59 protein-coding genes and 2 pseudogenes (1 of these 61 running past the window's edge) are annotated in these 55145 nt (G+C 62.4%); 38 read left to right on the top strand and 23 right to left on the bottom strand.

From position 1 onward, the window contains the following. Window positions 1-515, top strand: the 3' end of a protein-coding gene (locus tag NKJ13_RS25445) for an amidase (protein ID WP_352508866.1). The gene continues 934 nt to the left of window position 1, outside the view; the window shows 515 of its 1449 coding nt (coding positions 935-1449); the start codon falls outside the window, past its left edge; it ends in the stop codon at window positions 513-515. A 43-nt stretch (window positions 516-558) separates the two neighbouring features. Here the strand turns inward: NKJ13_RS25445 and NKJ13_RS25440 are convergent, their stop codons facing one another. After that, on the bottom strand, window positions 559-1356 hold the full coding sequence (locus tag NKJ13_RS25440; protein WP_352508865.1) for an NIPSNAP family protein: 798 nt from the start codon (window positions 1354-1356) through the stop codon (window positions 559-561). 150 nt (window positions 1357-1506) lie between these two features. Here NKJ13_RS25440 and NKJ13_RS25435 point away from each other — a divergent pair, with 150 nt between their 5' ends. Beyond that, window positions 1507-2118 (top strand): LmrA/YxaF family transcription factor, encoded by a 612-nt coding sequence (locus tag NKJ13_RS25435; protein ID WP_352740289.1) that lies wholly within the window; start codon window positions 1507-1509, stop codon window positions 2116-2118. Window positions 2119-2167: 49 nt separating this feature from the next. Here the strand turns inward: NKJ13_RS25435 and NKJ13_RS25430 are convergent, their stop codons facing one another. Further along, window positions 2168-2761, bottom strand: coding sequence for a hypothetical protein (locus NKJ13_RS25430; protein ID WP_352740288.1), 594 nt, complete (start codon window positions 2759-2761; stop codon window positions 2168-2170). 119 nt (window positions 2762-2880) lie between these two features. On the opposite strand from NKJ13_RS25430, the gene NKJ13_RS25425 reads away from it, so the two are divergent. After that, complete coding sequence (locus tag NKJ13_RS25425) at window positions 2881-4011, top strand: metallophosphoesterase (protein WP_352778732.1); 1131 nt, start codon at window positions 2881-2883, stop codon at window positions 4009-4011. A gap of 63 nt (window positions 4012-4074) precedes the next feature. Here the strand turns inward: NKJ13_RS25425 and NKJ13_RS25420 are convergent, their stop codons facing one another. Beyond that, window positions 4075-4254, bottom strand: coding sequence for a CsbD family protein (locus tag NKJ13_RS25420; protein ID WP_352479307.1), 180 nt, complete (start codon window positions 4252-4254; stop codon window positions 4075-4077). A gap of 148 nt (window positions 4255-4402) precedes the next feature. Here NKJ13_RS25420 and NKJ13_RS25415 point away from each other — a divergent pair, with 148 nt between their 5' ends. Together NKJ13_RS25415 and NKJ13_RS25410 are read left to right on the top strand one after the other, a co-directional pair. Beyond that, complete coding sequence (locus NKJ13_RS25415; protein ID WP_352740287.1) at window positions 4403-5071, top strand: glutathione S-transferase family protein; 669 nt, start codon at window positions 4403-4405, stop codon at window positions 5069-5071. An 84-nt stretch (window positions 5072-5155) separates the two neighbouring features. After that, complete coding sequence (locus NKJ13_RS25410) at window positions 5156-5911, top strand: SDR family NAD(P)-dependent oxidoreductase (protein ID WP_352740286.1); 756 nt, start codon at window positions 5156-5158, stop codon at window positions 5909-5911. An 18-nt stretch (window positions 5912-5929) separates the two neighbouring features. Here the strand turns inward: NKJ13_RS25410 and NKJ13_RS25405 are convergent, their stop codons facing one another. Continuing rightward, window positions 5930-6781, bottom strand: coding sequence for a LysR family transcriptional regulator (locus NKJ13_RS25405; protein ID WP_352778730.1), 852 nt, complete (start codon window positions 6779-6781; stop codon window positions 5930-5932). A gap of 97 nt (window positions 6782-6878) precedes the next feature. On the opposite strand from NKJ13_RS25405, the gene NKJ13_RS25400 reads away from it, so the two are divergent. The 8 genes from NKJ13_RS25400 (at window position 6879) to NKJ13_RS25365 (ending at window position 10565) form a co-directional block, all read left to right on the top strand. Then, on the top strand, window positions 6879-7340 hold the full coding sequence (locus NKJ13_RS25400; protein ID WP_352740282.1) for a RidA family protein: 462 nt from the start codon (window positions 6879-6881) through the stop codon (window positions 7338-7340). A 66-nt stretch (window positions 7341-7406) separates the two neighbouring features. Beyond that, entirely contained in the window at window positions 7407-8198 is a 792-nt protein-coding gene (locus NKJ13_RS25395; protein ID WP_352740280.1) for an SDR family oxidoreductase, read from the top strand. Window positions 8199-8250: 52 nt separating this feature from the next. Continuing rightward, on the top strand, window positions 8251-8616 hold the full coding sequence (locus NKJ13_RS25390; RefSeq protein WP_352740278.1) for a hypothetical protein: 366 nt from the start codon (window positions 8251-8253) through the stop codon (window positions 8614-8616). A gap of 84 nt (window positions 8617-8700) precedes the next feature. Next, a complete protein-coding gene (locus tag NKJ13_RS25385) occupies window positions 8701-8910 on the top strand; it encodes a cold-shock protein (protein WP_010915421.1) in 210 nt (69 codons plus the stop codon). A gap of 465 nt (window positions 8911-9375) precedes the next feature. Next, window positions 9376-9603, top strand: a complete 228-nt coding sequence (locus NKJ13_RS25380; protein ID WP_352740276.1) for a hypothetical protein — start codon at window positions 9376-9378, stop codon at window positions 9601-9603. After that, window positions 9603-10010: a hypothetical protein gene (locus tag NKJ13_RS25375; RefSeq protein WP_352740274.1), complete on the top strand. Its 408-nt coding sequence runs from the start codon at window positions 9603-9605 to the stop codon at window positions 10008-10010. The genes NKJ13_RS25380 and NKJ13_RS25375 overlap by 1 nt, the downstream gene beginning before the upstream one ends. A 1-nt stretch (window position 10011) precedes the next feature. Beyond that, window positions 10012-10176 carry a hypothetical protein gene (locus NKJ13_RS25370; RefSeq protein ID WP_254820654.1) on the top strand — a complete coding sequence of 55 codons (165 nt, stop codon included), beginning with the start codon at window positions 10012-10014 and terminating at the stop codon, window positions 10174-10176. A 50-nt stretch (window positions 10177-10226) separates the two neighbouring features. Further along, the gene (locus NKJ13_RS25365; protein ID WP_352508882.1) at window positions 10227-10565 is read left to right on the top strand and encodes a YkgJ family cysteine cluster protein; all 339 of its coding nucleotides are present in this window, start codon (window positions 10227-10229) and stop codon (window positions 10563-10565) included. Window positions 10566-10603: 38 nt separating this feature from the next. Here NKJ13_RS25365 and NKJ13_RS25360 read toward each other — a convergent pair whose 3' ends face one another. Next, window positions 10604-11524: an AraC family transcriptional regulator gene (locus NKJ13_RS25360; protein WP_352740272.1), complete on the bottom strand. Its 921-nt coding sequence runs from the start codon at window positions 11522-11524 to the stop codon at window positions 10604-10606. Window positions 11525-11694: 170 nt separating this feature from the next. Between NKJ13_RS25360 and NKJ13_RS25355 the strand changes: the two genes are divergently transcribed. Together NKJ13_RS25355 and NKJ13_RS25350 are read left to right on the top strand one after the other, a co-directional pair. Next, the gene (locus NKJ13_RS25355; protein WP_352778728.1) at window positions 11695-12114 is read left to right on the top strand and encodes a nuclear transport factor 2 family protein; all 420 of its coding nucleotides are present in this window, start codon (window positions 11695-11697) and stop codon (window positions 12112-12114) included. Between the two features lie 86 nt (window positions 12115-12200). Beyond that, complete coding sequence (locus NKJ13_RS25350) at window positions 12201-12812, top strand: LysE family translocator (RefSeq protein ID WP_352740269.1); 612 nt, start codon at window positions 12201-12203, stop codon at window positions 12810-12812. A gap of 6 nt (window positions 12813-12818) precedes the next feature. Here the strand turns inward: NKJ13_RS25350 and NKJ13_RS25345 are convergent, their stop codons facing one another. From NKJ13_RS25345 to NKJ13_RS25335, 3 genes are read right to left on the bottom strand one after another with little or no spacing between them, the layout of a single operon-like run. Then, window positions 12819-13205, bottom strand: a complete 387-nt coding sequence (locus NKJ13_RS25345) for a nuclear transport factor 2 family protein (RefSeq protein ID WP_352740267.1) — start codon at window positions 13203-13205, stop codon at window positions 12819-12821. Window positions 13206-13222: 17 nt separating this feature from the next. Then, window positions 13223-13669 (bottom strand): OsmC family protein, encoded by a 447-nt coding sequence (locus NKJ13_RS25340; protein WP_352479320.1) that lies wholly within the window; start codon window positions 13667-13669, stop codon window positions 13223-13225. Between the two features lie 51 nt (window positions 13670-13720). Beyond that, entirely contained in the window at window positions 13721-14731 is a 1011-nt protein-coding gene (locus tag NKJ13_RS25335; RefSeq protein WP_352706946.1) for a zinc-dependent alcohol dehydrogenase family protein, read from the bottom strand. 103 nt (window positions 14732-14834) lie between these two features. Between NKJ13_RS25335 and NKJ13_RS25330 the strand changes: the two genes are divergently transcribed. Beyond that, entirely contained in the window at window positions 14835-15446 is a 612-nt protein-coding gene (locus NKJ13_RS25330) for a TetR/AcrR family transcriptional regulator (protein ID WP_352479322.1), read from the top strand. Window positions 15447-15681: 235 nt separating this feature from the next. Here NKJ13_RS25330 and groL read toward each other — a convergent pair whose 3' ends face one another. Both groL and groES read right to left on the bottom strand, forming a co-directional pair. Continuing rightward, window positions 15682-17337, bottom strand: coding sequence for a chaperonin GroEL (gene groL, locus NKJ13_RS25325; RefSeq protein WP_352649698.1), 1656 nt, complete (start codon window positions 17335-17337; stop codon window positions 15682-15684). A gap of 62 nt (window positions 17338-17399) precedes the next feature. Next, window positions 17400-17696: a co-chaperone GroES gene (gene groES, locus NKJ13_RS25320; RefSeq protein ID WP_006203049.1), complete on the bottom strand. Its 297-nt coding sequence runs from the start codon at window positions 17694-17696 to the stop codon at window positions 17400-17402. 218 nt (window positions 17697-17914) lie between these two features. On the opposite strand from groES, the gene NKJ13_RS25315 reads away from it, so the two are divergent. After that, window positions 17915-18850, top strand: a complete 936-nt coding sequence (locus tag NKJ13_RS25315; protein ID WP_352508884.1) for a bifunctional helix-turn-helix transcriptional regulator/GNAT family N-acetyltransferase — start codon at window positions 17915-17917, stop codon at window positions 18848-18850. Between the two features lie 37 nt (window positions 18851-18887). Here NKJ13_RS25315 and NKJ13_RS25310 read toward each other — a convergent pair whose 3' ends face one another. Then, on the bottom strand, window positions 18888-20276 hold the full coding sequence (locus tag NKJ13_RS25310) for an FAD-binding oxidoreductase (RefSeq protein ID WP_352508885.1): 1389 nt from the start codon (window positions 20274-20276) through the stop codon (window positions 18888-18890). Between the two features lie 142 nt (window positions 20277-20418). Between NKJ13_RS25310 and NKJ13_RS25305 the strand changes: the two are divergent. The 6 genes and pseudogenes from NKJ13_RS25305 to NKJ13_RS25280 form a co-directional block, all read left to right on the top strand. Further along, window positions 20419-20556: pseudogene (locus NKJ13_RS25305) on the top strand (LysR family transcriptional regulator); the annotation flags it as partial. A gap of 77 nt (window positions 20557-20633) precedes the next feature. Next, window positions 20634-21325 (top strand): annotated as a pseudogene (locus tag NKJ13_RS25300) (LysR substrate-binding domain-containing protein). Between the two features lie 156 nt (window positions 21326-21481). After that, window positions 21482-21961, top strand: a complete 480-nt coding sequence (locus tag NKJ13_RS25295; protein WP_352703393.1) for a MarR family winged helix-turn-helix transcriptional regulator — start codon at window positions 21482-21484, stop codon at window positions 21959-21961. Beyond that, window positions 21958-23136 carry an HlyD family secretion protein gene (locus tag NKJ13_RS25290; protein ID WP_352741009.1) on the top strand — a complete coding sequence of 393 codons (1179 nt, stop codon included), beginning with the start codon at window positions 21958-21960 and terminating at the stop codon, window positions 23134-23136. The genes NKJ13_RS25295 and NKJ13_RS25290 overlap by 4 nt, the downstream gene beginning before the upstream one ends. Before the next feature lie 304 nt (window positions 23137-23440). Next, on the top strand, window positions 23441-24976 hold the full coding sequence (locus NKJ13_RS25285) for a DHA2 family efflux MFS transporter permease subunit (RefSeq protein WP_352741007.1): 1536 nt from the start codon (window positions 23441-23443) through the stop codon (window positions 24974-24976). Between the two features lie 174 nt (window positions 24977-25150). Continuing rightward, window positions 25151-27838, top strand: coding sequence for an EAL domain-containing protein (locus NKJ13_RS25280; RefSeq protein WP_352741005.1), 2688 nt, complete (start codon window positions 25151-25153; stop codon window positions 27836-27838). Window positions 27839-27881: 43 nt separating this feature from the next. Here NKJ13_RS25280 and NKJ13_RS25275 read toward each other — a convergent pair whose 3' ends face one another. After that, a complete protein-coding gene (locus NKJ13_RS25275; protein ID WP_352741003.1) occupies window positions 27882-28397 on the bottom strand; it encodes a CAP domain-containing protein in 516 nt (171 codons plus the stop codon). A 126-nt stretch (window positions 28398-28523) separates the two neighbouring features. Further along, window positions 28524-28916: a MarR family winged helix-turn-helix transcriptional regulator gene (locus tag NKJ13_RS25270; protein ID WP_352778727.1), complete on the bottom strand. Its 393-nt coding sequence runs from the start codon at window positions 28914-28916 to the stop codon at window positions 28524-28526. A 125-nt stretch (window positions 28917-29041) separates the two neighbouring features. Here NKJ13_RS25270 and NKJ13_RS25265 point away from each other — a divergent pair, with 125 nt between their 5' ends. Beyond that, the gene (locus tag NKJ13_RS25265; RefSeq protein WP_352508891.1) at window positions 29042-29491 is read left to right on the top strand and encodes an SgcJ/EcaC family oxidoreductase; all 450 of its coding nucleotides are present in this window, start codon (window positions 29042-29044) and stop codon (window positions 29489-29491) included. 278 nt (window positions 29492-29769) lie between these two features. On the opposite strand, the gene NKJ13_RS25260 is transcribed toward NKJ13_RS25265, so the two are convergent. Then, window positions 29770-30135: a winged helix-turn-helix transcriptional regulator gene (locus NKJ13_RS25260; RefSeq protein WP_352508892.1), complete on the bottom strand. Its 366-nt coding sequence runs from the start codon at window positions 30133-30135 to the stop codon at window positions 29770-29772. A 106-nt stretch (window positions 30136-30241) separates the two neighbouring features. Between NKJ13_RS25260 and NKJ13_RS25255 the strand changes: the two genes are divergently transcribed. Together NKJ13_RS25255 and NKJ13_RS25250 are read left to right on the top strand one after the other, a co-directional pair. After that, window positions 30242-30946, top strand: a complete 705-nt coding sequence (locus NKJ13_RS25255; RefSeq protein WP_352508893.1) for a glutathione S-transferase family protein — start codon at window positions 30242-30244, stop codon at window positions 30944-30946. A gap of 141 nt (window positions 30947-31087) precedes the next feature. Next, on the top strand, window positions 31088-31912 hold the full coding sequence (locus NKJ13_RS25250; protein ID WP_352778725.1) for a DUF2189 domain-containing protein: 825 nt from the start codon (window positions 31088-31090) through the stop codon (window positions 31910-31912). A gap of 6 nt (window positions 31913-31918) precedes the next feature. On the opposite strand, the gene NKJ13_RS25245 is transcribed toward NKJ13_RS25250, so the two are convergent. After that, complete coding sequence (locus tag NKJ13_RS25245) at window positions 31919-32551, bottom strand: LysE family translocator (RefSeq protein WP_352479901.1); 633 nt, start codon at window positions 32549-32551, stop codon at window positions 31919-31921. Between the two features lie 230 nt (window positions 32552-32781). Between NKJ13_RS25245 and NKJ13_RS25240 the strand changes: the two genes are divergently transcribed. Together NKJ13_RS25240 and NKJ13_RS25235 are read left to right on the top strand one after the other, a co-directional pair. Continuing rightward, window positions 32782-33642: a TIGR01459 family HAD-type hydrolase gene (locus tag NKJ13_RS25240; protein WP_352739156.1), complete on the top strand. Its 861-nt coding sequence runs from the start codon at window positions 32782-32784 to the stop codon at window positions 33640-33642. A gap of 9 nt (window positions 33643-33651) precedes the next feature. Beyond that, on the top strand, window positions 33652-34635 hold the full coding sequence (locus tag NKJ13_RS25235; RefSeq protein WP_254817425.1) for a bifunctional riboflavin kinase/FAD synthetase: 984 nt from the start codon (window positions 33652-33654) through the stop codon (window positions 34633-34635). 141 nt (window positions 34636-34776) lie between these two features. On the opposite strand, the gene NKJ13_RS25230 is transcribed toward NKJ13_RS25235, so the two are convergent. After that, on the bottom strand, window positions 34777-35331 hold the full coding sequence (locus NKJ13_RS25230; RefSeq protein ID WP_254817426.1) for an HdeD family acid-resistance protein: 555 nt from the start codon (window positions 35329-35331) through the stop codon (window positions 34777-34779). Window positions 35332-35411: 80 nt separating this feature from the next. Between NKJ13_RS25230 and NKJ13_RS25225 the strand changes: the two genes are divergently transcribed. From NKJ13_RS25225 to NKJ13_RS25215, 3 genes are all read left to right on the top strand, one after another. Further along, window positions 35412-35663, top strand: coding sequence for a hypothetical protein (locus NKJ13_RS25225; RefSeq protein WP_352739158.1), 252 nt, complete (start codon window positions 35412-35414; stop codon window positions 35661-35663). 18 nt (window positions 35664-35681) lie between these two features. After that, the gene (locus NKJ13_RS25220; RefSeq protein WP_352739160.1) at window positions 35682-36587 is read left to right on the top strand and encodes an alpha/beta hydrolase; all 906 of its coding nucleotides are present in this window, start codon (window positions 35682-35684) and stop codon (window positions 36585-36587) included. Window positions 36588-36786: 199 nt separating this feature from the next. Then, entirely contained in the window at window positions 36787-37593 is an 807-nt protein-coding gene (locus NKJ13_RS25215) for a MipA/OmpV family protein (protein WP_502899876.1), read from the top strand. A gap of 16 nt (window positions 37594-37609) precedes the next feature. On the opposite strand, the gene NKJ13_RS25210 is transcribed toward NKJ13_RS25215, so the two are convergent. Both NKJ13_RS25210 and NKJ13_RS25205 read right to left on the bottom strand, forming a co-directional pair. Continuing rightward, the gene (locus NKJ13_RS25210) at window positions 37610-38044 is read right to left on the bottom strand and encodes an RES family NAD+ phosphorylase (RefSeq protein ID WP_352479905.1); all 435 of its coding nucleotides are present in this window, start codon (window positions 38042-38044) and stop codon (window positions 37610-37612) included. A 2-nt stretch (window positions 38045-38046) separates the two neighbouring features. Further along, on the bottom strand, window positions 38047-38421 hold the full coding sequence (locus tag NKJ13_RS25205; protein WP_352479906.1) for an Xre family toxin-antitoxin system antitoxin: 375 nt from the start codon (window positions 38419-38421) through the stop codon (window positions 38047-38049). A gap of 358 nt (window positions 38422-38779) precedes the next feature. On the opposite strand from NKJ13_RS25205, the gene ileS reads away from it, so the two are divergent. Both ileS and NKJ13_RS25195 read left to right on the top strand, forming a co-directional pair. Further along, on the top strand, window positions 38780-41770 hold the full coding sequence (gene ileS, locus NKJ13_RS25200) for an isoleucine--tRNA ligase (protein WP_352739162.1): 2991 nt from the start codon (window positions 38780-38782) through the stop codon (window positions 41768-41770). A gap of 195 nt (window positions 41771-41965) precedes the next feature. Beyond that, window positions 41966-42646: a hypothetical protein gene (locus NKJ13_RS25195; RefSeq protein ID WP_352649680.1), complete on the top strand. Its 681-nt coding sequence runs from the start codon at window positions 41966-41968 to the stop codon at window positions 42644-42646. A gap of 71 nt (window positions 42647-42717) precedes the next feature. Here the strand turns inward: NKJ13_RS25195 and NKJ13_RS25190 are convergent, their stop codons facing one another. Next, the gene (locus tag NKJ13_RS25190) at window positions 42718-43170 is read right to left on the bottom strand and encodes a nucleoside deaminase (protein ID WP_352739164.1); all 453 of its coding nucleotides are present in this window, start codon (window positions 43168-43170) and stop codon (window positions 42718-42720) included. Window positions 43171-43246: 76 nt separating this feature from the next. Here NKJ13_RS25190 and NKJ13_RS25185 point away from each other — a divergent pair, with 76 nt between their 5' ends. The 5 genes from NKJ13_RS25185 to NKJ13_RS25165 all read left to right on the top strand — a co-directional run bounded on the left by NKJ13_RS25185 (window position 43247) and on the right by NKJ13_RS25165 (window position 49444). Further along, complete coding sequence (locus tag NKJ13_RS25185; protein ID WP_352739165.1) at window positions 43247-45169, top strand: pseudouridine synthase; 1923 nt, start codon at window positions 43247-43249, stop codon at window positions 45167-45169. Beyond that, a complete protein-coding gene (gene rsmD, locus NKJ13_RS25180; RefSeq protein ID WP_352649677.1) occupies window positions 45150-45704 on the top strand; it encodes a 16S rRNA (guanine(966)-N(2))-methyltransferase RsmD in 555 nt (184 codons plus the stop codon). Before NKJ13_RS25185 ends, rsmD begins: the two co-directional genes overlap by 20 nt. Window positions 45705-45802: 98 nt before the next feature. Further along, window positions 45803-47167, top strand: a complete 1365-nt coding sequence (locus tag NKJ13_RS25175; RefSeq protein WP_352739167.1) for a M16 family metallopeptidase — start codon at window positions 45803-45805, stop codon at window positions 47165-47167. 166 nt (window positions 47168-47333) lie between these two features. Further along, entirely contained in the window at window positions 47334-48584 is a 1251-nt protein-coding gene (locus tag NKJ13_RS25170) for a M16 family metallopeptidase (protein ID WP_502899875.1), read from the top strand. After that, a complete protein-coding gene (locus NKJ13_RS25165; RefSeq protein WP_352703336.1) occupies window positions 48581-49444 on the top strand; it encodes a patatin-like phospholipase family protein in 864 nt (287 codons plus the stop codon). Before NKJ13_RS25170 ends, NKJ13_RS25165 begins: the two co-directional genes overlap by 4 nt. Before the next feature lie 164 nt (window positions 49445-49608). Here the strand turns inward: NKJ13_RS25165 and NKJ13_RS25160 are convergent, their stop codons facing one another. The 4 genes from NKJ13_RS25160 to NKJ13_RS25140 all read right to left on the bottom strand — a co-directional run bounded on the left by NKJ13_RS25160 (window position 49609) and on the right by NKJ13_RS25140 (window position 55018). Beyond that, on the bottom strand, window positions 49609-50145 hold the full coding sequence (locus tag NKJ13_RS25160) for a dihydrofolate reductase family protein (RefSeq protein WP_352778723.1): 537 nt from the start codon (window positions 50143-50145) through the stop codon (window positions 49609-49611). A 274-nt stretch (window positions 50146-50419) separates the two neighbouring features. Further along, on the bottom strand, window positions 50420-52150 hold the full coding sequence (locus tag NKJ13_RS25150) for an adenylate/guanylate cyclase domain-containing protein (RefSeq protein WP_352739221.1): 1731 nt from the start codon (window positions 52148-52150) through the stop codon (window positions 50420-50422). A 78-nt stretch (window positions 52151-52228) separates the two neighbouring features. Beyond that, entirely contained in the window at window positions 52229-52495 is a 267-nt protein-coding gene (locus NKJ13_RS25145; protein ID WP_352778736.1) for a dihydrofolate reductase family protein, read from the bottom strand. A 159-nt stretch (window positions 52496-52654) separates the two neighbouring features. Continuing rightward, entirely contained in the window at window positions 52655-55018 is a 2364-nt protein-coding gene (locus NKJ13_RS25140; RefSeq protein WP_352778722.1) for a hypothetical protein, read from the bottom strand. Window positions 55019-55145: the final 127 nt, after the last annotated feature.

Below are 55145 nucleotides of genomic sequence, written 5' to 3'. Positions count from 1 at the left end.
GGATGTCGGAGGTCGCGCGGCTGGTTGACGAGCGCGCCGACGAGATCGGGCGGATGCCGGGGGCCGGCGAAATCGAAAGCCTGACTCGTCACGCTCTCGACAGTTTTCGGCGATCCTCGGCCGCCGATTATCTCAGGGCGCAGGACCATGTGCACAGCGCTTCGCTGGCGATGGCGATGGCGTTCGATGGGTTCGACCTGATCATGACGCCGACGACGGCCGAGCTTACGCCCCGGCTTGGCGCCATCCATGGCGATGGTGCTCTCTTCGATTACGAGGCTTGGGCGAGCCGGGCCTACGGCTTTGCGCCCTTCACCGAAATCTTCAATGTCACCGGGCAACCGGCCGCCAGCCTGCCGCTTTTTCCGTCGAAGGGCGGCCTGCCGATTGGCATCCAGCTTATTGGCCGCAAGAACGAGGATCACCGGCTGCTGCGCGTTTCCTTTGACCTGGAGCAGGCAACCGCATGGACGGCGCGTTACCAGGCGATCCATGCCAGACACTTTCAGGCATGAACCAGGAGGCTCCGGCGACGTAGGGGGCGTCGACGATGTTGGTTCATACCGAAATTGGGTGCTGCCCGAGCAGCGATCGCGCCGTCGGTAACAGACGCAAAACCTCCGCGGGCCTGGCGAATTCCCCTTGTACGGTCTGCTGAAGCGCCTGCCAGTCCGGGGAGGCGGCCAAGGCCGCTTCGTGCCGGGCATACGCTTCGGCGCTGGCGAAACCCGTGACGCTGATGAAGACGTTTTCGCTGGCCCGCACCGGCAGCCGCGGAAAGCTGTTTTCGGCATGTTCGGTGACGAAGACGGCCAGCGGCTGTGCGCCAAGTGCGGCAAGCACCGGAAGAGCCGCGATCTGGAAGTCCCTGGCGAAGCCGGCTTCCAGGCCCGGTCGCAGATGATGGATCTTGATGACAACAATTGTCTGCAAAGCACTGCTTGTGCTTGGTTCTTCGAGATCCGTCTGGATTGCTCGTTGCGATCCCGAGAGATCGAAGCCGGCGCCCGGCCAGGCCGGCCTCAGCAGCAGCACGTCGTCGGAATCGATCATCGTGGCGTTGGCGGCGTCGCGCCAGGCTGCCCAGACCGGTCCGTCATAGAAGGCGGTCAGAGCGTTTTTCCGCGCTTCCATGCCGTCGAAGCCGCGCAGCCAGACGAACATGTCCGGCCGGTCGAGATCGCGGAACTGGCCGATGATGGTCATTCCCGCGGTTTCCTGCCCCTCGATCAGGTGATTGTCGAAGATGCCGATCAGCGTCTCGCGCCGGCCGGGTTTCAGCGTGTATTGCCTGAGTTCGACGACGGGCGAGGCGAGCAGATCGGGATTAGGTAGGGCGTTCAAAGGCAGGTTCATCGCGCGAGCTCCAAAACAGGACAGTCATCCTGTTTTACAAAACAGACCGGTTGTCCTGTTTTGTCAATCTGCTACCGTGTGAAGATGTCAGCAGAGATGTCCGCTCGCCCAAGGTCGCGGGCTCAAAAACGCACCAACGACCCCGAAGGCATGCGCAAGAAAGTGCTCGACGTCGCCGAGGAGGCGTTTCAGGCACGCGGCTATCATGCGTCCAGCATGGGCGACCTGATGGCGACGGCGGGCGTCACCGGCGGCGCGCTGCACCACCATTTCCCAACCAAGAAGGCGCTGGCGCTTGCAGTGATCGAGGAGCGGGTCGCCGCCGCGGTCGAAGAGACATGGATCGCACCGGTGCGGATGGCTCCCTCAGCGCGCGAGGGCGTGCGCTCCGTGTTCGCGGCCGTCGCGGCGGAGCTGGAGCGGCAAGGTTTCGTGCGCGGTTGTCCGCTCAACAACCTGGCGCATGAACTGTCGCTTGCCGATCCGGATTTCCGCATGGCCCTTGCCGGCATTTTTTCGGCCTGGCGCCAGGCGATCGCCGACAAGATCAGCGCCGACCAGCGGGCGGGACGGGAGCTGGGCACCGATCCGCAGCGCTTCGCAGCGCTCGCCGTCGCCAGCTATTCGGGCGCCGTGTCGATGGCCAAGACCGCACAGGACGCAAGCGTGCTGCGCGACTGCCTGATGGCGTTGGAGCAGGGAGTTATGTCGTCCAAAACGGGAACGAGGCGACGTAGCAGGATACTGCACAGAGCCCTTTGACGCCGGCAGGACAGTCGCTCACTATGACCGAGGCGGGGAGGCCGAACGCTTAATTCGGCAGCGGCTTGATCAGCTCGTAGCCGACCACGCTTTCGGCGCTGGTGCCCTCGTCATAGCGCCTGGCCACAACTGCCTGCAGATCGGGTGCGTAAAGCGCGGTGAACTCGTCCCGCGTCTCGCCGGCCTCGCTCCTGATCGTCTGCTTGACCGCGAGCACGGCGTATTTGCAATCACCCAGGCTGAACGTCTCCTTGCCCTTGACGTTGATCTCCAGCGTCTCGGTGCCCTTCGGCGGCTTGTTCGGTGCAAGACGGGCAAACACGATCTTGCTCTTGGCCCCCGCCTTCAGTGGGAACACCTTCCTGAGATCGGAAAACGGGATCATCGCCATCTGCCCTGTGCTGCTGTCGCGAAACACTTCGATCAGCCCGCCGAACAGGTACTGCGACTGCGGCGATTGCGACTGGTATTTGTTGGCAACCGCCACCATTCCGCCCGCCGCCGGACGAAATTCGCTGTGGACGCCAGGCCTTTCGAGAACGAAGCCGGCCTTGGCCGATTTGGCGTCGATGCACGCGGAGGCGTGCGCTGCGCTCGTCATCGCCAGGATCGCCATTGTCATGCCGATGGATGCAGTTTTCATGGCGTCCTCCTCTGCCCGCGCAAGTTGAATGCCGAAAGCAATGCCAGACCTGGGAGAACGTGTCGACACACTTTGCGAGCAACTGGACTGCCGGTTCGCGTCGTGCTGAATTTTAGCGCATGATGCACAGAATTTCCGCCCGACCGGTCTCCCGGCGCAGTTTCCTGATGAAGGCAGCGGCCGTTGCCGCGGCCGGCGCCGTTTCGCGCCCGGCCTTCGGCCAGACCGGGCAGCGCATTCCGCCGATCGACGCCACCTTCCTGTTTATCGCTGATGTCCATGCCTGTCGCATGGCGAACGGATTGAGCCCGCACTGCGAGCAGGAAGGCAAGACCGACGCCGCCCTGCTGCGCAATGTCGCCGCACTCAACGGCGTCGGTGACAGACAATGGCCGGCTGAAATCAACGGCGTCGCCACCGGTCTGCATTCGACGGGCAATATCGGCACGCCGCTCGGCCTCGTCGTTGGCGGCGACATCACCGATGATGGTGGCGGCCAGATCACCCAGCCCAGCGAAGGCACGCAGCTGCTCCAGTTCAGCCAGCGCTACCAGCAGGGCGTTGGCCCCGACCGCGTGCACATGCCGGTCTATGTCGGCCTCGGCAATCACGACCTCGACCAGAACGGCCCACGCTCGCATGCCGACTGGTACCGCCGCGAAATGCGCGACTACGTCGAGGTCAATCACCGCCCCGGCGTTTTCTTCAAGCCGCCCGCGCCGGCGACCAACTACGATCTCGAGACCGATTGCTATTCATGGGATTGGGGCGGTCTGCATCTTGTCCAGACGCACCGTTTCGCCGGCGATACCGGCCATGGCGCAGTCAGCAGCCTGCCATGGCTGAAGCAGGACCTGCCGACCTATGCCGGCGACGGGCGCCCGGTCATCCTGTTCCAGCATTATGGCTGGGATAATTTTTCGATCGAAAGATGGGACGCCGCCGAGAAGACCTTCGACGACAACGGCACGGGCCCACCGCATTGGTGGAGCGAAGCCGACAGGCAGGCGCTGCTGGCTGTGCTGAAGGGCTACAACGTCGTCGGCATCTTCCATGGCCACCAGCACGCGACGCCGATGATCTATCACCGTGACGGGCTCGATTTGTTCAAGCCGAAGGCTGCCTTCATGGGCGGCTTTGCGTTGGCGCGGGTGACCGGCAGCAGCATGGATGTGGTTCTGGGCGAAGCCGCCGGAGATCATGGCGAGGTCGCCTTCACCAATGCGTACAGCAAAAGTCTGACTTTCTGACGGGCAGGAGAGGCCCAAAAAAGGCGGCCGAGCCGCCTTTTTCTGGTTTGCGAAGCGTCGGCGTCAAAGCGCCTTCTTCACCTTGTGCTTCACGTCGCCGTAAGCCTTCTGCATCTTGCCGGTCGCCTTGTCGACGTCGCCTTCGGCCTCGGTGCGCCTGTTGCCGGTGGCCTTGCCGGCGGTCTGCTTGACCGAGCCCTTGGCTTGCTTGGCAACGCCGGCAACCTGATCCTTGTTCACCATCTCGCATCTCCTGATCCGTTCGCCTGGAGAAACGGTCGCGGATCGCTTAGGTTCCGGGTTCGGCCCGTCGATTGGCATAGCTTCCGGTCGCGAAGCCGACAGGATAGGGTGCACCAGGACGCCCGAACAGACAGGGGCCGGAGGGACAATGGCTGAATTCACGCTCTTCATCGGCAACAAATGTTTTTCGTCGTGGTCGCTGAGGCCGTGGCTGGCGATGAAGTATCTGGAGATCCCGTTCGAGGAAGGTCTTGTGCGCCTGCGCACGCCCGAGACCGCGGCCAATCTGGCCAGGATATCGCCGACCGGCCAGGTGCCGGTGCTGAACCATCGGCTGCCGACTGGCGAGGTCCGGATCGTCTGGGAAACCCTTGCCATCCTTGAATATCTCGCCGAGCTGTTTCCCGGGAAAAAGCTCTGGCCGGCCGACATCGGCGCCCGCGCGCTGGCCCGCTCGGCGGCGACAGAGATGCATTCCGGCTTTCGCGAGGTCCGCTACGGCTGGCCGATGAATTTGCGCCGGCCAAAAGGCCACAAGCCGCTCGACGCCGAAGGTGAGGCACAACGGGCGCGCATCGAGGAGCTATGGCGCGAATGCCGCGAAAAATACGGCAAAGGCGGCCCGTTCCTGTTTGGCCATTTCAGCGCGGCCGACGCCATGTACGCGCCGGTCGTCACCCGCTTCGACACCTATGGCGGCACGCTGGCAACCGATACCCGCGCCTATGTCGACGCTGTGCTTTCGATGCCGGCGATGCGCCACTGGTATGCCGAGGCGGCGAAAGAGCCTTGGCCGGAGCCCGGCCCAGACGAATAGAGCCGAGCAACCCGCAAGCTGGTCTTCCACTTCGCCGCCCGCGGCCTATCTGAAAATCGGGCTGGGGCCTTGGAGAACTTCGCAATGACATCTGTTTCTTCCGCATTGGCCGGCAAGGTCGCGCTCGTTACCGGCGCATCGTCGGGCATTGGCGAGGCGACGGCTGCGGCTTTGGCCGCCGCCGGGGCCAAGGTGGCGATTGCCGCACGCCGGGCCGATCGCCTCGAAGCGCTGGCCGCGCGTATAGAAAGGGCCGGCGGCGCGGCGCTCCGCATCGAGGCCGATGTCACAAGCAACGATGATGTCACCGGCATGGTCGACAAGGTTGTCGACGAATGGAGCCGCCTCGACATCCTCGTCAACAATGCCGGGGTGATGCTTCTGTCGCCGGCCGCCGAGGCCGTGCTCGACGACTGGCGCCGCATGGTCGAGCTCAACCTGCTGGCGCTGATGGGGGTCACCAAGGCGGCGCTGCCGCATCTCAGGGCCGCCAAGGGTCACATCGTCAACGTCTCGTCGGTCGCGGGCCGTGTCGCCAATCCGGGGGCCAGCGGCTACGCGGCAACCAAGTTCGGCGTCGTCGGCTTTTCCGAATCGCTGCGCCGCGAAGTCTACGCCGACAAGGTTCGCGTCACCGTCATCGAGCCGGGCCTGGTGCGCACCGAGCTCGGCGACCACATCACCAATCCGGCGTTCAAGGCTGATCTGGACAAGCGGCTCGCCGCCATGGAGGCGCTGACCGCCGAGGACATCGCCGCGGCCATTCTCTACGCCGTGAGCCAGCCGCCGCACGTCAACGTCAACGAGATCGTCATCCGCCCGACCGACCAGGAACGATGACTGACATCGGATCTTTCGCTAGGCTTCAAACCCCGCCCGCAGGAAATCGCCACACTCCTCCACCAGCCGCGACGGGTCCCTCGCGAGGTAGACGCCGAAATCCGCCGTCGGCGCCGGCGGCAGGTTGAAGCGTCCGTTGAGGCTTTGGCAATCGGGCGGCAGCCCCTCCTGCAGCAGAAGCCCGATGCCAAGCCCGGCCCTTAGCGCCGAGATCAGCGTCGCAAAGGTCGACACGCGGCAGCCGATCTTCCAGCCGATCCCGGCCTCGGCGAGCGAAGCCAGCATCCTGTCCTGCCAGGAGCAGGCGCCTTCGAAGATGATCAGCGGCAGCTCGACCTCGTCGTCGATCTCGATCATGCGGCTTGCCGCCCAGACCAGCTGTCGCGACAGATGGCCTCGCGGCGCCATTGTGAAGCGCGCCGGATCGGCCATGACGATGTCGCATTTTCCTTCGCCCAGCGACTTGCTGAGATCGCTGCTGCTGGCCGATGTCAGTTCGATCTCCACGGAAGGATGCCGGCGCCGGAAGTCGGCGATGATCAACGGCAGCCGCGTTACCGCCAAATCCTCGACGATGCCCAGCCGGACACGGCCGACCAGCCTGCGGCCTTCTATCTTGCGCCTGGCATCGTCGCCGATCGCGATGGCCTTGCGGGCGAAGGCGAGCAGGATCTCGCCGGCCTCGGTCAGCGTCACGCCGCGCGGCGAGCGGTGCAGCAGCTCGGCACCCACTTCGCCCTCGAGGCGCTGAAGCTGCATGCTCACCGCCGCCTGGGTGCGGGCAAGCCGATCGGCCGCCCGGCTCACCGTCCCGGTATCGGCCACGGTGACGAAGGCGCGCAGCAGTCTGACGTCGATATCTCCGGTCATAAGAATTCCTGATAGCTGTGTCAGCACTATCAGGCTATCTGAAAGCCCGATCTGAATTCAAGGTCTGCTCGCACGAATGAAAGCAGGAGCAGCCACCTTGTCCTATAGAAGAAGATTTGAAGAGCTCGGTGTCGCCTGGCCGTCGCTCGAGCGGCCTGCTTTGCCGTTCTCGCCGACGGCTCGGGTCGCCGACATCGTCTATGTCTCCGGTCAGATCCCCGAGATCGGGCCGGATATCGCCGCAATCGGCCGGGTTGGCGCAGAGATCGATCTGGCTGCTGCGCGCAACGCCGCCCGGCTTTGCGCTGCCAACATCGTCTATTGGCTGGACAAGGAACTGGACGGCAATCTCGACCGCGTCGTGAAATTCGCCAAGCTGACCGTCTATGTGAATGCGGCGGCCGGCTTTTCGGCCTATTCGGAGGTCGGCAACGGAGCATCCGAATTTCTGCTCCATGTTTTCGGCGGGCGTGGCGAGCACGCCCGCTGCTCGCTCGGCATGGCCGGCTTGCCGGCCAATGTTCCGGTCGAAGCCGACGCTATCGTGCATGTCCGCTGATGCACCCCCAAAGCATGCCCTCGGGGCTTATCCGGGAGTGCGCAGTGAAACCAGAGGAGGCTTGGCTTGATAAGTGCAAATCTTGAGAGGCGGAAGGCGCTGGTTCTCGGCGGAGGCAAGGGCCTCGGTTTCGGCGTTGCCGAAGCGCTCGCGGCAAAAGGCGCCGAGATCATCGTGGTCGGACGAGGGAAGGCGACCCTGGATGCGGCGCAGCGCGCGATCGACGCCGCCGGCCACATCTGCTCGACCTTCAGCGCCGACCTCTCGGACAACGACAGCGTCTCCCGACTGATCCGTGCCGTCGAGGACGAGCATCAGCGGATCGACATCGTCCTGCTCAATGGCGGCGGCCCGCCGCCCTTCGCGGCCAGCGTCTTCGATGCGAGCGTCTGGGAGAAACAGTTCACCAGCATGGTGCTAAGCCAGATGCGCATCGCCATTTCGTTCCTGCCAGGCATGCGGGCGCGGCGCTGGGGACGCATCATCGCCGTTTCCTCGACTTCCGTCCGCGAACCGATCCCCGGCCTTACCGCTTCGAACGCGTTGCGTGCCTCGCTCGCCGGCTGGGCCAAGACGCTGGCCGGCGAAGTGGCGGCGGACGGCGTCACCGTCAACCTGTTGCTGCCGGGCCGTTTTGCGACGGACCGGACGAAAGAGTTCGACGCCATGGACGCAGCCGACAGGGGTGTCGACGCCGCCGTGATCGCCGCCGAGAGTCAGGCCGAAATCCCGGCAAAGCGTTATGGCACCCCCGCCGAGTTCGGCGCGGTCGCTGCATTCCTGGCCAGCGACGACGCCGCCTATGTCACCGGAGTGGCGTTGCCGGTGGATGGTGGACTCAGCCGCGGCATGCTGTGAGGGGCAGGTGATATGACGGCACGATTGCGTGCATCTCACAGGAACGCCCCTCGTGCCTTTTATCTGCGCGGGGGCGTCCTGTTTGTCGTCCGCCTTTCTCAAGATCGCTCTTTCGAGAACGGCTTTCGACATCGAAAAAATGCCCTGGCGCCGAAATGGTTCCCGGTTGGAGCAATTCCAGGACAAGCGTGAACGATTTTCCGTCCGGATTGCGAAAAAAAAAGAGCTCCAAGTGGTTTTTTGGCAGGCAATAGCCCGGCTTTTGCTGTCGGATTTGCCGGCGCGCCGGTCGCCGACGCGCGTCTCCGCGAGTGTCGCAAATCAAAAAATTGACACGGCGCGCAAAGAAGTCTATAAGAACTTTGTCGATGTTTGTTTGACCGACTTTTGTTATCCGCGTGCCAAGGCGCGCCTTTGACGAACTTCCCCATCAAAATCGAGACAAACGTTGTTGTGCATCCGCATGACGACGAACGAATATTTGCCATGGAAAGGGTTCGTTATGAGCACAGGCACAGTTAAATGGTTCAACGCCACCAAGGGTTTTGGTTTTATTCAGCCTGACGACGGTTCTGCCGACGTTTTTGTCCACATCTCAGCCGTCGAGCGCGCCGGAATGCGCGACATCGTCGAGGGCCAGAAGCTTGGCTACGAGATGGTCCGCGACAACAAGTCGGGCAAGATGTCCGCCGACCAGTTGAAGGCGGCCTAAAACGGAATTCAGCCTCACCGGTGACCACGGATGTACTGGCACCGGTGAATGGCTAATTCCAGCGCATGATCGCGGGAGGCTAAGTCCCAGCTCATGCGCATGAGAAGAACGTTTCTTTGCGCGTCTCTCGGGATGCGCGGGCGCTCTTATGGAAGGTCAGGCGGTGCCTGGCCTTTTTCATTTTTGCGCTTCGACCGCCGAAAGAGCGCTGCTCGACGGCCTGGACGTGCTAAGAGGCTGTTTCGAAATTCGCTCTGGCGAGTCATATGGTGGGTTCGAGAACCGGCGCGCAGCGGACATTTGGGTCCGTGAGCACCGGAAGCGCGGAAAACGCCATCAGATGGCCGTCAGAGTAGAATTTCCCAGCAATTTGAAACCGGCTGCCGTATTGCTTTGTGCGGGATCCTGGCCGAAAGACCAGTCTCGCCACCTTTGGGCGGCGCGCTCCGAACCGGGAGAAAGACCTTGACCGCAACTTCAAAAAAACTTCGCGACCAGGCTGAATCCATCTTCAGCAAGACGCGGACCCAGTCGATGTCGCTCGACCGGATCAATTCCGAACGGGATGCCGTCAGCCAGGCCCGCGAAGCCAAGACCGCGCGGCTGCGCGAACTGCGGCTGGAAAAGGAAGCCGATGACATGGCGGCAACGGCTGCGCTCGCGGCCTCGCCAAAACGCGCAGGCAAACGCTGATGGCCACCAAACGTGTGCCTCAAAAGGCGATCGCCGCTGATTCGACCATTGCCGATGTCGTGGCCGAACTCGACAAGCCGGTCGAATACGTCCGGCGCGTGCTCGAAAAGCTCGAGCGCTGCCGGCGTGTCCACGGCGATGCCCAGGTGCGGCTCGGCGTGCGCGGCCGCGCCGAATGCCCCAATTATCTGATCGAATACGTCCGGGAAAACGCCAAGACGCACGAGCGCGTGACCTTTCAGGACGCCGCCTACAGCGGCAGCACGCATCGCGAGCTGGCCCCCCGGCACATCGAGGAGGCCAGGAACTGGTCGCCCGAAGAAATGAACATCACGGCCGTTTCGGCGCTCATCGGCCGCCTTCGCAATCCGAACGCGCCATCATCGCGTTTCTCTGACGAGGATTGATATGGCAATCAAGTTTTCCGCCAAGGGGCAGCCGGCAGCGCCTGCTGCCGCCGTGAAGCCGGCCAAGCCGGCCGTCGCGCCAAAAACCGGCGAAGCCGCCGAAGCGGGCACCGATCTGTTCAGGTCGCCGGCCGAAGCGCCGCCGCGCAAGCCGAAGAAGAAATAGCGCCCTTGCAGCAGGATGCCGGCCGGAAATCGGCGCCAAGGCTGCTTGCCTTGGCGGTCGCAGAGGATTTTTCGTCGCCACAAGAGGGCGCCGACCCGGTTGCCTTCGATTGCCAGACCTGTGGCGCCTGCTGCGCCTACTCGTCAAGATGGCCGCGCTTTTCAACCGAGGATGACGCTCAGCTCGACCTTATCCCGCAAAAATACGTGGCTGCCGACGAAGCCGGCATGCGCTGCGACGGCGCGCGCTGTTCGGCACTGCGCGGCGAGGTCGGCAAGTCGACCGCCTGCGGAATCTATGAGATCCGTCCCGACGTCTGCCGCGCGTGCATGCCGGGCGATGACGACTGCCTGATGGCGCGCCGGGCTCACGGACTGCCGACGCTGTAATGACAGCACACGCGCTGGCGTCCCCAGTTTAAATTTCCTCAGTCGGATGATCGAAAGTCGCTGCGGTAGAGGCCGGGCGATCGTCCGGTCAACCGTTTGAATGCCTGCGAGAACGACGGCACCGATTCATATCCGACGGCGCGCCCGATCTCGCCAATATTCTGGTTCGTTTCCCGCAGAGCCTTGGCGGCAAGATTCATCCGCCATCGAGTCACATAGGACAGCGGCGGCTGTCCCACCAGTTGAGCGAAGCGACGCGCGAAGGTGGCTCGGGACTGTGCCGCGCCGCTGGCAAGGGAAGCGATGGTCCAGGGATTGCCCGGCCGCTCGTGGATCAGGCGCAAGGCCTGCGCAATGCCTTTGTCGCGCAAGGCGCCAAACCATCCCCCTGTTCCGAGTGGCTGATGTTCGATCCAGGCACGCAACAAGAAGATCAATGTGCTGTCGAGAAGGCGTGGGGCGACAATGTCGTGGCCGCCGAGATTGCCTTTCGCTTCGACCTGTAGAAGTTCCAGGGCAAGCCGCAGCGGCTCGCTGGTGTGGATCTGATTCCGGGTCAAATGAATCAGCGGAGGAAACAGCGAAACCATCGGATATGGCCCGACGCCGTCGAGTGAATATCTCGCACAAAGAAGAGTTGTCGCGCCGCTTTCGCTTTTCGGTTCCAGTCCGCTCCGATTTGCGGAAAGGACGGCGGATATCGATGCCGTCGGTGCACCCGCCGGATTGCAAAGGGCATGCCCGATACCGCTCGCGACAAGGATGACGTCTCCTTCGCCCAAGCGGATCGGCTCCTTTTCACCGGCTAGCCGCAACCAGCATTCGCCGTTCTGTATGACGTGGATGGCGGCATTCCTTGTCGGATCGACTGAAATACCCCATGGCCGATGCAGGGTCGCGCTGCCGATCATGGCGCTGCCAAATCGCAGCGAAGCAAGAACTTCGGACAAGGCGTCCATGAGAACCATCCTCCGACGATGAACCAGATGACGATATTAGACGATTGGATAAGAATCCAGGTGAATAGCGTATCGACCATCTCACAATCGCGACAGATTATGTTGGCAATGTCGGCGTGCGGACGCTTCTGTCCGCACCGGGCAGAAGCAGGCACCTGACGGAGCAAAACATGCGTGACGAACCATCAAATCCACTTCCAGCCAAGATTCATAGTTCGCTCGACACCAACAAGATGATCGTCCTGGACTTCATCGACAAAGCGGTAAACCAGGGCAACATCGAAGCTGCTTCGATGCATTTTGGCGAACGCTACATCCAGCACAATCCGAACATTGCGGATGGCGCGGACGGCTTCAAAGCCTATCTGCAGCAGCTCAAACAGTCATTTCCCCTCGTGAGGGGAGAGGTGAAGCGGATTTTTGCCGAACGGGATTTCGTCATCGTGCACATGCACGCAAAACGCGAACCGGAGGAGGAAGGCTTGGCCATCGTCGACATTTTCAGGCTGAAGGACAGCAAACTCGTCGAACACTGGGAAGTTCGGCAGCCCATCGCCGATAGCAAGCTGCACGCCAACAGCATGATCTGAATGCGCATAGGCTCTGAGGCTGGCTTGTGCCCGCACGTTTCGCTGATTACGCTGCCGGCGGCAGGGCCAACGCCGGGAGACCATCCGTGAGCATCGAATTCTTGTTGACGTCGCTGATTGTCGTGGCTTCGCCCGGCACCGGCGTTCTCTATACGCTGAGCGCCGGGCTTTCGCGTGGTGCGCGCGCCAGCATCATTGCCGCTGTCGGCTGCACGCTCGGCATTATTCCGCACATGGCGGCCGCTATCACCGGCCTCGCGGCTCTGCTGCATACGAGTGCGGTCGCCTTCGAAACGCTGAAATATCTCGGCGTCGCTTATCTTCTCTACATGGCCTGGAACACGCTGAAGGAGAAGGGCGGCCTGAGCGTCGACGAAGATGTCGCGCCGCGATCCGCCGGCAAGGTGATCGCCTCCGGCATTCTGATGAACATCCTCAATCCAAAGCTGTCGATCTTCTTCTTTGCCTTCCTCCCGCAATTCGTCAGCACCACCGAACCGCATGCGCTGTCGAAGATGCTGGAACTCAGCAGCGTCTTCATGCTGCTCACCTTCTTGGTCTTTGTCGGCTACGGCGTTTTCGCGGCGTCAATCCGCAGCCATGTCGTGTCGCGGCCAAAGGTGCTGACCTGGATGCGCCGTACCTTCGCCGGAGCCTTTGTAATGCTCGGCGCCAAACTGGCGCTGGCAGACCCGTAGAGAGCCTTATGCTTTCACATAGCCCATGGCCTCGACGATCTGCCCGTCCGCCACGCGCATCAGGTTAACGCCGCGCAGCGAATTGCCGTCGGCCATCCAGTAGCGCCAGCGGATCGTCGCCCGGTCTCCGGCGACGAAGGTTTCTTCGATGTCGAAGCGCGTGCCGGGTCCGGTCGCGATCGCCGACCACAGTTCGACGCAGGCGCCCTTGCCGATGCGGCGGCCGCCGTCCGGGGCCGGCGTGGTGTTCTCGATCACGCAGTCTTCCGCCACCAGATCGTCGAGCGCCGATGGGTCGTGGCGCTGGAAGACCTCGTTGTAGCGCCGCATGATCTCGGCCGTTTCGGCGGAGCGTTTGGCCGCGGCGATGTCGATGATGAGTTCCTGTGTCATTGGATATTCCTTTCCCTTCAGTGATCAGTAGCGGTTTCGATGAGGCGGGCCGTGAGCGTGATCACGGCGACGCCGGCCAGCGCCCGCGATACGAGGCAGCTCTCCTTGGCCGTCTGCGCCAGCCGCTCGAAATCCCCCGCCGCCAGCCCGGCGACGCTTGCCTCGGTCTCCAGCTCGATACGGGTCAGCGTCGGTCCGGCCGCGGTGGCGCCGAGATGGGCTTTCGCGATCGTGTGGATGCGCGCGGGGGTGTAACCTTCGCGGCCGAGAATGGCGCTTAGCGCCATCGAGAAGCAGCCGGCATGCGCCGCCGCAATCAATTCCTCCGGGTTGGTGCCGGGACCGTTCTCGAAACGCGACGGGAAGGAGTAGGCACCTTCGAAGACGCCGCTACCTAGTCTCAGCCGACCCGAACCTTCCTTCAACGATCCCTGCCATTGAGCTTCTGCTTCACGAATGGTCATTGCGTCTCTCCTTTTAGTTTGAGGCTCGATCGAATTTTGGGGGTGAACCAGTCAGGCGCCGTCGACGACCACTTTCCCGAAGACGTCGCCTTGCTGGAAATAGCGATAGGCGTCTTGGGCCTCGTCGAAGGCGAACACCTTGTCGATGACAGGCTTAAGCCGATGCACCGAGATGGCGCGCAGCATGGCTTCGAGGTTGGCGCGATTGCCGACGAACAGCCGGCTGATGGTGGCGAGGCTGCGTTGGTAGACCGGGCCGGGGATCTGCACCGTCCCGCCTTTCGCATCCTGTATGGTGAGAAGCACGATGCGCCCGTAAAGCGCGCAGGCGATCATCGATTGCGCGAAGGTCGGCGGGCCGCCGGTCTCGACGACGAGGTCGACGCCGCCGGTCTGCTCACGCACCGCAGCACCCCATTCCGGCATGCCGGCTGTCGAGACGACGAGGTCGGCGCCCAGCGCCCGCAGCCGGTCCAGCTTCTCGCTGCGCGAACTGACGGCCACGACCCGGCAGCCGAGCAGCTTGGCGAATTGCAGCGCAAACAGCGCGACGCCACCTGAACCGATGACAAGGACCCATTGGCCGGGCTTCGGCATTTCGGCCGCCGTCACCGCATTCCAGGCGGTCAGGCCGGCGCAGGTCAGCGTCGCCGCTTGATGCCAGTCGAGATGATCGGGAAGCCGCACCGCCCATTGCTCATCGAGCACCGCGTATTCGGTCAGCATCCCGTCCAGTGTGCAACCGAGCTGGTCGATCAGCCCGGCATTGATGTGGCCGTCGATCCAGCGCGCAAAATAGCTGCCGGTGATGCGGTCGCCGACGGCGAAGCGGGTGACGGAATCGCCGACGGCAACGACTTCGCCGGCACCGTCGCTCAGCGGGATAACGCCCTGGCGTGGCGCCAGTGGATAGGTGCCGTTGAGGATCATCGTGTCGCGGCGGTTGAGCGAAGCGGCGCGCACACGCACGGCGATCTCGTGTTGCTTCGGCGCCAGCTGCGCCTCGTCGCGCCTCACCAGGCGTTCGATTCCGCCGGTTCCTTCAAGGCGATAACTGCGCATATCGGCTCTCCTTCCCGAATATGTAGACTGATCTACATATTAAGTAGACCGATTGCTATATTGGACGCAAGGCCTATAGTGTTCACTCCTGACAGAGGTTGACATGGCGAACGACACCCGCACCCGTATGATCGAGACGACGGCGCGGCTGCTGAGGCAGCGCGGCTACCACGGCACGTCGCTCAACGACATCTTGAGCGCCTCAGGCGCACCGAGAGGCTCGCTCTACTTCCACTTTCCGGGCGGCAAGGACCAATTGGTCATCGAGGTGACGCGCGACAGCGTCGACGAGGTGACGCAGAGGCTGGGCGCCGCGCTCGCCGCCGAAAAGGACCCGGCGGTGGCTGTCCACCACATCTACCAGTCTGTCGCCCGCATGCTGGAAGACAACCAGTTCACGCTCGGTTGCCCGATCGCGCCCGTGGTGCTGGACTCGCCGGCAGACATGCCGGAGTTGGCCGAATTGTGCCGCTCGGCTTTCGAGCAGTGGATAGGCTTGCTCAGGGCCGCCTTCGTCAGGGCAGGGGTGCCCGAGCGCCGTGCGCACGCGCTCGCATTGCTGGTCGAATCATCGCTGGAAGGGTTGATGGTGATCGCACGCGCCACCCACGACCGTGCCCCTGTGCTGGCAGTAGCCGATGAAGTCGCGGCGCTGATTGAGGGTGCATTGCCTGCCAAAATCTCACCCTCGCGGCGGATTGACGCCGCCGTCTGAGCGGGCAAACCGCTAAGCAAAGCAAACAAAAAGGGCGACCTCTCGGCCGCCCTTTCCGTATCTGAAGGTAGATGGGTTGGATTGGAAATCCATGCCGCCACTCAAGCCCGCTTGCGGGCTTGAGCAACGTGAGTTCATGGGCGTGCTTTATGGACTTCTTAGAAGTCCATGCCGCCACTCAAGCCCGCTTGCGGGCTTGAGCAACGTGAGTTCATGGGCGTGCTTTATGGACTTCTTAGAAGTCCATGCCGCCCATGCCGCCCATGCCGCCGCCGCCCATGCCGCCAGGCATGCCGCCGCCAGCCGACTCCTTCTTCGGAGCCTCCGCGATCATGGCTTCGGTGGTGACCAGGAGGCCGGCGACCGAGGCCGCGTCCTGCAGAGCCGTGCGCACAACCTTGACCGGATCGACGATACCCATGGCGATCATGTCGCCATATTCGCCGGTCTGGGCGTTGTAGCCGAAGGTCGCGCCCTTGTTCTCGAGGATCTTGCCGGCAACGATCGATGCTTCCGCACCGGCGTTGGACGCGATCTGGCGGGCCGGAGCCTGCAGCGCGCGACGCACGATGGCGATGCCCGCGGTCTGGTCGGAGTTGGCACCGGTTGCCTTGATGGTCAGCGAGGCGCGCAGCAGTGCGACGCCGCCGCCGGGAACGATGCCTTCTTCGACGGCCGCGCGGGTCGCGTTGAGGGCGTCATCGACGCGGTCCTTCTTTTCCTTGACTTCCACTTCGGTCGCACCGCCGACGCGGATCACGGCAACGCCACCGGCGAGCTTGGCGAGACGTTCCTGCAGCTTCTCCTTGTCGTAGTCCGAGGTGGTCTCCTCGATCTGCTGCTTGATCTGGGCGACGCGGCCCTGGATCTCGGCCTTCTTGCCGGCGCCGTCGACGATGGTGGTGTTCTCCTTGGAGATCGACACCTTCTTGGCGCGGCCGAGCATGTTGAGGCCGACATTCTCGAGCTTGATGCCGAGGTCTTCGGAGATGACCTGGCCACCGGTGAGAATGGCGATGTCTTCCAGCATGGCCTTGCGGCGGTCGCCGAAGCCCGGCGCCTTGACGGCAGCGATCTTCAGGCCGCCACGCAGCTTGTTGACGACCAGCGTCGCCAGGGCCTCACCTTCGACGTCCTCGGAGATGATGACCAGCGGCTTCGAGGTCTGCACGACAGCCTCGAGGATCGGCAGCATGGCCTGCAGGTTGGAGAGCTTCTTCTCGTGGAGAAGGATGTAGGCGTCTTCCAGATCCGCAACCATCTTCTCGGCATTGGTGACGAAGTAGGGCGAGAGATAGCCGCGGTCGAACTGCATGCCTTCGACGACTTCGAGCTCGGTCTCGGCGGTCTTGGCTTCCTCGACGGTGATGACGCCCTCATTGCCGACCTTCTGCATCGCTTCAGCGATCATCGAGCCGACCGAAGCATCGCCATTGCCGGCGATGGTGCCGACCTGGGCAACCTCTTCCGAGGTCTTGATCTTCTTGGCGTTCTTGATCAGCGTCGCGACGACGTCGGCAACGGCGAGGTCGATGCCGCGCTTGAGGTCCATCGGGTTCATGCCGGCGGCAACCGCCTTGTGGCCTTCCTGGACGATCGACTGCGCCAGAACGGTCGCGGTCGTGGTGCCGTCGCCGGCGATGTCGTTGGTCTTCGAAGCAACTTCGCGGACCATCTGCGCGCCCATGTTCTCGAACTTGTCTTCAAGCTCGATTTCCTTGGCGACGGTAACGCCGTCCTTGGTGATGCGCGGTGCGCCGAACGACTTGTCGATGACGACGTTGCGGCCCTTGGGGCCGAGCGTGACCTTCACCGCGTCGGCGAGGATGTTGACGCCGCGCAGCATGCGCTCACGAGCGTCGCGGGAGAATTTTACGTCTTTGGCAGCCATTTTCAGCTCCTGGCAGGGGCTTGGATTAAGCCCGAAGATTTAAATGAGGGTGAGGCCGATATTCAGCCGATGATGCCCATAATGTCGGATTCCTTCATGATCAGAAGGTCTTCGCCATTGAGCTTGACTTCGGTGCCCGACCACTTGCCGAACAGGATGCGGTCGCCGGCCTTGACGTCCAGCGGGACGAGCTTGCCGGCTTCGTCGCGGGCGCCGGAACCGACGGCGATGATCTCGCCTTCCTGCGGCTTTTCCTTAGCCGTATCGGGGATGATGATCCCGCCCGCGGTCTTGGATTCGGATTCGACCCGACGAACGACCACGCGGTCATGAAGCGGGCGGAACTTCGACTTTGCCATTTTTTATTCCTCGATGAGAATGGTGAGAACAGTTCCTCCGTCCGGCGGCGCCGGACATGTGGTTAGCACTCATCTTGGGGGAGTGCTAACGTGGCGCTGAAATAGGCTGGCAGCCCGCGCGAGTCAAGACGCCCGGTGACCATTCTCAGGACGATTGCTTCAAACGGATACTTGACTAAGTCAACTAAATGGCTGATCTTGCCGGGCAGGAGGATGCCATGACCATTCATCATCACCCAGGCAAGGAGCGGATCGACGCGGTGCGGGCCTTCAACCGCTTCTACACCCGCCAGATCGGGTTGCTCGAGGAAGGCTTGCTGAAAAGCGACTTCTCGCTGACCGAAGCCCGGGTGCTCTATGAGCTGGCGCATCGCGATGGCCTGACCGCCACCGAGCTTGCGCGCGATCTCGGCCTCGATGCCGGTTATCTCAGCCGGCTGCTGAAGAAGTTCGAGGAGCGTGATCTGGTCGAGCGCGCCACGATCGAGGCGGATGCGCGGCGCTCGTCGATCGCGCTGACCAAGGCCGGGCGGCAGGCCTTCGCGCCGCTGAACCAGGGTTCGCACGAACAGGTCGCGGCTTTGCTCGAACGGCTTTCGGCTGCCGAACAGGACAGGCTGGTCAGGGCCATGCAGACGGTGCAGCGTCTGCTGGGCGGAAGTGCCGAGCCCAAAGTTCCCTATATGCTGCGGTCTCTGCAAGTCGGCGACATCGGCTGGATCATCCATCGCCAGGGCCTGCTCTACGCGCAGGAATATGGCTGGGACGAAACCTATGAAGCGCTGGTCGCCGAAATCCTTGGTGCCTTCGTCAAATCCTTCGATCCGAAATGGGAACGCAGCTGGATCGCCGAGCGGGAAGGGGAGGTCGTCGGCTCGGTCTTCGTCGTGCGCCAGTCGGACGCGGTGGCGAAGTTGCGCCTGCTCTATGTCGAGCCTTCGGCGCGCGGTCTCGGCATCGGCAGGCGGCTGGTCGAGGAATGCATCGGCTTTGCTCGAACCAAGGGTTACAGGACACTGACGCTGTGGACCAACGACGTGCTCACCTCGGCGCGCCGCATCTACGAGGCGGCCGGGTTCAAGCTGACCGACGAGGAGCGCCACCATTCCTTCGGCAAGGACCTGGTCGGCCAGAACTGGAATTTGGAGTTATAGCAGCGCCGCAGAATTTCGAGCATCGGCCTGCGGTCGCTCAGGTCGCAGGCTTAATGTTTTGGTTCAAGCGAAAGAGATTGGTGGGGTCATACTTGTTTTTTAGCGCGGCCAGCCTCGGATAATTCTCGCGGTAAGCCGCCAGAACCCGATCAATGCCCTCTTCGCCGAGATTGTTGGCGTAGACGCCGCCGGTCGAGAACGGTCTCATTGCATCCCACAGGTCACGCGCCCATCGGATGTGCGTTTCGTCGTCAGACGGATTGTCCCAGATCGATATCGGGAAACAATCGTAAAGAGCATCTCGGTTGGCATAGGGCGTTTCATCCATCGGTACTCGCGAGATGGCGCCGCCAACCTGCTGCAGGACCAGAAGCGACTCGCGGGGTGCGGTCATGTAAGCCGCAAGCATGGCATCGATCGCCTGATCTGTGATTTCGCGCATGAACTGCGCCTTCCAGTAGTAGCGCCGCCCGCGCGGAAAGAGGCTATCCCCGGCCGATTGAATTTGAAGATAGGGGACAGGAGCAATCTGGCACTCAACCGGCGTGCCATATTCTCTCAGAGGTTGAATGATTTGCTGGCCCTCGTCGAGTGGGCCGATGTAGCACGCCGATATGCTGAAGAAGCGTTCGCCCGAGGGCGCCGTCACAAGTGCTGCATCCAGGCTCAGCTCATCCGGGGCGCCGCTCGAGAACGCATGATAGAACCGCATCGCATCGCGTGCCTCTTCGTAGCGGTATAGCATCGATCCCGCGATGAGGAGCGGACCCACGGGATGGAGCTTGTATTCGAAGGTCGTGACTATTCCGAAATTGCCGCCGCCGCCCCGGATGCCCCAGAACAAATCTGCATTTTCGGCCGCGTTTGCCGTGAGCAACCGGCCGTCCGCCGTCACGATTTCGACAGCGACAAGGTTGTCGCAGCTCAGTCCATGTTTGCGGCCAAGCTTGCCGAACCCGCCGCCGAGTGTCAGTCCGGCTATGCCGGTATCCGCGTTGACACCCATGGTCGTCGCGAGACCATGGGCCTGTGTGGCTGCGTCGAACTCGCCCAGGTTCAAGCCGGCTTCTGCGCGCGCAACACGGCGGATCGGGTCGACTTCGATCCGCTTCATGCGGGACACGTCGATCACCACGCCGCCGTCGCATACCGAACTGCCGGCGACGTTATGGCCACCGGCGCGGACGGCGACGAGGAAGCCTTGTGATCGGGCGAAGTTGACCGCCGCGACGACATCGCTGGATTCGGCGCAATAGAACACAGCCGCCGGCCTCTTATCGACCATGCCATTCCAAACTCTGCGCGCCTGGTCATAGCCAGGGTCGTCCGGAAGGATCAGATCGCCGCGGATCGCCTGCCTGAGCCGAGCGATATCTGGCGCATGCAACGTCGGCCCGGAACCATCCATAAGCTTGAACATGCTCATCGACCCTTCGCGATCCGGCACGGTTGGACAGGCCGCTTTCGTTCACCGACATGTGTCGGATCAATGATCTCATGCGGCGCCATTCGCTGCAAAATCGAATATCTCAGTCGCTGGATGAGCTAAATTCATCTAAACTGCGTGGATGAGAAAACTTCCGCCGCTCGGATCGCTTCGCGCCTTCGAAGCCGCTGCCAGGCTGATGAGCTTCAGGAAGGCCGCGACGGAACTCGGAGTGACGCCAACGGCCATCAGCCACCAGATTCGACTGCTGGAGGAGGTCTGTGGGCAACTGCTGTTCCGGCGGCGCCCACGACCGCTCGTGCTCACAGGCGTGGGCGAACGGCTATTCCCGGTAATTTGCAGCGGCTTCGACGCTTTCGCTGCGGCAATCGCATCAGCCTCGGCCGGTGTTGGCCAACGTCCGTTGCGCGTGCGAGCCCAAATGCATTTGCCAGCCGATGGCTGGTTCCGCGCCTGTCGAAGTGGCGCGAACAGCATCCGAACATTCCACTGGAGATCATCGGGACAGACGCCGTTCTGGACCTGCAAGCCGGTGACGCCGACGTTGCGATCCGCTATGCGCGCAGGATGCCGCGGGACGTTCCCGCGCAGGAAATTTTCGGGACGCATTCTTTCCGGTATGCAGCCCGGATCTGCTGGCAGGAGGACACCGACAGATCGAGCGCGCCGCCGATCTGCTGCAATACCCGCTCATCCATTTCAATTGGACGAACCGCGACCCGGAAGCGCCGACCTGGCAGCGATGGCTGGCGATCGCACGCTCGATCGATCCCAGCATCCCCAATGCCAACCGGCCATGGGACTTGAGTTTCCGCGAAGAGCTGCACGCGATTGACGCGGTAGCGGCAGGCCAAGGCATCGCTATCTGCAGCGATGTGGTCGTCAGTGGCGAACTCGAGGCTGGCAGGCTGGTCAAGGCACATGATCTCTCTCTGCCAGGCTATGGCTTTTACCTTGCTGGCGTAGCCAATCACCCCCGACAAGCGCATATCGAAGCCTTTTCCGCCTGGGTGAGATCGATAGTCTGAGCATCTGAACGCCGATCTTCCGCATGCTCGTCACAAGCGCCCGGCGTAATAAATTGCTAACCACGATCGCCCTGCACCGATTGCCATGCACACTTACCGGCTTCTGGCACAATCGGGCTCCTTGAATTATGAGCACGCTTATTATATATGTCGCTCATGGTTTCCGACGGCATCGACAGATTGGGCTTTTTGATCCACGACGTGCAGCGCCTGATGCGCAAGCGCTTCGAGGCGCGCGCCAGTGGTTTCGGCCTTTCTTCGGCGCAATGGCGGCTTCTGGTACGTGTCGCCAAGGAGGCGGGTGTCGCGCAGGCGCGGCTTGCCGAGCTTCTCGAAATCGAGCCGATCAGCGTCTCGCGTCTTGTCGATCGAATGGAGGAGGGCGGCTGGATCGAGCGCCGTCCCGACGCAACCGACAGGCGAGTGCGCATGATTTTCCCGACCGCCAAGGCGAACGCGGCCTACGCCCACGTCAAGAGCCTTGCCGGCGAGGTCTATGAGGAATCGCTCGTCGGCGTTTCGCCGGAAGATCGCCGCGTCCTGGTCAAGGCGCTGGAGATAATGGTGCAGAATCTTGCAGATGGTGAGACGCCGCCCTCGGAAAAAGTGAAGAATACGGAAGGCGCAGCAACATGAACGCGGTAGCCAAACTAGATGAGAATGCGGCCAAGCTGGAGATGGAAGCTCCCGCGAAGCCGGCGGCAGCTCCGGTAACGGTCGCTCCGCAGGTAGCTCCGGCGCCGGTGGTGCCGAAGAAGAAGCGCCGTGTCGGCCGCTTCCTTTTGATGGTTGTGCTGCCCGCTGCGTTGATCGCCGCCGGCAGCTATGTCTGGGTGACCGGCGGCCGCTATCAGGAGACCGAGAACGCCAATCTGCAGCAGGCCAAGGTGTCGATAGCCGCCGATACGGCGGGCCGCATCGTTCAGGTCGACATTTTCGACAACCAGTCTGTCAAGCAGGGCGACGTGTTGTTCGCCATCGACCCCGAGCCCTATCGGATCGCGTTGGCCCAGGCCGACGCGGCGGTGGCCGGTGCGCGGCTCAATGTCGAGCAGCTGCGTGCGGCCTACAGCCAGGCGCTGGCGCAGGGGAAGTCTGACGAAAGCCAGGTCCAGTACGCGCAGTCGCAATATGACCGCGCCGCCGACCTTGCCCAGAAGGGCATCAACGCCAAGTCGTCGCTGGACGAAGCCAAGAACGACCTCGACAAGGCCAAGCAGCAGCTGGCCGTAGCCCAGCAGGGGATCGTCAGCGCCAAGGCGGCACTTGGCGGCAATCCCGACATCGAAACCGACAAGCATCCGACAGTAATGGCGGCGCTCGCCGCACGCGACAAGGCGGCCTACGATCTGGTCCAGACCAAGGTCAAGGCGCCTGCCGACGGCATCATCAGCCAGGCCGCTTCGTTCAAGGTCGGCCAGTATGTCGGTTCGGGCACGCCGCTGTTTTCGCTGGTCGAGACCGGCGACACCTGGGTCGACGCCAATTTCAAGGAAACCCAGCTCACCAACATGAAGCCAGGCCAGAAGGCCGAAATCGTAGTCGATACCTATCCGGGCAAGACCTTCGAAGCCACCGTCAAGGCGATCGGCGCCGGCACCGGGGCCGAGTTCTCGCTGCTGCCTGCGCAGAACGCCACCGGCAACTGGGTCAAGGTCACGCAGCGCATTCCGGTCCGCCTGGAATTGGCCGATGCCGACGCCAAGACGGCGCTGCGCACCGGCATGAGCGCGACGGTCACGGTGGACACCGGCGTTTCCCGCGGGCTGCCGAGCATTTTCCGCGGCGCCACGGCAGGCCAGGCCAAGTAAGGAGGCCGAACAGCGGCCGCATAGCAAACAGTGAGATGGATGCAGGATTGGTCCGAAGAAGGCGCAGGAAAAGTTGAATGCGTAAACGGACTGCGCTGTAGCCTGCCTGAGCAGACAACTCCGCGCAGGATCTTCGGTCCTCAGGTTTCCGGGCGGCGGGCGCCCGCTTGTCGAGACGCTCAGTTGATGTAACCCCCACATCGATGCTCGCGTCCCACCGCGATGAGGGTCTCTCTACGGCGAGGGCCTCGCCGTCCGGAAACCTAATGTACACGTTTTTGTTACCTGCTGGAAGTTTTACGTCATGAGCAGCCCAGAACCCTTTCGCGAAGTACCGCACCGCGGCCTGATCACAGTCGCGCTCATGCTTGCGACGATCATGCAGGCGCTCGACACGACGATCGCCAACGTTGCGCTGCCGACCATGACCGGCGATCTCGGCGCCTCCCCCGACAACATCAACTGGGTGCTGACCTCCTACATCGTTGCCGCGGCGATCATGACGCCGGTGACCGGCTGGCTGGCCGACCGCTTCGGTCGCAAGGAGCTGTTCCTGACGGCCGTGGTAGGCTTCACCGTCTTCTCCATGCTGTGCGGCATCGCCTGGAGCCTGGAGACCATCGTTTTGTTCCGGCTCATGCAAGGCGTGTTCGGCGCCGCCATCGTGCCGCTGTCGCAAACCTTCCTGCTCGACATCAACCCTAGGGAACGCCACGGCCAAGCCATGGCCATCTGGGGCGCCGGCATCATGCTGGGACCGATCCTTGGCCCGACGCTGGGTGGCTGGCTGACCGAGAACTTCAACTGGCGCTGGGTGTTCTTCATCAACCTGCCGGTCGGCATCATCGCCTTCCTCGGCATGGCGGCGTATCTTCCCAGCGTCGCCCGGCGGGTGCGCAGCTTCGATTTCTTCGGCTTCACCATGCTCTCGCTCGGTGTCGGCGCGCTGCAGCTGATGCTCGATCGCGGCGGCGAGGTCGACTGGTTTTCCTCGATCGAGATATGGATCGAGCTCGGTCTTTCCATCACCGGCTTCTGGGTGTTCACCATTCATACACTGACGGCCGAGCACCCCTTTATCGACCCGAAGATCTTCCTCGATCGCAATTTCGTCACCGGGCTGGCGTTCATCTTTGTCATGGGCGTGCTCATCTTGGCGAGCATGTCGCTGCTGCCGCCAATGCTGTCGACCATCTTCGGCTATCCGACCCTCACCATCGGCATTGTCCTGGGACCGCGCGGTGTCGGCACGATGATCGCGATGCTGTTCGTCGGGCGGATCATGCACAGGATCGATGCCAGGATCCTCGTCGTCATCGGCTTCCTGCTGACCGCGCAGTCGCTCTACACGATGTCCAGCTTCTCGCCGCACATGGACGACTGGCTGATCCTCAGTTCCGGCGTCATCCAGGGCCTGGGAATGGGCATGGTGTTCGTGCCGCTGTCGACTGTAGCCTTCGCCACGCTCGACGCACGCTTCCGCACCGATGCCACGGCGTTGTTCAGCCTGGTGCGCAACCTTGGCTCGTCGATCGGCGTGTCGGTGGTGACGGTTCTGCTGGTACGCAACACGCAGATCAACCATGCCGAGCTTTCGGCCTACATCAATCCGTTCAATCCCAACCTCTGGGCGGCATCGCCGGCAGCGGCGGGCGGCGATCCGACGGCGCTGTCGCTGATGGATCGCATGGTCAATGTCCAGGCGATGATGATCTCCTACGTCAATGACTTCAAGCTGCTGATGATGATGACGCTGCTTGCCATTCCGTTTGTTTTCCTGCTGCGCAAGCCAAAGGCCGCGCCGCCCGCCGGTGGGGCGCCTGCCGCCCATATGGACTAAGCCTCAGGGCTTACGGCAACCGCGACCGGCACGAGGCTTCCGTTGGCTGTCCCGGTCGCGTGGCGTTAAGCCAGGTTCACCTGCCATTAGTATATCCGGACCAATATGCACTCGCTTTTGGGTTGAAGGCGAGCCTCCACTGCTTGCCTCAAGCATCAGCGGGAGGAATTGTGTTTGGCCACGAAATCATCCAGGCAAATCGCCGCAGCGCCCGAGTCCGCCAATCTGACGACGCTGGCAAAACTGGCGACTACCTCGTACGAAGTCCTCGAGCGCGAACTTCGTGCCACGATTGCGGCACTTCAGGACCAGGCATTGCGGTTCCAGACCGCGATAGAGAACATCTCGCAAGGCATCTGTTTCTTTGACGCCGATGAACGGCTGATCCTGTGCAACCGACGCTACGCGGAAATCTATCGTCTTGCACCGGAGCAATTGCAGCCGGGTGTGGCGCTGCACGAAATCGTCGAGCGGCGCGTCGCTGTCGGGACCTCGGCAATGAATGCGGACGCCTATCTGGGGTTGGCCCGGGCAGTCAATTCGGGCACGGCTTCGGGGAACTGGACAGCCGAGCTCGCCGATGGCCGGACAATTCAGGTCTGCCATCAGCCGATGCCTGACGGCGGCTGGGTGGCCACGCACGAGGACATCAGCGAGCTCAGCGCCAATCGCTTGGTCGTTGACGAGCGTATCTCCTTGCAGATGCTGATCGACCTGGTGCCTGACTACATGTGGGTGAAGGACACCGAGAGCCGCTTCGTCGTCGCGAACCGAGCCATTGCGTCCGATAGCGGTCGGGACAGTACGAGCGACATGATCGGTCTGAGCGACTTCGACCTTCATGCGCCGGAACTTGCGCAGAAGTTTCGCCATATCGAGCAGCAACTGATGCGCGACGGACAGCCGATGATCGACGAGGAGGAGTTCGTCGTCGATGCGTCAGGCACCGGCAAATGGTTCCTGTCGACGAAACTGCCGTTGCGCAACGTTCAAAACAACATTTTCGGCCTCGTCGGCATTGCCCGCGACATCACTGCGCGCAAGCAGGCCGAAATCCTGCGCGACGGGCAGGCGCATATCCTCGAGATGATCGCAAAGAGCGCTCCCCTCGAAGATGTGCTCGAGCGGCTCATGCGTCTGGTCGAATCCCAACTGGCGGGGATATTCGGTTCGGTCTTGCTGCTCGACAAGGATGGCAGCCACTTGCGTCACGCCGCCGCCCCCAGCCTGGCGAGAGACTACAGCGACGCCGTCGACGGCGCCGCGGTCGGCCCCGGAGCAGGGTCTTGCGGAACCGCAGTCTATCGGCGCGAGCCGGTGATCGTCGCTGACATTATGCACGATCCGCTTTGGCAGGATTATCGCGAACTCGCGCGGCCGCACGGTTTGCGTTCATGCTGGTCGACCCCGATCCTGTCGCATCAGGGCGCCGTGCTTGGCGTCTTTGCGATGTATTCGATGACGGTGCGCGAACCGACCGAGGCCGAGACTCGCCTCATCGATTTCACCACGCGCATCGCCGGGATCGCCATCGAACGCAAACAGGCCGAAGACCGGATCCACTTCATGGCCAACCATGACGTGCTGACCGGGCTTCCCAATCGCGCCTTGTTGGAGGACCGGCTCTCACAGGCGGTCTTGTACGCCCAGCGATACGATCGCTGGGTGACGGTGGTGTTCATCGATCTGGACAATTTCAAATTCGTTAACGACACGCTCGGTCACAATGCCGGCGACGAGCTTCTGAAGACCGTCGCTAGCCGCATGGTCGACTGCGTAAGGGCGACCGATACCGTCGTGCGGCTTGGCGGTGACGAATTTGTCATCGTGCTGTTCGACCAGCCGGCGAACGTTGATCTCGTTTCCGAGACGTTGCAAAAGCTCAGGGCTGCACTCGCCGAGCCGGTTCGGCTCGGAGCACATCTGGTGCGGGCGACGGCCAGCATCGGCATTGCCAATTATCCCAAGGATGGAACGGATCCCGATACGCTGCTGGCAAATGCCGATGCGGCCATGTATCGCGCCAAGGAGTTCGGCCGCGACAATTTCCAGTTTTACGCTCCCGAGTTCAACACCAGGGCGCATGAAAAATTCGTGCTTCAGGAAGAGTTGCGAAACGCCTTGGCGCGTTCGGAATTCACGCTGCTCTACCAGCCGCAGGTGGACCTTCGGTCAGGTCGGATTTTTGCGGTCGAGGCGCTGATACGCTGGAACCATCCAACGCTTGGCACGGTAATGCCGACGATGTTCATCCCGACCGCCGAGGAGACAGGTCTGATCGTACCGATCGGCGACTGGGTTCTGCATGAGGCGTGCCGGCAGAACAGAGCCTGGCAAGACGCTGGACTGCCGCCCTTGACCGTTTGCGTGAATGTGTCGGCGCGGCAATTCAGGGAGCGCAACCTGATCGATCGCATCGTCAGCGCGCTGAAGGACAGCCGCCTGGAGGCTAGGTATCTCGAGCTGGAGGTGACCGAGAGCCTTATCATGCAGGATATCGAGCTGGCGGTCGCCACCATGAACGCCCTGCAAAGCCTGGGTGTCCAGATCTCGATCGATGATTTCGGCACCGGCTATTCCAGCCTCAGCGCTCTCAAGACCTTTCCCGTGGCGCGGCTGAAGATCGACAAGTCCTTCATCAAGGATCTCGCCGCCGACGAGAACGATCAGGCTGTGGCCAGCGCGGTGATTTCATTGGGGCAAAATCTCAACCTGAGGGTCATCGCCGAGGGCGTTGAGACAGATGATCAGGTCGCTTTCCTGCGCAGGAACAATTGCGACGAAATGCAGGGCTATCATTTCAGCAGGCCGGTTTGCGCGCAGGACATCGAGGAATTGCTCGGCGGCGGCCGCAAAGGCTGACGGATCGGTCGCCAGCAGGCTTCCGCCGACCAAATGGCGGAAGTTATCTGCCGAGCACAAGGCACCAGTAGCGAAGCGTGCTGTCGCGGCCGTCGCGCACATAGGCGAGACCGAAGCGGGTGAAGCGCGGGTCGAGCAGGTTGCGGCGGTGGCCTGGCGAATGCACCCAGATATCGAACAGCTTCTGCTGGTCGAAGCGGCCTTCGGCGATGTTTTCGGCGGCAGCGCCGGCAATGCCATTATCTTTGACGCGCGAGGCAAAGTCCTTGCCCCAGCCGGTGGTGTGGTTCATTCGGCCGCCGCGCGCCATATAGCCGGCCTGCTGCAGCGCTGCCTGCTCGAGCTGCAAATCGGGGACAAGCGGCCCGAGACCCGCCGAAGCGCGGATGCCGGCCAGCGTGCCAGCGGCGGAGGCAGAGACACCGGCGCCTTCGCCGGTGGGCAGCACGGTGGCGCAGGCGACGAGCCCGGCAAGGGCGCCAAGGCCGGCAGCTCTGAGCAGCACGCGCCTGCTTAGGCTTGGTTGGGCCCCATAATTTTCGATTTTCGTAACGGTCATGCCCGCCTGACATAAGCGCGATCATGGCTTTTGCCGGGCGGGGCGGTGAAAATGCGTGATGATGGTTTCCGGCTCGATACCAGTCAGGCACGGACAGACAGTTTCTTTTGCCCCATCTCTGCGGCTTCACGAGCGCTGGCGAGGTATCCTCGGTTGCAAATTTTCTCTGGGGGATATCGCTTGCAGTGACGACCGGAGCGATTCGTACGCCTGAGCACCAAGCAGCCTCCGGTATTGGTCTTCGAGACGCTGATTGAAATCGTGGACGGTCCGGATCACCGCAAGCGCCGCGTCAGTTGCAACGATTAATTTGGCCCGTCGGTCGTTCGGATCATGCGAGCGCCGAACATAACCGAGGCGCTCCAGTTCATCGATCAACTCACCCATCGATGCTTTGCCAATGCCCGCACGCTCTGCGAGGACGCTGGGTCGGGTTCCCTCCGCGTCGATGTTGGCGAATAAAGCGCCGTGTTTGGGCTTGATTGCCGAATGGCCGCTCTCCCGGAGAACCTGGACCAAAGCGCTCGCCGACGATTGATAAGCATAGAGAAGCAGAGACTGCGTGTATGGCGGATTATCCATCTTTCCAAACTTATATGGTGCCCATATAGTATGGCAACCGAACTATATGACAGGAGGTCAGCATGGCTGCCGGCAACGTCCGAACTGAAGGGGTGGAAAGTGTCGCGCACAGGCTGATCGAAGCTTGGAATCGTCACGATGCTCGCGCCTTTGCCGCCGTATTCGCGGCAGATGCCGAATTTACAAACGTCTTCGGTATGCAGGCGACTGGACGTGACAAGATCGAGCAGTTCCATGCCCCAATTTTTGAGAAGATGTTCAAGCACAGCCACCTATCCGCGGAAAGCGTGCGGAACAGGCTTGTTCGCCCTGATGTTGCCACGCTCGACCTGCGGTGGTCCATGACTGGCGCACTCGATCCGATGGGAAACGAATGGCCGCGTCGGCTCGGATTAATCAGCGTAGTGGCGACGCGGGATCACGATGAATGGTTGATTGCAACGATGCACAATATGGAACTTGGAGACGATCAAATGGCAAAGTCTCAGGAGAAACTTCAAGAGGATAAGTAGGCTCTTCATTCACGTCAGAGTCGAAAGCGACAGCCATCCAGCATGGTCAGCCGATCTGATCGGGCAATGAGATCGAACGGCGGGTCAGGTGAATCGGGATTGGCGAGCCATGCTACAGGAGTTGGTGCTGGATGGCCCGCGCCTTGCCCGGTTTGGCCGGCCACAATGGCGCGCCATATAAGCCGGTCGCTTGGTCTTGCGGGATCTAATGTATGAACGGCTTGGCGCGCGCTGGGCTCTCGCCGGCAGTTCTTTGCGGCGCGGTGATCGCCGGTCGGCTATTCCGCCGCCACGAGTTTGGTTTCCGGCGTCGATGAAACCCGGCCGGCCCGATCGTCTTCGGTATGTTCCCACCAGTCGCCCAGGGCGTCGATAAGCGGCACAAGCTTGAGGCCGGGCTCCGTGAGGTCGTAATCCACGTGTAGCGGATAGCCGACATGCGCCGTTCGCCGCACGATCCCGGCTTCCTCCAGCTTGCGCAGTTCCAGCGCCAGGATGCGGTGCGACACTGCCGGGTTGTCACGCCTCAAATCGCTGAAGCGCTTGGTACCATCCTTGAGATAATAGAGCAGCAAGGTGGGCCATCGACCGCTGAGCACACGCATGGTCTCCTCGATCGGGCAGCGTGAGACGACATCTTTCATGGCGGGGACCTGGTTACAGAATAGTGCCTAATTTACATGGGGCGACCAGCGTTTAGGGTCAAGTTTCGCTGCGCAGCGTGACCCCTAACATGGAAGAGACAAAGAAATGGAACCTATTCTCCTTTACGGCTTCCCGCTGGGAAGTTCGATGGGGCTTGTCGCTGCTTTTGAACGCCTCGGACAACCCTATCGCCTGTGTCGTGTCGACATGCTCACTGAGATGAAGAACGAGGCCTATGCCAGCATCAACGGCCGTCAGGAAACGCCGGTGTTGATCACGGACGAGGGCAGGGTACTCACCGAGACCATGGCGATTGCCGCCTGGCTCGAAGCCCGCGATACGCAACGCCGTATCAGCTTCGATCCTCGCTCGCCGGAGGCCGACCGGATGCACCAGCTGGTCGCCTTCATAAACACCGGCTTCACCGCCGCCTTCACCCCGCTCTGGGCGGCATATGAAATGGAGTCGGCCGAACCGGTGCTGCTGGCGACTTTACGTGATTTCGGCCGCAAGGTCGTTACCAACCGCCATAACCAGCTTGAGGCGATGATCCTCGACACGGATTTCCTGATCGGCGAGCGGCTGACGCTTGCCGACACCACGTTGATCGGCGTGGCGCGCTGGGCGGAATTCCACCAGGCGGTCGACGGCGCCGCTTACCCAAAGTTGGCGGCGCTACGCCGCCGCATCGAAGCCGATCCGGCCGTGCAATACGCGCTCGCTGTCGAGGCTGGCGAAAAGCTCGCCGGGTCAGGCGCTTGCTTCGGTCACTTGCCGCTGGCCGAGGTGATCGATCGCTTCGCGGCGTAACTGTTCGCTCAGCGCCCGGCGCCTTGGCGCCGGGCGCTGGCGACAAGCACCCCCAGATCGGCTATCATGTCGACGCTCTTGAAGTGGCAGCTGCGGGCGGCCATCCTGGCGGTGACCGCCCCGACACACGGGAGAAAGGTTATGGCCGGCTTTCATGTCATGGCTGATGCACGTGGAATGCATGTGCAGCCCACGGTGCGCCGCATCAGCACCGAGGATCTGATCGATGCGCTCCGTCTCGGCGTCGAGGATTTCTGGGCCAAGCCGTCGCATTATGTGTTCCTGTGCCTGATCTATCCGGTGGTCGGCCTGATCCTGACGCAGTGGACCTCGGGCTCGAACGCCATCCAGCTCATCTATCCGCTGATGTCCGGCTTCGCTTTGGTCGGTCCGTTCGCGGCTATCGGCCTTTACGAAATCAGCCGCCGGCGCGAATTCGGCATGGATACATCCTGGTGGCATGCGCTCGACGTGCGCCACTCGCCGGCGCTCCCCGCGATTGCAGTCATCGGTATCATGCTGCTGGTACTGTTCCTGCTCTGGCTGTTCACCGCGCAGTCGATCTACACCAGCCTGTACGGCAATCAGCCTCCGGCCTCTATTGCCGGCTTTATTCGTGAGGTGCTGACGACCAGCAAGGGCTGGACGCTGATCCTGCTCGGCAACCTGGCCGGGTTCGCCTTCGCAGCGATCGTGCTGGCGACGACCGTCGTCGCCTTTCCGCTGCTGCTGGACCGCGATGTCGGCGCGGTCTCGGCAGTCGAGACGTCGGCGCGCGCCGTCCTGACAAACCCGCTGCAGATGGCGCTGTGGGGCCTGATGGTCGCCGTGCTCCTGGTCATCGGCTCGATCCCGCTATTTGCCGGGCTTGCCGTCTTCATGCCCATCCTTGGCCACGCGACCTGGCATCTTTATCGCAGGGTGGTCGAACCGGAGCGGGCGGAGCAGGTCAGGCGGCCAATGTAGGACCGATCAGCGTTGCGCGTCGGTTGCCATCTTGACGGCCAGCGCGGTCAGCACCGTACCCATCATCCAGCGCTGGATCACCATCCATAAGGGCCGCCCGGCGAGGAAAACCGCGATCGAGCCGGCCGTCACCGCGATGATGGCATTGACGGTCAGGCTGATCGCGACCTGCGTGGCACCGAGCACTAGAAGCTGCGACAGCACGTGGCCCTTGCCGGGGCTGATGAATTGCGGCAGCAGCGACAGATAGAGCACTGCCACCTTCGGGTTGAGCAGGTTGGTCATCAGGCCCATCGCGAACAGCTTGCGCGGCCTGTCTTTCGGCAGTTCGCGGATATGGAAGGGCGAGCGCCCGCCGGGCTTCACCGCTTGCCAGGCGAGCCACAGCAAATAGAGCGCGCCGGCAAGGCGCAGCACATCATAGGCAAAGGGTACGGCGAGCAGCAGCGCGGTGATGCCGAACGCCGCCGACAGCACATAGAACAAGAAACCGAGCGCCACGCCGCCCAGCGAGATCAGCCCGGCCTTCGGCCCCTGCGACAGCGAGCGCGAGATCAGATAGATCATGTTCGGGCCGGGCGTCAGCACCATGCCGAGGCAGACCAGCGCGAAGGCAAGGTGGTTGGCGGGTTCAGGCAAGAGCGCATCTCCGGATGGGAACACTCACCACATGCTTCCATCATCCGCAAGGGCATGAGGGCAGGAGCCTTTGCGCCAGTGCGCCGGGCCTCCTGCCTTAGTTCCCGGACGACAATCTTGCGGACACAATGAAAGCTGGTGACAGGGCGAAGCGCTTCGGTTAATCCGGGCCGGCCGCTACGGACCGTCGGTCGCGGCGCTTGCAAGCATCATGGTACAGGGACAACGGCATGGCGGATTCGCCCGACATCATCGGTTCGCTCGCAGACTTGTCGGGAGCCTATTCAGCCATACTGTGCGACGTCTGGGGCGTGGTGCATAATGGCGAATGGCATTTCCCGGCGGCGGCTGCCGCGCTGATCGCTGCTCGCGCGGCGAGAATACCTGTCGTGCTGATCACCAATTCGCCGCGCCGCAGCGCCGACGTGGTGGCGCAGATGAACGCCATCGGCGTTCCTCCCGCTGCCTACGACCGTGTCGTAACGTCCGGCGACGTTACCCGCGATCTGATCGCCGAAGGGCCGCGAAAGATCTTCCATATAGGCGCCGATCGGGATTTCACGCTCTATGAGGGCCTCGACGTCGAGCTCGTCGAGGAGTTCGAAGCATCCGGCGTGGTCTGCACCGGCCTGTTCGACGACGAGGTGGAGAAGCCGGAAGATTATGCCGATCTTCTGCGGCGGCTGCGTGCCAGGAACCTGCCCTTCATCTGCGCCAATCCCGACATCGTCGTCGAGCGCGGCGAACGGATGATCTGGTGCGCAGGCGCTTTGGCCCGCGAATACGCACAGCTTGGCGGACGCACGCTGATCGCCGGCAAGCCGTACGCGCCGGTCTATGACGTCGCCATGAAGGAGGTCGCCGTCATTCTCGGCCGCCCGGTCGAGCGTTCGCAAGTTCTGGCCATCGGCGACGGCATGATGACCGACATCAAGGGCGCGGCCGACAATGGCTTCGACGTGCTCTACGTATCGGGCGGCATCCATGGCCGCGATTACGGTGAGACGCTGCAGCCGGATCCGGCCAGGCTCGCGGCCTTTCTGGAAAAATACGGCTACAGGCCGGTCGCGGTGATTCCCAGACTGCAATAGGTTCAAGCCATGACGGCAATGTTCGAACGCATTTCCGCAACCGCACCGCTGCCGGCCCATCTGCGCGGCGGCGTGGTGGCTATCGGCAATTTCGACGGCGTCCACCGCGGCCACCAGGCGGTGCTCGAACGCGCGCGCGCCGAAGCGGAGCGTCGCGGCGTACCCGCCCTGGTGCTGACCTTCGTACCGCATCCGCGAAAGGTTTTCAGGCCGGACATGCCGTTGTTCGTGCTGACGCCGCCGCCGATGAAGGCGCGGCTTTTGTCGCATCTGGGCTTTGCGGCGCTGGTCGAGCAGCCGTTCACACGCGAGTTCGCCTCCTTGTCGGCGGAGGCTTTCGTCACCGGCGTGCTCGAGCGCAACCTCGGCATAAGCCACGCCGTCACCGGCTTCGATTTCCATTTCGGCAAGGACCGCCAGGGCGGTCCGGCCTATCTGATGGCTGCCGGCGAGCGCCACGGCTTCGGCGTCACGCTGGTGGATGCGTTTCGCGACGAAAGCGCCGAGGTGGTGTCGTCGAGCCGCATACGCACGCTGCTGTGCGAGGGCAATGTGGCCGAGGCCGCCGGCTTGCTCGGCTACCGTTTCACCGTCGAGGCGGAGGTGATCGGCGGCCAGCAGCTCGGCCGGACACTCGGCTTTCCGACCGCAAACATGAGGCTTTCGCCGGAAGCCACCCTCAAGGAAGGGATTTATGCCGTCCGCTTCCGCCGCGCCGACGGTTCCCTTCATGATGGCGTCGCCAGCTTCGGCCGCCGGCCGACGGTCGACGACAATGGCGCGCCATTGCTGGAGACCTTCGTCTTCGACTTTTCCGGCGACCTCTATGGCGAGATTTGTGCCGTGTCCTTCTTCGGCTACCTGCGCTCGGAGGTGAAGTTCGACGGGCTTGACGCGCTGGTCGCCCAGATGAAGCGTGACGAGGCCGAGGCGAAGGCACTGCTCGCCGGCGTCAGGCCGCTTTCCGGGCTGGACCGCGCGATCGCGTTTTGACAACCCGCGCCGTCGTCGTCCGCGTCGCTTCGCCCTGGGATGACGAAGCTGGGGATTTCAGCCAATCTCGAAGGTATGCGATAGAAATGAACGACGAGCATTACCTGTCGGCGTCCTGCAATCCGCCATGTCGATCACAATTTATCTCTTCAGCGCCAGGCCGACGGCAATGAAGGTCCAGCCTTGGAAAATCAGGTCGACGGCTAGGAACAGGCCGAGCACCCACACGCTGTTGAACGGCCAACCCATGGCGATGACCAGTCCCGCCAGCGCGCTGATGACGCCGGCCGTGACCACCCAGCCCCAGCCCGGCTGCGGCCGGTGGCTGTAGCCGACCCAGGCCCTGAGCACGCCTGAGGCAAGCAGCGCGACCGCCAGGAGGAATGTCAGCACCGCCGAGGCCAGCAGTGGATTGTAGAAGGCGAAGAACCCGGCGACGGCGTAGAGAAGCCCGCTGAGCAGCCAATAGAAGAAGCGGCCCCATGTCTTCACGCCGAAGGCATGGATGATCTCGACAATGCCGGCCATCAGCATCAGCCAGCCGACGACATAAACCGAGGCGACGGTTGCGATGAACAGATTGCCGAAAGCAATGCCGCCGAAGATGAGCAGCAGCACCCCGAGCGCGACGAACCATCCCCACTTCGCCCGCGTCTGGCCAATGGCGTCTTTCATGGCATCGCTGTGCACGGTCATTGCCCTTCTCCGTCAAGGTTGCCTAGCTTCTTTGTTCCGAAAGGTAGCGCCGATCGCCTTGCCCGTCCAGCGAGCAGGGTGTGAGCGCCACACTCCCGAGCGATCCGCTTGCCAACCTTCGCTTTTTATCCGAAGCGGCCAAATACCAGATGGAATATTCGATCGTGTGCAGGGGTGGGCCAGCGCTAAAAGATGACAAGCGGGTTTACGGGCGACCCCCGTCGTCCCGTGTATTCGCCATGGCGCAAGTGAAACGAAAAATTGCCAGCGCTGGCATTGGCCCCTTTATCGATGACGTGCGGCTGCTGCTGTATACCGTTTTCTACGCTTGATGAGGCTGGGGAAGCAAAATGAGCGATATGGACGAACACCGCGATCTGCTGGAGATCAACGCCGTCCGCAGGCTGTTGACGTCAAAACCACGAACGGTCCGCTGGGACGAACGCCGGGCACGGCTCGACGAAGTCGGTTCGGTCTGGCCGGTCGCGGAGGACATCCGATGCGAGCATGCGGTTTTCGATGGCCTCGAGGGAGAGTGGTCCCTGGCGCCTGGCAGTGACAAGGATAAGATTCTGCTCTTTTTCCACGGTGGCGGCTACTGCTCCGGCTCTCTTAAAAGTCATCGTCGAATGGTGACCGAGGCAGGCCGGGCAATGGGAATGCGCACCCTCGCGATCGCCTATCGACGCGCGCCGGAACATCCTTTCCCTGCGCAACATGAAGACGCACTCACCGCATGGCGCTTTCTGAGGCGGCAGGGCATTGCGCCGGATCGCACCGTGGTTGGGGGAGACAGTGCGGGCGGCAACCTCACCCTGTGCCTGGTCAGTATATTGCGCACGGCAGGCGAGCGGTTGCCGCGATGTCTTTGGCTGTGTTCGCCCTGGACGGACCTTTCGATGTCCGGCGCGACACTATCAACAAAGGACGCAATCGACCCTATCATCCACCGGGCGTATTTGGGGGAACTGGCAACCGCCTATGTTCCCAATGGCGTTGATCGGCGCGATCCGCTGATCTCGCCTTTGTTCGCCGATCTGAGCGGATTTCCCCCAATGCTTATACAAGTCGGTTCGGCCGAGACGCTGTTGTCGGACGCAACTCGGCTCGCGGAAGCCGCTGGCGCGGCTGACGTCAAAGTACGTCTCGAAATTTGGCCGCATATGATTCACGCTTGGCCGGTTTGGAATGCGGGGCTGGGTGCCGGTCGGCGCGCTCTTCACAGCGCGGGCATGTTTGCCCGCGAATATTTATAACCCCTGCCGAGGCAGCTGCTGGCGCATTCCAAACGTCTTGATCTGGAATCTTGGTGCGCCAGTACAATTCGCTGCAATGCGGAAAACAGCCCGGCCAATGCCGCCAACGTTACGGACATTAAGTCAAATTTTACCGAACTGGCGCCATGGCTTGGATAAAGGCTGATAGTGTTGGTCAACGCGTTCGACATATGGAGTAATGATGCGGTCTGTCCCGACGGTCTTGGCCGCATTCATGCTCGGCACCTGCGGCGTTGCCAAGGCAGGCGAGGGCACCTTCGGCTGGATGTCCGGAGACTGGTACCTGACGGTCGGCGCCACCGGCATGGTTGCCCCGAATTTCGAAGGCGGCAAAAAGTACCTGCTCAGCGCCTCGCCGATCATCTCGCTCGGCAAGGCTGGTCCCGCGGCGCGCTTCACCTCGCGCAACGACAATATCTCGTTGGCATTGATCGACGATGGCGGCATCCGAACCGGCCTGACAGGCAAGTTCCTGTTTTCCCGCGACGGTGGTGACGCCGACGAGTTGAAGGGCCTCGGCCCGGTGCGCTGGGGCGGCGAGGCTGGCGGCTTCTTCGAATTCTATCCTTTGGATTGGCTGCGTGCCCGCGCCGAATTGCGGCATGGCATTCGCGCCCATAACGGCTTTGTCGCCGACATCGCCGCCGACGCCTTTTACGATGTGACGCCCGATGTCAGGATTTCGGGCGGGCCGCGCGTTTCATTCGCCTCATCGGACTATTTCGACGCCTATTACGGCGTTGATGCCGAGGAGTCCCTGGCCTCGGGGCTCAGCGAATATCATCCCGGTGGCGGGGTGAAGTCGGCGGGCCTGGGCGGCGCGGTGACCTGGAAGGTGACCGAGCCGATGACGGCCAGTCTGTTCGGCGAATATTCCCGCCTGATGGGCCCGGCCGGCGATTCCAGCCTGGTCAAGGAGCGCGGCGATCGCAACCAGTTCACGATCGGCGTGTCGACAACCTACCGCTTCGATTTCTCGATGTGAGCGGGCGGGCGTCGGCTCATTTGATCAAACGGCTGTCGAACGGATAATGGTATAGGCCCGCAATCGTAATGCGTGACGCATCGTCATGGGTCGGGTTGAGCAGATAGTTGTTTGCCTTGCGCATTATGATCGAAGGAATTTTCATGAGCGCGTAACGATTGGCCGAGAGAAAGTCCGTGCCCTGTCGCCGGGTCGATTCCATGTCCTTGTCCCAGCCGTCCTGGATAACCGGTTCGGTCATTTCTATTCCGTCCGGAACGTCGATTTCGATAAGCTGGTAGGTTTCCGGAACGGTTTCGCGCGTCGCATGCACCAGTATCTCCAGCAGTGCCGTCGAAGGGTGGTCGGTGCAATAGACGATGGGCATTCCGCGCCTGTTCCATCTTCCATCAACGAGCGTTCCGCCACGACCCGAGAGATCCGCGAAACTGGAGATGCGCCAGATGCGCATCGTCAGGCAAGCATGCCAAAGTCGATACGGATAAGCTCTTCGGAAACGACGTGGGCGCCGGTCTCTGTCTCAAGGAGATCGATCGGCCTTGCACCATCCAATGCTATGATCTCGCTTCTCAGCCAACGCTGGGCTTTCTCATGGCTACCGAATACCCGATCCGCCTGCTCGGCGATGCGTTCAAGGCGCAGGGCGCGGTCGGATTCAGCTGGCGAAAGCGGCTCGGCATGTTCCTTGCGACGCGCCAGCGTGCGGCGGGGGGCAACGATACGATAGAGTTCTTCGCTACTGAAACCCAGACTGCGCAGATGATCGATCTTGTCCGTAGGGACGGAAAAGTCGCGTGTTGCGCGAATTGCCCTTGCTGCGACCGACATGAATTGTTTCCTTGGCACTGCAGGCCATTTGCCTACAAATGTATGCGCAATTGGCACCTAACGCAAGGAAGCATCAGAGTTCGGGCTTTTCAATATCGCCTGTCTCGGTTAAAAGCCCAGCCATGACGAGCTTTTCGCGCCTTCTCGCGACTGCGATACGAATTACAGGCCCGGTGTTCCGGGCGGCTTGACCGCCGCCGGGGCCGCCGGGAATCTTGCGCGCGGCCTCTCGCGCTTTTTCCAGATCATCAACGCATATCGCCCAAAAGTGGGTCCGGTTTTGGGAAGACGATATGCGTCAAAGCGAAGAACTTCAACGCCCGGCTCTTTTGCCGCCGGCAACGCATATGGCAGACGAATGACTGATACCGAGACCGCCGAGACGATCGACTATTCCAAAACGCTCTACCTGCCGCAGACGGATTTCCCGATGCGCGCCGGTTTGCCGGAAAAGGAACCGCTGCTGGTCAAGCGCTGGCAGGACATGGACCTTTACCGCAAGCTGCGCGAAGACGCAGCCGGCCGCGAAAAATACGTGCTGCACGACGGCCCGCCTTACGCCAATGGCAACATCCATATCGGCCACGCGCTGAACAAGATCCTCAAGGACGTCATCACCCGCTCGTTTCAGATGCGCGGCTATGACTCGAACTATGTACCCGGTTGGGATTGCCACGGCCTGCCGATTGAATGGAAGATCGAGGAGCAGTACCGCGCCAAGGGCAAGAACAAGGACGAGGTGCCGGTTAACGAGTTCCGGCAGGAATGCCGTGAGTTTGCGGCGCACTGGATCAAGGTGCAGGGTTCCGAATTCCAGCGCCTCGGCGTCGTCGGCGACTTCGACAATCCCTATACGACGATGGCTTTCCACGCCGAGGCGCGCATCGCCGGCGAGCTGCTGAAATTCGCCATGTCCGGCCAGCTCTATCGCGGCTCCAAGCCGGTGATGTGGAGCGTCGTCGAACGCACCGCGCTGGCCGAGGCGGAGGTCGAATACCAGGACTATGAGTCGGACACGATCTGGGCGAAGTTTCCGGTCGTCAGCCTCGCTCGCCAGGTCATCAACATCGAGGATGGACAGCCAGCCCTGGATCCCAAGCTGACGCAGACGTCGCTCGATCTGCTTGATGCCAGCGTCGTCATCTGGACGACGACGCCGTGGACAATCCCCGGCAACCGCGCCGTCAATTACTCGCCGCGCATCAACTATGGTCTCTATGAGGTTACGGCGGCCGAGAACGCCTTTGGTCCCCAGCCCGGCGAAAAGCTGATCTTTGCCGAGAAACTTGCAGACGACGCTGCCGCGAAGGCCAAGGTCACCCTGAATCGGCTTCGCAACGTTGGCGCCGAAGAGCTTGAAAATCTTACGCTTTCGCATCCCCTCAAAAGTCTGGGTGGCGGCTACGATTTTCCCGTGCCCATGCTCGCCGGCGATCATGTCACCGACGATGCCGGCACCGGATTCGTCCACACCGCGCCGGGACACGGCCGCGAAGACTTTGACGCCTGGATGGATGCCGCCTCTGACCTTCGCCAGCGCGGCATCGACACTGCGATCCCCTTCACCGTTGACGATGCCGGCTTCTTCACCAAGGACGCGCCGGGCTTCGGCCCGCACCGCGAGGGTGGAGCGGCGCGCGTCATCGACGACAATGGCAAGAAGGGCAACGCCAACCAGGCTGTCATCGACGAGCTGATCAAGCGCAACGCGCTGTTCGCGCGCGGCCGCCTGAAGCACTCCTATCCGCATTCCTGGCGCTCGAAGAAGCCGATCATCTTCCGCAACACGCCCCAATGGTTCGTCTATATGGACCAGGAGCTTGGCGACGGCACGACGCTGCGCGGCCGCGCGCTGAAAGCCATCGACGATACCCGCTTCGTGCCCGCCGCCGGCCAGAACCGCATCCGCGCGATGATCGAGGAGCGCCCCGACTGGGTGCTGTCGCGCCAGCGCGCCTGGGGCGTGCCGATCGCCGTCTTTGCCGATGCCGACGGCAACGTGCTGCGCGACGAGGCAGTCAACCAGCGCATCATGGACGCCTTCGAGAAAGAAGGCGCCGACGCCTGGTTCGCCGCCGGCGCCAAGGAGCGGTTCCTCGGCAATCACGATGCCTCGAAATGGCAGCAGGTCATGGACATCCTCGATGTCTGGTTCGATTCAGGCTCGACGCATGCCTTCACGCTTGAGGACCGGCCCGACCTGAAATGGCCGGCCGACCTCTATCTCGAAGGCTCCGATCAGCATCGCGGCTGGTTCCACTCCTCGCTGCTCGAAAGCTGCGGCACCAGGGGCAGGGCGCCCTATGACACCGTCGTCACCCATGGCTTCACCATGGATGAGGAGGGGCGGAAAATGTCGAAGTCGCTCGGCAACACCGTCGTGCCGCAGGACGTCATCAAGCAGTCCGGCGCCGACATCTTGCGGCTGTGGGTGGTGACGACCGATTATTGGGAAGACCAGCGGCTCGGCAAGAACGTGCTGCAGACCAATATCGACGCCTACCGCAAGCTGCGCAACACCATCCGCTGGATGCTGGGCACACTCGCCCATGACGACGGCGAGGAGGTGCCGCTGGACAAGATGCCGGAGCTGGAGCGGCTGATGCTGCACCGGCTCGCCGAACTCGATGAAGTCGTACGCTCGGGCTACGACGCGTTCGAATTCAAGCGCATCACCCGCGCGCTGCTCGACTTCATGGTGGTCGAGCTATCGGCCTTCTATTTCGACATCCGCAAGGACGCGCTTTACTGCGAAGCGCATTCCAGCGTGAAGCGCAAGGCTTCCGTGCAGGTGGTGCGCCATCTCTTCGACTGCCTGGTGAAATGGCTGGCGCCGATGCTGCCCTTCACTATGGAAGAGGCTTGGCTCGACCGTCATCCGGATGCGGTCTCCGTGCATCTCGACCAGTTCCCGAAAATCCCGGCGGACTGGAAGGACGAGGCGCTGGCGGAGAAGTGGCGCAAGGTGCGGCAGGTCCGCCGTGTCGTCACCGGCGCGCTGGAAATCGCCCGCGCGCAGAAGGTCATCGGCTCTTCGCTGGAAGCGGTGCCGGTCGTCACCCTCGACGATCCCGCGCTCGAAGCGTCGATCGCCGATGTCGATATGGCCGAGATGGCGATCACCAGCGATCTGGTAATCGTGCACGGCAAGGCGTCGGCGGGCAGCTTTACCCTCGACGACATCAAGGGCGTCGCCGTGGTCGTCGAGAAGGCGGAGGACCGTGGCCTGGTGAAGTGCGCGCGCTCCTGGCGCTACACCGCCGATGTCGGCTCAGATCCGGAATTCCCGGATGTTTCGGCCCGTGACGCCGCTGTCCTGCATGAACTCAAGGCTTTGAGCCGCCTCTAAGGCGGTGCACAAATGCCACGGCGGGCGGCCGATCGGCCCCGGCGCGTTGCCCTTAACGAGTGGTTGAGGTAAACACGCGAAACTCCGGACGACAAATTGTCGCCGGAATTCCGTCGGAAGAGCATAGGCGACGGGGACCGGACCTTTCTTTGGCCGGCGGCAATCGAGAGGCTGTCTACAGTGGGACTTTTTGGCATGACCGAGAGAACTTACGCGCGCGTTGCGCTGCTGGCGCCGCTTGTCGTATCGGGCCTTGCCTTGTCCGGCTGCATGGGCTCGCCCACTTATGGGACCGACAAGCCTGCTGCCTCGCAGCTTGCCGACGACCTCACGGGGGCTTTTTCCTTCGCACCCAAGCGCAAGAACAACATCGACTACAAGCCGCGCCCCACGCTGGTGAAGCCAGGGCCGGGGCAGAAGGAAGTCTTGCCGCCGCCCCAGGAAAGCATCGAAACGGCAAGTGCTGAATGGCCCGAATCGCCGGAGCAGCGCCGTGCCCGCCTGCGCGCCGATGCCACCCTGCATCAGGACGACCCGGCCTACCAGGCGCAGATTGTCGATGACGTGCAGACCGACCCGGTGGCCGTCAAGGCCGCGATGGCGCAGTCGGCTTCGAGCCATCCGCCGGCCTGGACTCCAGCGGATTCGGACAAGGGCCGCGCCGCGGAAGTCAAGCGCCGTCTGGCTGAAGGCAAACAGGGCGACCCGACCACCCGCAGATATCTGAGCGAGCCGCCGGTGCAATACCGCGCCGCCGCCCCCACCGCGCCGGTGGATGACCTCGGCGAGGATGAGTACAAGAAGGAACGCCGCCTCAAGAAGGAGGCGGCCGCCAAGAGCAAGAGCGGCGGCATGTTCGACTGGCTGCCCTGGTAGCCTGACAGCGCCAGAGACGTTCTTGCCTGGATTGGCTGACTTGGATTTGGACCGTCTGCCGGACCAGAAAATCAGGGTCCGCGTCGCTCGCGAAAAAAGTCTTTCAGCAGCACTGCTGCAGCGTTCTCGGCCATGCCCGGATAGATGTCGGGCACATGGTGGCAGGTCGGTGACGTGAAGAAGCGAACGCCGTTGACCACTGCGCCGCCCTTCTCGTCGGCAGCGCCGAAATAGAGCCGGCGCAGCCTGGCGAAGGAGATGGCGCCGGCGCACATGGCGCACGGCTCCAGCGTCACATAGAGATCGTGGCCGCTGAGCCGCTCGCTGGAAAGCTTGCGGCAGGCTTCGCGGATCGCCAGCATCTCGGCATGAGCGGTGGGATCGGCGAACTCGCGGGTGCGGTTGCCGGCACTCGCAACGACCGTATCGCCGCCGACGACGACCGCGCCAACCGGCACCTCGCCACGCTGGGCGGCGGCTTCGGCTTCTTTCAGCGCCAGCGCCATGAAATCCTGCCGCCTCACGCGGTTTCCATTCCGATTATCTCCTCGCCACTAGAGCGCGATCCTGTTACTACCCGCGCAAACGAGCAAAGGCCACATGGACGACAAAAATAAGAAATTCCCGCGCAAGGCCGGCCCGAAGCCGGCAGGGCCGCGCGGTCGCGATAGCGCTCCCGGCAAGGGCGGCAAGCCGTCCTTCGGCGCCAAAAGAACCTACACTCCGCGCGGCGATCGGCCGGCGGCCGAAGGCGAACGGCCGAAGCACGACTTCAAAGGCGACCGGCCATTCAGCAAAGGGCCGCGTCCGGAAGGCAAGCCTTATGAACAGCGCGAGGGTCCACGCAAGCCGTACGCACCGCGCGGCGACCGGCCAGCGGCGGCTGAAGGCGAACCGCCGAAGCGCGACTTCAAGGGCGGCGACCGGCCGTTCAGCAAAGGGCCGCGTCCGGAAGGCAAGCCTTATGAACAGCGCGAGGGCCCACGCAAGCCGTACGCACCGCGCGGCGACCGGCCGGCCGCTGCCGAAGGCGAGCACGGTGAAAGGCGCTTCGACCGTCCCAAGCGTGACTTCGGCGATCGTCCTAAGCGTGATTTTGGCGGCGATCGGCCGCAAGGTGCACAAACGGCACGGGCGGCGTCGGACGGCGGCTTCAGGCCGCGCCCGCGTCGCGTCGAGGTAACGGAAGAAGCCGGCGAACGCATTGCCAAGCGGCTGGCGCGTGCCGGCCTGGCCTCGCGCCGCGACGCCGAGGAACTGATTGCGGCCGGTCGCGTCAAGGTCAATGGCAAGGTGTTGTCCTCGCCGGCCTTCAACGTGATGCCCGGCGACATCATCCATCTCGACGGCATGGAGATCCCGCCGATCGAGCGCACCAGGCTGTTCCTGTTCCACAAACCGGCCGGCGTGGTCACCACCAACCGCGATCCCGAAGGCCGCAAGACCGTCTTCGATGTGCTGCCCCCCGGGCTGCCGCGGCTGATGACCATCGGCCGGCTCGACATCAACACCGAAGGCCTCCTGCTGCTCACCAATGATGGCGGCCTGTCGCGCGTCCTCGAACTGCCGGCCACCGGCTGGCTCAGGCGCTACCGCGTGCGCGTCCACGGCAAAGTCGAGGAAAGCGCGCTTGCTGGCCTGCGCGAAGGCCTTGCCGTCGACGGCATCTTTTATGGCGCCATCGAAGCGACGCTCGACCGCGAGCAGGGCTCGAACGCCTGGCTGACACTCGGCCTGCGCGAAGGCAAGAACCGCGAGGTCAGGAATATCCTGGGCTCGCTCGGTCTCGACGTGACGCGGCTGATCCGCATTTCCTACGGGCCGTTCCAGCTCGATGATTTGCCGGAAGGCCATGTGCTGGAGATCAAGGGCCGCGTGCTGCGCGACCAACTCGGCGAGCGTCTGGTCGAAGAGTCCGGCGCCAATTTCGACGCCGATATCGCCAAGCCGTTTTCCAACAAGCCGGTCAGGCGTGAGCGGGAGGAGGAGCCCGAGCGGCCGAAATTCACCCGCGACGGCGAACGCCGGCCGATCGGCGAGGGCGGCCTGATCAAGAACCGCAAGCGTCGCGAAGGCAGCCGCGACGAAGCGCTCGGCAAGCTGTCGACAAGCCCCGACAGGAGCTTTGGGCCGAAAAAGAGCTTTGGCGAGCGTGGCCCCAGACCTGAACGCAGCGACTTCGGGGACAAACCCCGTGGCGACAAGCCGCGTGGCGGCTTCGGTGGGAAGAAGTCCGAACGCGAGCAGCGGCCGATCGAGCCGCCGGGCCAGCGCAAGGCCAATGTCTGGATGGCGCCGGGCGCACGGCCGATCGGCAAGGGCAGGGCGGAGGCAGACGCCGCCAAGGCGGCAGAAAACAAGGCGCGCAAGGCCTCGTTCAAGCCGTCTTACAGCAAGCCCGGCGGCAAGCCGCAAGGCGGCGGCGCAAAGCCGTTCGGCAAGCCACGCGGCGAGCGTCAGGATGGCGGTGGCGACCGGCCGCGCGGCGGCCCGAAGGGAAGCAATGCGGATCGTCGGCGGTGAGTTTCGCGGGCGTCCGCTGGCGACGCCCCGCACCTTTGCCATCCGCCCGACCACCGACCGCACGCGTGAGGCGGTCTTCAACGTGCTGGCGCATCGCTTTCCCGAAAGACTGGACGGCGCGCGGGTCCTCGACCTGTTCGCCGGCACCGGTGCGCTCGGCCTCGAAGCGCTGTCGCGCGGCGCCTCCTACGCTGTCTTCATCGAGGAATCCGCCGAAGGGCGCGGCGTGATCCGCACCAATGTCGAGGCCTTCGGCCTCACCGGCCGCACCAAGATATTCCGCCGCGACGCGACGGGCTTGGGCGAGGCGGGCACCATCGCCGCATTCGGCCTGGTCTTTGCCGATCCGCCCTATGGCAAAGGCCTTGGCGAACGTGCCTTGCGCTCGGCCAAGGCCGGCGGCTGGCTCGCCCCCGGCGCGCTCTGCATCGTCGAGGAAGCGACGGCGGCGCCGTTCGAGACAGGGCCGGGCTTTTCGGTTGTCGACGAGCGCAACTATGGCGAGACGGTCATCCGGTTCATCGAGGCCGCCTGAGTTCGGTGTCCGCGATGGCGCCTTCAAAATGACGCACAATTCGCTTTGCCTCGACCAGCAACCCCGCCTATCGTCCCACCACCAAACCGGAGCCATCTATGACATTTCAGGCTGAATGGCTGCGCGCAACGCTCTTGGGGCTGGCTCTGGTGATGGCCGCGCCGGCTCTGGCGGGCAACAATCCCGACGACGGCGTCGTGACCGATTTCCTGCTCGACAACGGCATGGAGGTCGTGGTCATCCCCGATCACCGCGCCCCGATCGTCACCCATATGGTCTGGTACAAGATCGGCAGCGCCGACGAGCCGCCGGGCAAGTCCGGCATCGCCCATTTCTTCGAGCATCTGATGTTCAAGGCGACCAGCAGCCATGCGGCCGGCGAACTCGACCGCGCCGTCGCCGCCATCGGCGGCTCGGACAACGCCTTCACCTCCTACGACTACACCGCCTTTCACGAGACGGTGGTGCCGCAGGCGCTCGGTGAGATGATGGGCTTCGAGGCTGACCGCATGCGCAACCTCATCCTCACCGACGATGTCATCAAGACCGAGCGCGACGTCATCCTCGAAGAGCGCCGCTCGCGCATAGATAGCAATCCGCAGGCGGTGCTCGACGAAGAGATCGACGCCACGCTGTGGCAGAACCAGCCCTACCGCATTCCGGTCATCGGCTGGATGCAGGAGATGGAGAAGCTGAACCGCACCGACGCGATGGCCTTCTACAACAAGTACTATACACCCAATAACGCCGTGCTGGTGGTGGCCGGCGATGTCGAGCCGGAAACGGTCAAGGCGCTGGCCGAAAAGACCTATGGCAAGGTCGCGCGCGGCCCGGATCTGCCGCCGCGCATCCGCCCGGTCGAGCCGGAACAGAACACCAGGCGTACGGTGACGCTGACCGACGGGCGCGTCAGCGTGCCGAGCCTTACCACGCAATGGGTGGTCCCGTCCTATCACACGGCAAAGCCGGGCGAAGCCGAAGCGCTCGACGTGCTGTCCGAAATCCTCGGCGGCGGCAACCGCAGCCGGCTCTACCAGGAGCTTGTCGTCAGGCAAGGCATCGCCGCGACGGCCGGCGCCTTCTTCCAGGGCACCATGCTCGACGACACCAATTTCACCGTCTACGGTGCGCCGCGCGGCGATGCCAAGCTTGCCGACGTCGAGGCCGCGGTCGACGCCGAGATCGCCCGCATCGCCAAAGACGGCGTCACCAGCGACGAGCTGGAAAAATCCAAGGACCGTTTCGTTCGCTCGATGATCTTCGCCCGCGACAAGCAGGAGGACATGGCCAACATCTACGGCTCGACACTCGCCACCGGCGGCAACGTCCAGGACGTTCAGCAATGGCCGGACCGCATCCGCAAGGTCACCGCCGACCAGGTCAAGGAAGTCGCTGCCCGCTATCTCAATCTCGACCACGCAACGACCGGCTATCTTCTGCCGCAAATCCAAGCTGGGAATTGATTTGATGATGAGCCAGCATGGTCCCGCTCTGCCTTCTCCCCTCGTGGGCTCCTCCCCTTCTCCCACAGGGCGAGAAGGGAAGCGCCAGCACGCCGGCCCGCTTCTAGCAACCCTCATCCTCTCCCTCGTCTTCCTCGTCCTGCCCGCGCTTTCCGCCCGTGCTGCCATGAACATCCAGGAGGTGACCTCGTCGAAGGGCATTACCGCCTGGCTGGTGGAGGATTATTCGGTGCCGATCGTCGCCATCCGCTTCGTTTTCGATGGCGGCGCGACGCAGGATCCGCCCGGTAAGGAAGGGCTTGCCAATCTGATGAGCGGCCTGTTCGACGAAGGTGCCGGCAACCTCGACAGCGAGGCCTTCCAGATCAAGCTTGACGAGGTCGGCGCCGAGATGAGCTTCGATGCGCAGCGCGATGGCATTTACGGTTCGATGCGCATGCTGGCCGACCAGCGCGACGGCGCTTTCGACCTGCTGCGCGTGGCGGTCAACCAGCCGCGCTTCGACCAGGTGCCGATCGACCGCATCCGCGCGCAAATCCTGTCCGGCATCATCGCCAGCGAGCGCGATCCCGATACGCTCGCCCAACGCAAATGGCTGGACGCGATCTACGGCAGGCATCCCTATGCGCGGCCCGACCAGGGCACCAGGCAAAGCATCGCGACGATCACGCCGGCCGATCTCAGCGCCTTCCACAAGGCAAATTTCGCCCGCGACGGCCTGCATGTCGCGGTGGTCGGCGCCATCGACGCCGAGACGCTGAAGCAGAAGCTCGACCTGGTGTTCGGCAGCCTGCCGGAAAAGCAGGCGCTGACGCCCGTTCCCGACATCGACCTGAAGCTCGGCCAGCAGCTCGAGGTCGTTTACGACCAGCCGCAGGCCTCGCTGCAGCTCGCCTATCCCGGCGTGAAGCGGAATGCGCCGGACTTCTTCGCCGCGGTGCTGATGAACGAGATCCTCGGCGGCGGCGCCTTCACCTCGCGGCTGTTCGACGAGGTGCGCGAAAAGCGCGGCCTGGCTTACAGCGTCAGCTCCGACCTCGTCGACCACCAGCATTCCGAGGCGCTGTCCATCACCACCTCGACCCGCGCCGACAGGGCGGCCGAGACGCTGGCCGTGGTGCGCGACGTGGTCAAGCGCATGGCCGCGGAGGGGCCGACCGAAGCCGAGCTGGCGGCGACCAAGAAATACATGATCGGCGCCTATGCCATCAACAATCTGAATTCCTCGGGCGCGATCGCCTCAACGCTGGTCGAGATCCAGCTCGGCAAGCTCGGCATCGACTACATGCAGCGCCGCGCCGCCCTGATAAACGCGGTGACGCAGGACCAGGTGAAAGCGGTGGCGAAAAAGCTGCTCTCCGCCGAGCCGGCCGTCATGGTGGTCGGGCCGAAGCTGGGCGCGGCCAACAAGGGATGAGCCCTAGCTTCGGCATCGCCTTTGGCGGCGGCGGCGCGCGCGGGCTGGCGCATATCCATGTTATCGAGGCGCTCGACGAGCTGGGCATCAGGCCGGCGGCAATCGCCGGCTCGTCGATCGGCGCCATCATGGGCGCCGGCATGGCCTCTGGCATGACCGGCAAGGACATCCACGACTATGCGCGCTCGATCCTCGGCCGGCGCGCCGAGGTGGCGACGCGCATGTGGCGGGCGCGGCCCGGCACTTTTGCCGAAGCGATGCAGGGCGGCCTGCGGGTCAGCCAGTTCAATGTCGAGCGCATCCTCAAGGCGTTCCTGCCCGATGCCATTCCCGAGACCTTCGCCGAACTCAAAATACCGCTGAAGGTGACGGCAACGGATTTTTATGGCCACAAGCTCGCGGTGTTGGCCGAAGGCGAACTGCCTTCGGCGCTGGCCGCCTCGGCGGCGATTCCGGCGGTGTTCCGCCCGGTGATGCGCGACGGCAGGATGCTGATCGACGGCGGCATCTACAATCCCGTGCCATTCGACCTGATCGAGCTCGACGCCGACATCATCATTGCCGTCGACGTGGTCGGCGCGCCGACCGAGGCGGGCCGCAAATTCCCGACCTCCGTCGACCTGATGTTCGGCGCCACGCAGCTGATGATGCAGTCGATCATCGCCAGCAAGCTGAACCAGAGCCGCCCCGACATATTGGTCCGGCCGGCGGTGTCGAAATACCGGGTGCTCGACTTCATGAAAGTCGAGGCGCTGATGGCCGAGACGGTGGCGATCAAGGACGAGCTGAAGCGCGAGGTGGAGCAGGCGCTGAAGGCGAGGGAAGACGCTGCGGTCGCGGGCAGGCAGCGGACGGTGTAGGGAAGCTGCCAATCTCCCCCCTTGAGGGGGAGATGTCGCCGAAGGCGACAGAGGGGGTCGTCTCGCGTAATGCGCCACTGTCGAAAGAGAGGAACCGCGCCCGGTCGAACCGACCCCCCTCTGCCCTGCCGGGCATCTCCCCCTCGAGGGGGGAGATTGGCTGATCATGCCGTCCCAGCCGCATACTCCAGCGCCACCACGCCGTTGCTGAATTGCGTGGCCGAGATCAGCTCGAGCGGCAATTGCGCGCCAGGCGGGAACAGCAGCTTGCCCTGGCCGACGGCACCGGGGTAGCTGAGCAGCCTGATGCGGTCGACCAGGCCGTTGCGCAGCAATTCCTGCGCGACGCTGAGGCTGCCATGCACATAGATGTTGCCGCCGCTGCCTTGCTTCAGCCCTCTGACCGCTTCCGGCAAGGCGCCCTGCAGCAGCTCGGCCGGCTGCCAGTCGAGCGCCTGCAAGCTGGTCGAGGCGATATATTTCGGCAGCGCGTTGAACCGGTCGGCGAAGTCTCCGGTCTCCTTGGGCCACGAGCCGGCAAAAATCTCATAGGTCGTGCGCCCCAACAGCATGGCGCCACTGTCGGCAAGCTCGTCGTCCTTGAACTTTTGCATCTCATCGTTCCAGGCCACGCTCGGCAGCTTCTCGACCTCGGCAATGCCATCGACGCTGATGAATTCGGTGATGATGAGTTTTCTCATGGCGGGTTCCTTCTGTCGGGACGGCCGTGCGGGTCTTGTGCGAACTGCACCGTCAACTAGCGCGGCGCCTTTTCAGGGGGAGGGCTTTCCCTGTTCAGATTCGATCTGCAATGACCGTCCGGCTGAGCAATTCCAGTTTCCTGGCCAGTATCTGCGCCACGTCGAAGCATGCGTCGGCGACTGGTACTATGACCCCAGCAAGGTAGAAGAGAGCCGAGCTATCTCGCCGTGGCTAAGGTCCAGCCTATCGCCGATCGTGCGAGGCACGGGCTGCCTACAGCTTGGCAATACCGGCTTTCAGCAGTCCTTCGCGGACGTGCTGCACATCGGACTCCTGGGCATAGTGCAGGGTGGCGATGAATGACTCGAGGTCGAATTGGGGATCGAGCGTTCTGATCTTGCCCAGATGCGCCGCGGCAGCGATTTCGTCGCCGAGCCAGCCGTAGCAGGCAGCGGCGAAGGCGTGCTGAGCCGAGTCCATGGTCGACAGATGCATGAAAGCTTCGATCGCCTCGCCATACTGGCGCGCGGCGAAATGCGCCTTTCCCAGATGGCTCCAGAACCTCTCCGGGTGGTGTGGGTTCAACTGCATGGCCTTGCGGATCCATTCAATTCCCTCTTCCGGCCTCCCGAGCCACGTCAATAACTCGCCTTGCTGCACCACCACGAGGTCGTAATTGGGATTGAGGGCCAGCGCCCGCTCTTGATGGTAGCGCGCAGTGGTCAGCTCATTGTTGTTCACGTTCACTGCCGCGAGAATGCGGTGGACATCGGCATCGTTGTTGTCTAGCGCCAGCGCCCTGTCGAGCGCTGCCATAATGTTGTTCCAGACGGCATCCCTGTCTTCGCACCAGTTATGGACCCAGGCCTGGCCAAGAATGCAGGCCCGCCAGGCATGGGCATGGGCATAATCGGGGTCGAGCGCGACGGCCCTTTCTATCAAGGTTCGCGCGCGTTCATTATCCGCAATCGTGCTTCGGTGATGCAGCACCTTGGCAGCGAGCACACATTCATACGCGGCCATGTTTGCAGGTTTCGCCCGCGCGAGCTGGTCCCGCTGAGCCGCCTCGACACGACCGGGCAGCGTGGCTGCGATCGCCGCCGTCACCTCATCCTGAATCGCGAATATGTCGACCAGCTTCCGGTCATACTTGTCTGCCCAGATATGAGCGTCATTCGCCGTGTCGATGAGCTGAACCGTCACGCGCACCCTCTCGCCGATCTTGCGGACGCTTCCCTCCACCAGATATTGGACCTCGAGTTTCTCGGCCACCTCGCGCACATTCACGGCGCGGTTCTTGTAGACGAAGCTGGAATTGCGCGAGATGACGAACAACTCATGGTGGCGGGACAGTTCGGTGATGATGTCCTCGGTCAGTCCGTCCGCGAAAAATTCCTGCTCGGGGTCGCCGCTCATGTTGGTGAATGGCAGCACCACTATTGAAGGTTTCGAGATGGATCGCTTTGCCTCGACTTCCGGCAGGACAGGACTGTCAAGCCCGATGCGATAGAGGCGAACCGGGCGGCTGATGTTCTTCAACGTCTTCTCGCCCAGGTCCTCCATGGCAATTTCGAGACGGTCGGCAATTTGGGTCGCCACCGCTGCGGTCACGCAGATACCGCCGACGTCGGCGAGTTGCTCGATGCGCGAGGCAATATTGACGCCGTCGCCGAAAATGTCCTCATCGTCGAAAATGATGTCGCCGAGATTTATGCCGATCCTGAATTCGATACGCCGTTCTTGGGGCACATCCGAATTGCGCCGTTTCATGCGCTGTTGGATTTCCACGGCGCATTTCACGGCATCGGTCACGCTCTGGAACTCAACGAGCATGCCGTCTCCGGTGGTCTTGATGATCCGGCCCTTGTTCTTAGCGATAGCGGGATCGACCAGTTCTATGCGATGGGTCCGAAGGCGTGCGAGCGTGCCGGATTCGTCGGCTTCCATTAGCCGGCTGTAGCCCGCCATATCGGCAGCCAGAATTGCGGCTAGTCTCTGTTCCATCGCTGAACCAAAAACCAAGCCTACGCTTCCTGGGCCGCCAAATCCAGCAATTTGGGCTTGTGGCTGAATCAAGTCTTCCTACCGCAGCAGCAGGAAAGGGCGGATCAGAACCTTCCGCCTGGTGGCTGCCAACTCGATCGTATCAATGGCGGGAGGCGCGGCGCCGAGCTCGTCGAGGCGACATATTTCGGCGGCGCGTTGAACCGGTCGGCAAAGTCTCCGGTTCCGTGGGGGCCACGAGCCGACAAAGATCTCATAGCGCCCCAAAAGCATGGCGCCGCTGTCGGCAAGCTCGTCCTCCTTGAATTTTTTTTGCATCTCATCGTTCCAGGTCACGCCCGGCAGCGTCTCGACCTCGGCAATGCCGTCGACGCTGATGAATTCGGTGACGATGAGTTTTGGCAGGGCGGGCTCCTTTCTGGCAGAGGACGGACGGCACGGCCTGGTGCGACAGACTCCGAAAAAGAGCGCAACGTGCGGTGTCGGTCGGCCTAACTGAATGAGCTATTCTTTGGCCTCCTGGCGTGGCTTCTGCCAGCGTTTCGACTGCTTGACCGACCCCAATGCCGCAATGGTTCGAAGCCGTATGGCAAAGTCGTGGGCGTCGTACTGACCGAGTTTTGCCACGGCATCGATTTGCGCTGACGTCGGTTCGATAACCTTTACATTGAGCTGCTTATCCAGGACCGCAATCATGAATGAGTATGTGAACTTGCCCTCTTCGCTGGCTTCATCCCCATACCGCTTCCGCTCGTGGTAGCGTTGGAGCTTGACCAATAGGATCAGATTTCGATCGAGCTCTTTTAGCATCCGCGCAAGGAACGAACGATCACAATAGAGTGCATGTCCATCCTGCCGGTTCTCACTTTCACCCTCACCTTGCCAGCCGCCCCACCCTTCGTACCGGAACGCGACCGAACGACTTTTATCGATCCATGCATGAGACCAAGGCTTCGTCACCGAGAGCTGGAAGTTGGTAATGACGGATGCCGAAGGGCGGTAAGTTGATAGCGCCGTTGGCGCCCCAAACGGATCGTATCTGTCCAGATTCTCCGACTTCTGCGCGTGTGTGATCCACGGATCGCAGGGCTGCATGCCGTCGCGGCGGAAGCCTGGTTCTTCTTCATCGTACGTTTCATAGAACGGCAGCCACATATGGAACGATGGTGACGTTGCCACGGCAAGAGCCGCCAACTCAGCATTCGCTGGAGCAACGAGGGCGGACATGACACTGCAAGTCACACTGTCTGGTGACGACCATGATGCCTGCACGATTGTATTTTTTGACAATGGCTCGCCGAGGCCTGCAAGGGTCGCCAAAAATCGCTTGTCATCTATTGGTAGATCGCGTTCGGCCTCTGGCCCGGTGCCGGTTCTAAGATCGTTGAGCGCCACCAACGGATACCTACTAGTTCCGTCGGAGATCCAATATCCATCCTCGCGCGTGACGCGATACTCCGATAACCAGTTTTGCCAGGGATCGTCATAGTAGCTTTCGTCAGTAATCGGCCGCTCTAAAAGCAGCTGCCCTCCGACCACAGCCAGTGCGTGCCACGCAAGATAGGTGCCGTGCGATTGATGGGCGTCATCGGTAGGCCGATAATATCCGCGCTGGCTAGACGGACGTTCCCTGCCGGAGAAATCATTCATTGAGGTCACGCCGGGCCCCCACTTGCGTACCAACTCGTGGCAGAGGTCGTTTATCTTCCATTTCGGAAGGCCGAAGACTCTGGCAAGATTGTCAATATTTTGCTTCTCAAAATCGTAGTCGAAATAAAAGCGCGGTTCCGGCTCAGGAATATCCTTGGGCCGTTCCCAAGGAAAATCATCCGCCCCCTTGTTGCGAGTTTTGGCAACTGGAAACTTGGATACGTTTATCTTGGCGATCCTGGAAATTAGTTTCTTGGCGTCCATATCGCGTTTTCCTGCAAAGCAGTGTCGCAACGCCTTGCACGCGGCCTCGCGTAGGCCCGCATGTGGAAACATGTCGTCAAAAGCGATCGCTTCCAGCCTCGGACGAAAGCGAATGATCACATCGGGAGAATCTAAAGCGACACGGGCAACGGCTAGTAGAAACCATAACTGGGCGTGATAGCTAAAGAAGGGAAGTGAGCGATCCTGAAATGCCCCCGCATCTGGCGCGTCGAACAAGATAAACATGCGTTCAATGATGCCCCACCGTTGATAACGCGCAATCGAACGCAGAGCATGCGCTGCACGCCATCGCTCTCTTGCGATCGGCGAGCCGAGACGAAACCACAGCAGGCCAGCGGCGATGCTGTCGGCGTCCGTTCCAGCGTCCAGCTCATCTCGCCACGGCCCATCACCAATCGGATCGGCCAGCCTTGCGGCGCCGCTATCAAGTAGACGCTCAAGCGCAATCCGGGGAACGGCAGCATCGGCCCGCTTTGAAAGAATGGTTGCAATGCTCAGCCACGTCATTGCCGCAGCATTTAGTTCACGGGTCGTCGCTGCCTCGACCAGCGCAATGGCGAGTTCATCAATCGGGACGCTCGTCAACTCTGACAATTTGAAGAGGTCAGAACCAAAGCCCCATTTCCTGTTTAGCAATTCTTCGGTGTGTTCCCGCACCAGCCGCAGGCCAATTCCAGAAAGTGCCACTAGTTGGCTCGGGGAGTCTTGCGTCCATTCGTCCTTGATTGCTTGTAAAAGATCGTTCTTTTGGAACAATCCCAGGTTTCGCGCAGCGACAATGACGTCGATGTGCTTTGCACGGTCTCCGTAGAGAACCCGATCGCGTAGTGCCTTGTAGGCGTCAGATTTTTTGTAGGGCCAGCCGGATAATGCGTCTAGCTTTTCGACAAAGCTCTCAAATGACGCAGGATCGGTTGGGTTTACATCTGCCAATGCCTCTTTTAACGCGGTCTGCCGTGACCTTGCCCCTCTGATCTAATCCGGTTTGAAGTTCGTTCTGGCCCATCGAGAGGACCAGGACATGAAACGTAGCCGCTTCTCTGAAGAGCAGATCATCGGA

The organism is Mesorhizobium sp. M0174, from assembly GCF_040322275.1.
GTDB lineage: Bacteria > Pseudomonadota > Alphaproteobacteria > Rhizobiales > Rhizobiaceae > Mesorhizobium.
This window is presented reverse-complemented; position numbering and strand designations above follow the sequence as displayed.

Bases quoted from the DNA above. Each gene is read 5' to 3' on its own strand.
- NKJ13_RS25315 (WP_352508884.1), top strand. From the start codon at position 17,915: ATGACCATTCATCATCACCCAGGCAAGGAGCGGATCGACGCGGTGCGG.
- groL (WP_352649698.1), bottom strand. From the start codon at position 17,337: ATGGCTGCCAAAGACGTAAAATTCTCCCGCGACGCTCGTGAGCGCATG.
- NKJ13_RS25150 (WP_352739221.1), bottom strand. From the start codon at position 52,150: ATGGAACAGAGACTAGCCGCAATTCTGGCTGCCGATATGGCGGGCTAC.
- NKJ13_RS25440 (WP_352508865.1), bottom strand. From the start codon at position 1,356: ATGAACCTGCCTTTGAACGCCCTACCTAATCCCGATCTGCTCGCCTCG.
- NKJ13_RS25285 (WP_352741007.1), top strand. From the start codon at position 23,441: ATGAGCAGCCCAGAACCCTTTCGCGAAGTACCGCACCGCGGCCTGATC.
- NKJ13_RS25385 (WP_010915421.1), top strand. From the start codon at position 8,701: ATGAGCACAGGCACAGTTAAATGGTTCAACGCCACCAAGGGTTTTGGT.
- NKJ13_RS25240 (WP_352739156.1), top strand. From the start codon at position 32,782: ATGGCGGATTCGCCCGACATCATCGGTTCGCTCGCAGACTTGTCGGGA.
- NKJ13_RS25255 (WP_352508893.1), top strand. From the start codon at position 30,242: ATGGAACCTATTCTCCTTTACGGCTTCCCGCTGGGAAGTTCGATGGGG.
- NKJ13_RS25175 (WP_352739167.1), top strand. From the start codon at position 45,803: ATGACATTTCAGGCTGAATGGCTGCGCGCAACGCTCTTGGGGCTGGCT.
- NKJ13_RS25410 (WP_352740286.1), top strand. From the start codon at position 5,156: ATGACATCTGTTTCTTCCGCATTGGCCGGCAAGGTCGCGCTCGTTACC.
- ileS (WP_352739162.1), top strand. From the start codon at position 38,780: ATGACTGATACCGAGACCGCCGAGACGATCGACTATTCCAAAACGCTC.
- NKJ13_RS25355 (WP_352778728.1), top strand. From the start codon at position 11,695: ATGCGTGACGAACCATCAAATCCACTTCCAGCCAAGATTCATAGTTCG.
- NKJ13_RS25430 (WP_352740288.1), bottom strand. From the start codon at position 2,761: ATGAAAACTGCATCCATCGGCATGACAATGGCGATCCTGGCGATGACG.
- NKJ13_RS25275 (WP_352741003.1), bottom strand. From the start codon at position 28,397: ATGACCGTTACGAAAATCGAAAATTATGGGGCCCAACCAAGCCTAAGC.
- NKJ13_RS25420 (WP_352479307.1), bottom strand. From the start codon at position 4,254: ATGGTGAACAAGGATCAGGTTGCCGGCGTTGCCAAGCAAGCCAAGGGC.
- NKJ13_RS25415 (WP_352740287.1), top strand. From the start codon at position 4,403: ATGGCTGAATTCACGCTCTTCATCGGCAACAAATGTTTTTCGTCGTGG.
- NKJ13_RS25260 (WP_352508892.1), bottom strand. From the start codon at position 30,135: ATGAAAGATGTCGTCTCACGCTGCCCGATCGAGGAGACCATGCGTGTG.
- NKJ13_RS25235 (WP_254817425.1), top strand. From the start codon at position 33,652: ATGACGGCAATGTTCGAACGCATTTCCGCAACCGCACCGCTGCCGGCC.
- NKJ13_RS25165 (WP_352703336.1), top strand. From the start codon at position 48,581: ATGAGCCCTAGCTTCGGCATCGCCTTTGGCGGCGGCGGCGCGCGCGGG.
- NKJ13_RS25340 (WP_352479320.1), bottom strand. From the start codon at position 13,669: ATGACCATTCGTGAAGCAGAAGCTCAATGGCAGGGATCGTTGAAGGAA.
- rsmD (WP_352649677.1), top strand. From the start codon at position 45,150: ATGCGGATCGTCGGCGGTGAGTTTCGCGGGCGTCCGCTGGCGACGCCC.
- NKJ13_RS25160 (WP_352778723.1), bottom strand. From the start codon at position 50,145: ATGAGAAAACTCATCATCACCGAATTCATCAGCGTCGATGGCATTGCC.
- NKJ13_RS25230 (WP_254817426.1), bottom strand. From the start codon at position 35,331: ATGACCGTGCACAGCGATGCCATGAAAGACGCCATTGGCCAGACGCGG.
- NKJ13_RS25330 (WP_352479322.1), top strand. From the start codon at position 14,835: ATGGCGAACGACACCCGCACCCGTATGATCGAGACGACGGCGCGGCTG.
- NKJ13_RS25215 (WP_502899876.1), top strand. From the start codon at position 36,787: ATGATGCGGTCTGTCCCGACGGTCTTGGCCGCATTCATGCTCGGCACC.
- NKJ13_RS25220 (WP_352739160.1), top strand. From the start codon at position 35,682: ATGAGCGATATGGACGAACACCGCGATCTGCTGGAGATCAACGCCGTC.
- NKJ13_RS25205 (WP_352479906.1), bottom strand. From the start codon at position 38,421: ATGTCGGTCGCAGCAAGGGCAATTCGCGCAACACGCGACTTTTCCGTC.
- NKJ13_RS25265 (WP_352508891.1), top strand. From the start codon at position 29,042: ATGGCTGCCGGCAACGTCCGAACTGAAGGGGTGGAAAGTGTCGCGCAC.
- NKJ13_RS25405 (WP_352778730.1), bottom strand. From the start codon at position 6,781: ATGACCGGAGATATCGACGTCAGACTGCTGCGCGCCTTCGTCACCGTG.
- NKJ13_RS25170 (WP_502899875.1), top strand. From the start codon at position 47,334: ATGAACATCCAGGAGGTGACCTCGTCGAAGGGCATTACCGCCTGGCTG.
- NKJ13_RS25185 (WP_352739165.1), top strand. From the start codon at position 43,247: ATGGACGACAAAAATAAGAAATTCCCGCGCAAGGCCGGCCCGAAGCCG.
- NKJ13_RS25335 (WP_352706946.1), bottom strand. From the start codon at position 14,731: ATGCGCAGTTATCGCCTTGAAGGAACCGGCGGAATCGAACGCCTGGTG.
- NKJ13_RS25210 (WP_352479905.1), bottom strand. From the start codon at position 38,044: ATGCGCATCTGGCGCATCTCCAGTTTCGCGGATCTCTCGGGTCGTGGC.
- NKJ13_RS25435 (WP_352740289.1), top strand. From the start codon at position 1,507: ATGCGCAAGAAAGTGCTCGACGTCGCCGAGGAGGCGTTTCAGGCACGC.
- NKJ13_RS25345 (WP_352740267.1), bottom strand. From the start codon at position 13,205: ATGACACAGGAACTCATCATCGACATCGCCGCGGCCAAACGCTCCGCC.
- NKJ13_RS25290 (WP_352741009.1), top strand. From the start codon at position 21,958: ATGAACGCGGTAGCCAAACTAGATGAGAATGCGGCCAAGCTGGAGATG.
- groES (WP_006203049.1), bottom strand. From the start codon at position 17,696: ATGGCAAAGTCGAAGTTCCGCCCGCTTCATGACCGCGTGGTCGTTCGT.
- NKJ13_RS25425 (WP_352778732.1), top strand. From the start codon at position 2,881: ATGATGCACAGAATTTCCGCCCGACCGGTCTCCCGGCGCAGTTTCCTG.
- NKJ13_RS25250 (WP_352778725.1), top strand. From the start codon at position 31,088: ATGGCCGGCTTTCATGTCATGGCTGATGCACGTGGAATGCATGTGCAG.
- NKJ13_RS25370 (WP_254820654.1), top strand. From the start codon at position 10,012: ATGGCAATCAAGTTTTCCGCCAAGGGGCAGCCGGCAGCGCCTGCTGCC.
- NKJ13_RS25375 (WP_352740274.1), top strand. From the start codon at position 9,603: ATGGCCACCAAACGTGTGCCTCAAAAGGCGATCGCCGCTGATTCGACC.
- NKJ13_RS25360 (WP_352740272.1), bottom strand. From the start codon at position 11,524: ATGGACGCCTTGTCCGAAGTTCTTGCTTCGCTGCGATTTGGCAGCGCC.
- NKJ13_RS25295 (WP_352703393.1), top strand. From the start codon at position 21,482: ATGGTTTCCGACGGCATCGACAGATTGGGCTTTTTGATCCACGACGTG.
- NKJ13_RS25195 (WP_352649680.1), top strand. From the start codon at position 41,966: ATGACCGAGAGAACTTACGCGCGCGTTGCGCTGCTGGCGCCGCTTGTC.
- NKJ13_RS25310 (WP_352508885.1), bottom strand. From the start codon at position 20,276: ATGAGCATGTTCAAGCTTATGGATGGTTCCGGGCCGACGTTGCATGCG.